At 70.7% G+C, this 55,588-nt stretch carries 55 protein-coding genes, 1 other RNA gene and 1 pseudogene (2 of these 57 cut by a window edge); 35 read left to right on the top strand and 22 right to left on the bottom strand.

Going from position 1 to position 55,588, the window contains the following annotated elements:
- Positions 1-483: the 3' portion of an MBL fold metallo-hydrolase gene (locus E9934_RS07250; RefSeq protein ID WP_136562212.1), read on the top strand. The gene continues 306 nt to the left of window position 1, outside the view; the window shows 483 of its 789 coding nt (coding positions 307-789); its start codon lies beyond the left edge, outside the window; the stop codon is at positions 481-483.
- A 263-nt stretch (positions 484-746) separates the two neighbouring features.
- Positions 747-959, top strand: a complete 213-nt coding sequence (locus E9934_RS07245; protein ID WP_136562211.1) for a hypothetical protein — start codon at positions 747-749, stop codon at positions 957-959.
- 53 nt (positions 960-1,012) lie between these two features.
- Here the strand turns inward: E9934_RS07245 and rnpB are convergent.
- Positions 1,013-1,394, bottom strand: an RNA gene (gene rnpB / locus E9934_RS07240) — RNase P RNA component class A.
- 62 nt (positions 1,395-1,456) lie between these two features.
- On the opposite strand from rnpB, the gene E9934_RS07235 reads away from it, so the two are divergent.
- The 3 genes from E9934_RS07235 (at position 1,457) to E9934_RS07225 (ending at position 3,815) form a co-directional block, all read left to right on the top strand.
- Positions 1,457-1,888, top strand: coding sequence for a tetratricopeptide repeat protein (locus E9934_RS07235; RefSeq protein ID WP_136562210.1), 432 nt, complete (start codon positions 1,457-1,459; stop codon positions 1,886-1,888).
- Between the two features lie 155 nt (positions 1,889-2,043).
- Complete coding sequence (locus E9934_RS07230) at positions 2,044-2,559, top strand: SigE family RNA polymerase sigma factor (protein WP_238694814.1); 516 nt, start codon at positions 2,044-2,046, stop codon at positions 2,557-2,559.
- On the top strand, positions 2,556-3,815 hold the full coding sequence (locus E9934_RS07225) for a hypothetical protein (RefSeq protein WP_136562208.1): 1,260 nt from the start codon (positions 2,556-2,558) through the stop codon (positions 3,813-3,815). The genes E9934_RS07230 and E9934_RS07225 overlap by 4 nt, the downstream gene beginning before the upstream one ends.
- A 9-nt stretch (positions 3,816-3,824) precedes the next feature.
- Here the strand turns inward: E9934_RS07225 and E9934_RS07220 are convergent, their stop codons facing one another.
- Genes E9934_RS07220 through E9934_RS07210 form a run of 3 tightly spaced genes read right to left on the bottom strand, consistent with a single transcriptional unit; the run spans position 3,825 to position 7,110 of the window.
- Positions 3,825-4,670 (bottom strand): transglutaminase family protein, encoded by an 846-nt coding sequence (locus E9934_RS07220; RefSeq protein ID WP_202977225.1) that lies wholly within the window; start codon positions 4,668-4,670, stop codon positions 3,825-3,827.
- Positions 4,670-5,623, bottom strand: coding sequence for an alpha-E domain-containing protein (locus tag E9934_RS07215; protein ID WP_136562207.1), 954 nt, complete (start codon positions 5,621-5,623; stop codon positions 4,670-4,672). Before E9934_RS07215 ends, E9934_RS07220 begins: the two co-directional genes overlap by 1 nt.
- Positions 5,623-7,110 (bottom strand): circularly permuted type 2 ATP-grasp protein, encoded by a 1,488-nt coding sequence (locus E9934_RS07210; RefSeq protein WP_136562206.1) that lies wholly within the window; start codon positions 7,108-7,110, stop codon positions 5,623-5,625. Before E9934_RS07210 ends, E9934_RS07215 begins: the two co-directional genes overlap by 1 nt.
- A gap of 102 nt (positions 7,111-7,212) precedes the next feature.
- Here E9934_RS07210 and E9934_RS07205 point away from each other — a divergent pair, with 102 nt between their 5' ends.
- From E9934_RS07205 to E9934_RS07180, 6 genes are all read left to right on the top strand, one after another.
- Positions 7,213-7,419 (top strand): hypothetical protein, encoded by a 207-nt coding sequence (locus E9934_RS07205; protein WP_136562205.1) that lies wholly within the window; start codon positions 7,213-7,215, stop codon positions 7,417-7,419.
- 13 nt (positions 7,420-7,432) lie between these two features.
- Positions 7,433-7,744, top strand: coding sequence for a hypothetical protein (locus E9934_RS07200; protein WP_136562204.1), 312 nt, complete (start codon positions 7,433-7,435; stop codon positions 7,742-7,744).
- A gap of 38 nt (positions 7,745-7,782) precedes the next feature.
- Positions 7,783-8,349 carry an HhH-GPD-type base excision DNA repair protein gene (locus tag E9934_RS07195; RefSeq protein ID WP_136562203.1) on the top strand — a complete coding sequence of 189 codons (567 nt, stop codon included), beginning with the start codon at positions 7,783-7,785 and terminating at the stop codon, positions 8,347-8,349.
- Positions 8,350-8,462: 113 nt separating this feature from the next.
- Complete coding sequence (locus E9934_RS07190) at positions 8,463-9,983, top strand: RNA polymerase sigma factor (RefSeq protein ID WP_136562283.1); 1,521 nt, start codon at positions 8,463-8,465, stop codon at positions 9,981-9,983.
- A 10-nt stretch (positions 9,984-9,993) separates the two neighbouring features.
- Positions 9,994-10,389, top strand: a complete 396-nt coding sequence (locus E9934_RS07185) for a hypothetical protein (RefSeq protein WP_136562202.1) — start codon at positions 9,994-9,996, stop codon at positions 10,387-10,389.
- A 14-nt stretch (positions 10,390-10,403) separates the two neighbouring features.
- Positions 10,404-11,336 carry a M28 family metallopeptidase gene (locus tag E9934_RS07180; protein WP_136562201.1) on the top strand — a complete coding sequence of 311 codons (933 nt, stop codon included), beginning with the start codon at positions 10,404-10,406 and terminating at the stop codon, positions 11,334-11,336.
- Between the two features lie 22 nt (positions 11,337-11,358).
- Here the strand turns inward: E9934_RS07180 and E9934_RS07175 are convergent, their stop codons facing one another.
- Both E9934_RS07175 and E9934_RS07170 read right to left on the bottom strand, forming a co-directional pair.
- Complete coding sequence (locus E9934_RS07175; protein WP_136562200.1) at positions 11,359-12,741, bottom strand: CapA family protein; 1,383 nt, start codon at positions 12,739-12,741, stop codon at positions 11,359-11,361.
- 90 nt (positions 12,742-12,831) lie between these two features.
- A complete protein-coding gene (locus tag E9934_RS07170; RefSeq protein WP_136562199.1) occupies positions 12,832-13,053 on the bottom strand; it encodes a DUF7455 domain-containing protein in 222 nt (73 codons plus the stop codon).
- A 454-nt stretch (positions 13,054-13,507) separates the two neighbouring features.
- Between E9934_RS07170 and E9934_RS07165 the strand changes: the two genes are divergently transcribed.
- From E9934_RS07165 to E9934_RS20430, 4 genes are all read left to right on the top strand, one after another.
- On the top strand, positions 13,508-15,505 hold the full coding sequence (locus E9934_RS07165; RefSeq protein WP_136562282.1) for a DNA gyrase/topoisomerase IV subunit B: 1,998 nt from the start codon (positions 13,508-13,510) through the stop codon (positions 15,503-15,505).
- A complete protein-coding gene (locus E9934_RS07160) occupies positions 15,505-15,882 on the top strand; it encodes an immunity 53 family protein (protein ID WP_136562198.1) in 378 nt (125 codons plus the stop codon). The genes E9934_RS07165 and E9934_RS07160 overlap by 1 nt, the downstream gene beginning before the upstream one ends.
- Entirely contained in the window at positions 15,879-16,235 is a 357-nt protein-coding gene (locus E9934_RS07155; protein WP_136562197.1) for a hypothetical protein, read from the top strand. The genes E9934_RS07160 and E9934_RS07155 overlap by 4 nt, the downstream gene beginning before the upstream one ends.
- A gap of 185 nt (positions 16,236-16,420) precedes the next feature.
- Positions 16,421-16,543, top strand: coding sequence for a hypothetical protein (locus E9934_RS20430; RefSeq protein WP_275106619.1), 123 nt, complete (start codon positions 16,421-16,423; stop codon positions 16,541-16,543).
- Positions 16,544-16,811: 268 nt separating this feature from the next.
- Here E9934_RS20430 and E9934_RS19555 read toward each other — a convergent pair whose 3' ends face one another.
- Together E9934_RS19555 and E9934_RS07150 are read right to left on the bottom strand one after the other, a co-directional pair.
- Positions 16,812-16,982, bottom strand: coding sequence for a hypothetical protein (locus E9934_RS19555; RefSeq protein ID WP_158294955.1), 171 nt, complete (start codon positions 16,980-16,982; stop codon positions 16,812-16,814).
- 39 nt (positions 16,983-17,021) lie between these two features.
- A complete protein-coding gene (locus E9934_RS07150) occupies positions 17,022-17,228 on the bottom strand; it encodes a hypothetical protein (protein ID WP_136562196.1) in 207 nt (68 codons plus the stop codon).
- Positions 17,229-17,323: 95 nt separating this feature from the next.
- Between E9934_RS07150 and E9934_RS07145 the strand changes: the two genes are divergently transcribed.
- From E9934_RS07145 to E9934_RS07130, 4 genes are all read left to right on the top strand, one after another.
- The gene (locus E9934_RS07145) at positions 17,324-17,563 is read left to right on the top strand and encodes a helix-turn-helix domain-containing protein (RefSeq protein WP_193556880.1); all 240 of its coding nucleotides are present in this window, start codon (positions 17,324-17,326) and stop codon (positions 17,561-17,563) included.
- Positions 17,564-17,624: 61 nt separating this feature from the next.
- Positions 17,625-18,422, top strand: a complete 798-nt coding sequence (locus E9934_RS07140) for a hypothetical protein (RefSeq protein ID WP_136562195.1) — start codon at positions 17,625-17,627, stop codon at positions 18,420-18,422.
- Positions 18,423-18,448: 26 nt separating this feature from the next.
- A complete protein-coding gene (locus tag E9934_RS07135) occupies positions 18,449-19,114 on the top strand; it encodes a recombinase family protein (RefSeq protein ID WP_136562194.1) in 666 nt (221 codons plus the stop codon).
- Positions 19,115-19,133: 19 nt separating this feature from the next.
- Positions 19,134-19,559, top strand: coding sequence for a hypothetical protein (locus tag E9934_RS07130; protein ID WP_136562193.1), 426 nt, complete (start codon positions 19,134-19,136; stop codon positions 19,557-19,559).
- 542 nt (positions 19,560-20,101) lie between these two features.
- Here the strand turns inward: E9934_RS07130 and E9934_RS07125 are convergent.
- The 3 genes and pseudogenes from E9934_RS07125 to helR form a co-directional block, all read right to left on the bottom strand.
- Positions 20,102-21,031: a recombinase family protein gene (locus E9934_RS07125; RefSeq protein WP_136562192.1), complete on the bottom strand. Its 930-nt coding sequence runs from the start codon at positions 21,029-21,031 to the stop codon at positions 20,102-20,104.
- Positions 21,032-21,060: 29 nt separating this feature from the next.
- Positions 21,061-21,468, bottom strand: a pseudogene (locus E9934_RS20565) (recombinase family protein); the annotation flags it as partial.
- A gap of 108 nt (positions 21,469-21,576) precedes the next feature.
- The gene (gene helR / locus E9934_RS07115; RefSeq protein WP_238694813.1) at positions 21,577-23,709 is read right to left on the bottom strand and encodes an RNA polymerase recycling motor ATPase HelR; all 2,133 of its coding nucleotides are present in this window, start codon (positions 23,707-23,709) and stop codon (positions 21,577-21,579) included.
- A gap of 178 nt (positions 23,710-23,887) precedes the next feature.
- Here helR and E9934_RS07110 point away from each other — a divergent pair, with 178 nt between their 5' ends.
- Positions 23,888-24,259, top strand: a complete 372-nt coding sequence (locus tag E9934_RS07110; RefSeq protein ID WP_136562189.1) for a hypothetical protein — start codon at positions 23,888-23,890, stop codon at positions 24,257-24,259.
- Between the two features lie 14 nt (positions 24,260-24,273).
- Here the strand turns inward: E9934_RS07110 and E9934_RS07105 are convergent, their stop codons facing one another.
- From E9934_RS07105 to E9934_RS07085, 5 genes are all read right to left on the bottom strand, one after another.
- The gene (locus E9934_RS07105) at positions 24,274-24,990 is read right to left on the bottom strand and encodes a DJ-1/PfpI family protein (protein ID WP_136562188.1); all 717 of its coding nucleotides are present in this window, start codon (positions 24,988-24,990) and stop codon (positions 24,274-24,276) included.
- Positions 24,991-25,081: 91 nt separating this feature from the next.
- On the bottom strand, positions 25,082-25,576 hold the full coding sequence (locus E9934_RS07100; RefSeq protein WP_136562187.1) for a beta-class carbonic anhydrase: 495 nt from the start codon (positions 25,574-25,576) through the stop codon (positions 25,082-25,084).
- A 9-nt stretch (positions 25,577-25,585) separates the two neighbouring features.
- Positions 25,586-27,352 (bottom strand): MFS transporter, encoded by a 1,767-nt coding sequence (locus E9934_RS07095; protein WP_136562186.1) that lies wholly within the window; start codon positions 27,350-27,352, stop codon positions 25,586-25,588.
- A 7-nt stretch (positions 27,353-27,359) separates the two neighbouring features.
- Positions 27,360-28,142 (bottom strand): LppX_LprAFG lipoprotein, encoded by a 783-nt coding sequence (locus E9934_RS07090; protein ID WP_158294953.1) that lies wholly within the window; start codon positions 28,140-28,142, stop codon positions 27,360-27,362.
- 4 nt (positions 28,143-28,146) lie between these two features.
- On the bottom strand, positions 28,147-30,666 hold the full coding sequence (locus tag E9934_RS07085; protein ID WP_136562184.1) for a DNA gyrase/topoisomerase IV subunit A: 2,520 nt from the start codon (positions 30,664-30,666) through the stop codon (positions 28,147-28,149).
- A gap of 79 nt (positions 30,667-30,745) precedes the next feature.
- Here E9934_RS07085 and E9934_RS07080 point away from each other — a divergent pair, with 79 nt between their 5' ends.
- The 5 genes from E9934_RS07080 (at position 30,746) to E9934_RS07060 (ending at position 36,967) form a co-directional block, all read left to right on the top strand.
- Positions 30,746-33,469: a bifunctional acetate--CoA ligase family protein/GNAT family N-acetyltransferase gene (locus E9934_RS07080; protein WP_238694812.1), complete on the top strand. Its 2,724-nt coding sequence runs from the start codon at positions 30,746-30,748 to the stop codon at positions 33,467-33,469.
- Between the two features lie 31 nt (positions 33,470-33,500).
- Complete coding sequence (locus tag E9934_RS07075) at positions 33,501-34,094, top strand: DUF5998 family protein (protein ID WP_136562183.1); 594 nt, start codon at positions 33,501-33,503, stop codon at positions 34,092-34,094.
- 7 nt (positions 34,095-34,101) lie between these two features.
- On the top strand, positions 34,102-35,250 hold the full coding sequence (locus tag E9934_RS07070; RefSeq protein WP_136562182.1) for an alkaline phosphatase family protein: 1,149 nt from the start codon (positions 34,102-34,104) through the stop codon (positions 35,248-35,250).
- A gap of 86 nt (positions 35,251-35,336) precedes the next feature.
- Complete coding sequence (locus E9934_RS07065) at positions 35,337-35,870, top strand: SigE family RNA polymerase sigma factor (protein ID WP_136562181.1); 534 nt, start codon at positions 35,337-35,339, stop codon at positions 35,868-35,870.
- Positions 35,867-36,967, top strand: a complete 1,101-nt coding sequence (locus tag E9934_RS07060; RefSeq protein WP_136562180.1) for a hypothetical protein — start codon at positions 35,867-35,869, stop codon at positions 36,965-36,967. Before E9934_RS07065 ends, E9934_RS07060 begins: the two co-directional genes overlap by 4 nt.
- Positions 36,968-36,988: 21 nt before the next feature.
- On the opposite strand, the gene E9934_RS07055 is transcribed toward E9934_RS07060, so the two are convergent.
- Positions 36,989-37,672 (bottom strand): thymidine kinase, encoded by a 684-nt coding sequence (locus E9934_RS07055; RefSeq protein WP_136562179.1) that lies wholly within the window; start codon positions 37,670-37,672, stop codon positions 36,989-36,991.
- 159 nt (positions 37,673-37,831) lie between these two features.
- Between E9934_RS07055 and E9934_RS07050 the strand changes: the two genes are divergently transcribed.
- The gene (locus tag E9934_RS07050) at positions 37,832-39,166 is read left to right on the top strand and encodes a lytic transglycosylase domain-containing protein (protein WP_136562178.1); all 1,335 of its coding nucleotides are present in this window, start codon (positions 37,832-37,834) and stop codon (positions 39,164-39,166) included.
- Positions 39,167-39,184: 18 nt separating this feature from the next.
- Complete coding sequence (locus tag E9934_RS07045) at positions 39,185-41,206, top strand: M3 family metallopeptidase (protein ID WP_136562177.1); 2,022 nt, start codon at positions 39,185-39,187, stop codon at positions 41,204-41,206.
- A gap of 12 nt (positions 41,207-41,218) precedes the next feature.
- Here the strand turns inward: E9934_RS07045 and E9934_RS07040 are convergent, their stop codons facing one another.
- The 3 genes from E9934_RS07040 to E9934_RS07030 all read right to left on the bottom strand — a co-directional run bounded on the left by E9934_RS07040 (position 41,219) and on the right by E9934_RS07030 (position 43,948).
- Positions 41,219-42,403, bottom strand: a complete 1,185-nt coding sequence (locus tag E9934_RS07040) for a PQQ-dependent sugar dehydrogenase (protein ID WP_136562176.1) — start codon at positions 42,401-42,403, stop codon at positions 41,219-41,221.
- Between the two features lie 43 nt (positions 42,404-42,446).
- A complete protein-coding gene (gene panB, locus E9934_RS07035) occupies positions 42,447-43,334 on the bottom strand; it encodes a 3-methyl-2-oxobutanoate hydroxymethyltransferase (RefSeq protein ID WP_136562175.1) in 888 nt (295 codons plus the stop codon).
- A gap of 110 nt (positions 43,335-43,444) precedes the next feature.
- The gene (locus E9934_RS07030) at positions 43,445-43,948 is read right to left on the bottom strand and encodes a VOC family protein (protein WP_136562174.1); all 504 of its coding nucleotides are present in this window, start codon (positions 43,946-43,948) and stop codon (positions 43,445-43,447) included.
- A 65-nt stretch (positions 43,949-44,013) separates the two neighbouring features.
- Between E9934_RS07030 and E9934_RS07025 the strand changes: the two genes are divergently transcribed.
- From E9934_RS07025 to E9934_RS06990, 8 genes are all read left to right on the top strand, one after another.
- Positions 44,014-46,062 carry an NAD(+) synthase gene (locus E9934_RS07025; RefSeq protein ID WP_136562173.1) on the top strand — a complete coding sequence of 683 codons (2,049 nt, stop codon included), beginning with the start codon at positions 44,014-44,016 and terminating at the stop codon, positions 46,060-46,062.
- A 10-nt stretch (positions 46,063-46,072) separates the two neighbouring features.
- Positions 46,073-47,413, top strand: a complete 1,341-nt coding sequence (gene glnA / locus E9934_RS07020; RefSeq protein ID WP_136562172.1) for a type I glutamate--ammonia ligase — start codon at positions 46,073-46,075, stop codon at positions 47,411-47,413.
- A gap of 16 nt (positions 47,414-47,429) precedes the next feature.
- Positions 47,430-50,372, top strand: coding sequence for a bifunctional [glutamine synthetase] adenylyltransferase/[glutamine synthetase]-adenylyl-L-tyrosine phosphorylase (locus E9934_RS07015; protein ID WP_136562171.1), 2,943 nt, complete (start codon positions 47,430-47,432; stop codon positions 50,370-50,372).
- 156 nt (positions 50,373-50,528) lie between these two features.
- Entirely contained in the window at positions 50,529-51,077 is a 549-nt protein-coding gene (locus E9934_RS07010) for a manganese efflux pump MntP (protein WP_193556879.1), read from the top strand.
- An 81-nt stretch (positions 51,078-51,158) separates the two neighbouring features.
- Positions 51,159-52,172 (top strand): FecCD family ABC transporter permease, encoded by a 1,014-nt coding sequence (locus E9934_RS07005; RefSeq protein ID WP_238694811.1) that lies wholly within the window; start codon positions 51,159-51,161, stop codon positions 52,170-52,172.
- The gene (locus E9934_RS07000; RefSeq protein WP_136562169.1) at positions 52,169-53,227 is read left to right on the top strand and encodes a FecCD family ABC transporter permease; all 1,059 of its coding nucleotides are present in this window, start codon (positions 52,169-52,171) and stop codon (positions 53,225-53,227) included. The genes E9934_RS07005 and E9934_RS07000 overlap by 4 nt, the downstream gene beginning before the upstream one ends.
- Positions 53,224-54,042: an ABC transporter ATP-binding protein gene (locus tag E9934_RS06995; RefSeq protein WP_136562168.1), complete on the top strand. Its 819-nt coding sequence runs from the start codon at positions 53,224-53,226 to the stop codon at positions 54,040-54,042. Before E9934_RS07000 ends, E9934_RS06995 begins: the two co-directional genes overlap by 4 nt.
- Positions 54,043-54,094: 52 nt before the next feature.
- Positions 54,095-55,138, top strand: a complete 1,044-nt coding sequence (locus E9934_RS06990) for an iron-siderophore ABC transporter substrate-binding protein (protein ID WP_136562167.1) — start codon at positions 54,095-54,097, stop codon at positions 55,136-55,138.
- A gap of 61 nt (positions 55,139-55,199) precedes the next feature.
- On the opposite strand, the gene E9934_RS06985 is transcribed toward E9934_RS06990, so the two are convergent.
- Both E9934_RS06985 and E9934_RS06980 read right to left on the bottom strand, forming a co-directional pair.
- Positions 55,200-55,430: a hypothetical protein gene (locus E9934_RS06985; protein ID WP_202977224.1), complete on the bottom strand. Its 231-nt coding sequence runs from the start codon at positions 55,428-55,430 to the stop codon at positions 55,200-55,202.
- Positions 55,427-55,588 carry the end of a glycosyltransferase family 2 protein gene (locus tag E9934_RS06980; protein ID WP_136562166.1) on the bottom strand. 1,260 nt of this gene lie beyond the right edge of the window, so the window shows 162 of its 1,422 coding nt (coding positions 1,261-1,422); its start codon lies off the right edge, out of view; it ends in the stop codon at positions 55,427-55,429. Before E9934_RS06980 ends, E9934_RS06985 begins: the two co-directional genes overlap by 4 nt.

Here is a 55,588-nt window from a genome sequence, read left to right as displayed (position 1 = left end):
GTCGGGCTCCGGGCCTGGGAGACCACGACGCTCGAGACACCGGGCAAGCCGACCGTCACCATCACCGCCACCCCGTGCCGACACGGGCCGGTCGGTAGCGAGCCGATCACCGGGCCCGTCATCGGCTTCTCCCTGGCGTGGGAGGGCCAGCGGCACGGCGAGCTGTGGGTCACCGGCGACACCGTCCTCCACCCGGCGCTGCGCGAGGTGCCCTCGCGCCTGCGGGTCGGCACGCTCGTGCTGCACCTCGGCTCGGTCCGCTTCCGCTACCTCTCGGGCTGGCTGCGCTACACGATGGACGCGCGCGAGGGCGCCGAGCTCATCGAGCTCGTCGACCCGGCCCACGTCGTTCCCGTGCACTACGAGGGCTGGTCCCACTTCCAGCAAGGTCGCGCGCCCGCCGAGGCGATCCTCGCCCGCTCACCCCTCGCCGATCGCGTCACCTGGGTCGACCCCGGGCAGGACGTCACGCTGACCGTCTAGTGACGCGCCACTAGGGCGGCGTTCCGGATCCGGTGCGACGCCAACCCTGTCGGTTCCGAGGGGTGTCGGTCGGCGGTGTCGGGTACTGGTCAGGCATCGGACGTCGTACCGACCAAGGGGGAAGCAATGACCGTCCAGCCGCATCACCGCGCTCGGCCTGAGACCGAGGAGATGTCCGGTCTCATCTTCGTCATCGGCGTGCTCGCGCTCGCCGCCGTGCTCGTGCTGACGCTGACCTGAACCCGCGAACAGAGAGGAACATCATGTACATCGGACTCGGAATCGTCCTGCTCGTCCTCGGCCTGATTCTCGCCCTCGACGTGATCACGGTCGACCTGGACTTCGTCAACGACGGCGCTCTCGGCACGATCCTCATCGTGGCCGGCATCATCGCCATCGTCGCCTCACTGCTGATCAGCGGACCGTGGCGCACGCGCCGCGAGGTCGTCCACCGCGACGACCGCGGCGTCTACTGACTCGTCCCACCCCGCCGGCTCGCCCCACCGTGCCCCCTCCTGGGGGCCGGTGAGGGACGGGCTGGCCTGTAAGCCGGGTTCTGTGACTCCGAGGAGCCGGCGACCATCCATCTACGGCTGCCGTTGCCGACAGCCTCCAGCGACCTACCCGCACACTCGGGCGAGCCACCCTCTCGGCCGAGGCCGGCGTGTGCTGTCTGGTCTTGCTCCGGGTGGGGTTTGCCGAGCTGCGCCGGTCGCCCGGCGCACTGGTGGGCTCTTACCCCACCTTTTCACCCTTACCGCGCCCGGAGGCGCGGCGGTCTGTTCTCTGTGGCACTTTCCCGCGGGTCACCCCGGGTGGGCGTTACCCACCACCCTGCTCTGCGGAGCCCGGACTTTCCTCGGGACCCGGCGCCTCGCGGCGAGGGGTCACGCGGTCGCCCGGCCAGCCCGTCCACGGCCAGCGTAGTGGTCGGAGAGGGAACAACGACGATCCTGCCGGGGTTCAGGTCGACATGAACGAGATGATCCAGCCCGAGGTCCGCATCCAGGCGCCGGCGATCGTCTTCCCCGGCGCTGGCGACCGTCACGAGACGGCCTACCGGACCGCCCACGACCTGCTGTCGCGCCGCGCGCCGCGTGAGGCCCTCGAGATCCTCGAGCCCGCGCTGGCGGCCGAGCCCGACAACCGCGGCCTCCGCTCGCTGCGGGCCTGGGCCTACTTCATGCGCGCCCAGCTCCAGAAGGCCGTCGACGAGCTGACCTGGCTGGTGGGGGAGGACCCCGCCGACGTGTGGTCGCGGCACACCCTGGGCCGCGCGCTCGAGCGCCAGTCGTCGTTTGAGGCCGCGCTGCCACACCTGCGTCTGGCGGCCGTGATGTCGGGCGACCCCGAGCACGAGTACGACGTGCTGCGGGTCGAGCGTCTGTCCGGTCGCGCCGGATAGGCCCCGGCGGGCCGGTCGAGCGCGGCCGTCGAGAAAAGTTCCGAGCACACCGGGCAACGCGGCCGGGGTGCCGAGTGGTCCGACAGGACATGATCACCTCGACGACACCGGACCCGGTGTCCACTCGGAACGAGGCACCTGGGGGGAGGACGCGCGTGCGGCCGTCCCGGGACGACTTCGACACGTTCGTCGTCGCGCGCTCGGCGCCGCTGCTGCGCACCGCCTATCTCCTCACCCACGACCACGCCCTGGCCGAGGACCTGCTGCAGACGGCCCTGGCCAAGGCGTGGTTCGCCTGGCGCAGGATCGACGGCGACCCCGAGCCCTACGTCCGCAAGATCCTCGTGAACACCTACGCCACCTGGTGGCGGCGCAAGTGGCACGGGGAGCGGCCCTCCGACGAGCTGCCCGAGACCGCCGGGACCGCTCGCTCGGAGGCAGAGTCGGTCGCGTCTGCCACGGACCTGTGGCGGGCGATGGAAACCCTGCCGCCGCGCCAGAGGGCGGTGATCGTGCTCCGCTTCTTCGAGGACCTCTCCGAGGCCCAGACCGCGGAGCTGCTCGGCTGCTCGGTCGGCACCGTCAAGAGCCAGCAGAGCAAGGCGCTCGCCAAGCTCCGCATCGACCCCACCCTCTCCCTGCACGACGGCACCCCGGAGGACCTGCGATGAACGACCTCAACGAGCTCCGCCGCGTCCTCGACGACCGCGCTGCCTCCGTCGACGACCACCTCGCTCCTGCCCAGCCCGCCGCCGTCCATCGCCGGATCGCCGCGATCCGCCGCCGTCGTCGTACGGCGGCCGCCGGTGCGCTGGCCGCCGCCGTCGTGGTCGCGGGGTCGGCCGTCGTGCTGCCCCGTCTCGGCGGCGACGAGGGCCCCGAGCCCACCTCACTGGTCGGGGTCGACGTGCCCGACACCATGGACAGCCTCGGCTTCACCTACGAGCTGGTCGACACCGTGTCCGGCAAGGGCAGCCGGGCCGTGCTCGACCTTCCTGCCTCCGACCAGAGCCGCCTCGTCAGCTGGGCCACGTCCGGCGACGACGACCGGGTGACCCTCTCCGGCGACCTCGTGGTCGATCCGTGGTCCACGGATGCCGCCGACTTCAGTGACTTCACCCTGGTGCCCGCCGGGGACGGGGGACAGGTCGTGATCGAGGCAGCGAGCGGCACCCCGGGCATCGCCGTCTATCGGGCCACCGGTGAACGGCCGGCGGGCTACACCCGCGACGGCATCACCTTCCGTGAGGAGTTCGCCGGCGGTCACCTGCTCGCTGCGGTGGTGGGGGAGCCGGGCCAGGGCGAGATCGACCTCCCGGCCACGGCCGACGGCCCCGGCGTTGCCGTCAAGCTCTTCTGCATCGGCGGACCGGAGGCAGCCGACACGGTCCTCGACCTGGGCGGCCGTCCGGCGATCACCGCCGGCGGCGGCTGCGCCGACCGTACGCCGCTGGACCCGGCAGCCCACGGTGGCAGCGACTTCCCGACCCGCGTCGGCGAGGACGTCTCGGTGCGGGTGGAGATCAGGTCCGGTGGGTCGGCGGTGGTCGACGACGACATGGTCGTGGCGGTCGGGATCTACTCCCTCGACGCCTATGCGCCGGCTCCGCGGGGCCCTGCGCCGACGACGCTCGAGCACGACGGTCGGGTGTGGCGACTCGTCCACGTCGCCGACAGCAGCCGCGCCGAGCAGGTCGCGGAGCTCGCACCCGAGGGTCGTGGCGAGATCCTGGCGGTGATGACGGCCGGGACGGGCGAGAGGCTCATCGACGTGACCTTCGGCGATCGGCCGGGCGTGAGGATCTCCGCCGGCGAGAGCGCGTCGCTGCAGCAGGTCGTCTCGGCCGGCGAGGCCGTGCGGATCCGACAGGTCGGGGGCAAGCCCCTGGGTGACGTCCGGGTCTCCTTCTACGAGCGGGTGCGCTGACCCGTCCTCTCACTCGAGCCGGGTGATCTCCACCGTCACGTCGAGCTCGGAGGTCGTGGCGCCGGAGTAGATGCCGCGCAGCGGGGGGACGTCGCCGTAGTCGCGGCCGTGGCCGATGACGACGTAGCGGTCGTTGGGTGCGGTGTCGGTGCTGGGGTCGAAGCCCTGCCAGCCGTCGTCCCACCACTCCAGCCAGGCGCGCGAGTCGCCGGCGACCTTGTCGCCGACGACGGGCTCCTCGACGGGGTGGACGTAGCCGGAGACGTAGCGGGCAGGGATGCCGAGCATGCGGAGCCCGCCGATCGCGAGGTGCACCATGTCCTGGCAGACCCCGGCCCGCTGCTCCCACGCGGCGGCGGCCGGCGACTCGACGTCGGTGGCCCCCGGAAGGAACTCGATCTCCTCGTGCACCAGCCGTACGACGGCCCGGGCCGCGTCGCCGGGCAGGGCTGAGGCCGCCCGGATCTCTTCGAGCCTGGCGGCAAGGTCGGCCGGGGGCGCGACGGCCTCGGACACCACGAGGTACTCGGTCCAGCGGTCCGCGATCTCGGCCGTGTCGTAGGCGGCCCACCCGGTCGTCGGCTCCGGTGTCCCTGCGCGGTTGACCTGGACGGTCGACGTGGCCGTCACCGTCATCGTGTCGTGCGGGTCGACGACCTCGAACGACGTGACCTGCGTGCCGAAGTAGTCGGTGTAGCTGGCCGTCCATGGCTTCGGGCTCACATCGATGCGGTGGTGGACCACGATCTGCTCGGGCGTCGTCACCGGCGTCATCCGCGCCTGGTTGTGGGACGCCACCGCTCGCCCGTCGTATTCGTACTGGGACGTGTGGACGATCCTCAGCTGCATCGCCATCAGAGTCCGACCCCCTTCCAGGACACGGCCTCGGCGCCGGCGAAGTAGCGCCGGCTGATCGCATCCGTGGCAGCCGCGCAGGTGCGCTGCAGACGCTCCATCTCGTGGGGCAGGTCGTCCACCAGGTCGCTGAGCGAGCGGTATTCCAGCTCGGCCTTGATCCGGCCGATCAGCCGGCTCGCCTCGTCCTGGAAGCCGGCCCGCGGCGGCTGGGGGTCGATGCCCTCGAGCGAGAACTGGGCCCGGCTGAGCGCGAAGACGACCGAGCGGGGCGACAGGCGGTCGAGCAGGAGGAACTCGGCGGCGGCCCGCTCGGTCTCCACGCCGCGATAGGTGCGCAGGAACGCGTCGTACGCCCCGCAGGCGCGCAGCGCCGACGTCCACTGCCCGGTGCCCGCGGAGAGCGCCGTGGTCGCGACGAGCCGCGAGGTCATGTCGGCGCGCTCGATACTCCGCCCGAGCTGGATGAACTGCCAGCCCTCGTCGCGCGCCATGGTCGCGTCCGCGGTGCCCGAGATGAGGGCGGCCCGCTCGCGCACCCACTGGAAGACGTACGGCGGCCGCAGGGTCTCGAAGTGTCCGGTCGGGATCGGGCGCCACGTGGTGTTGATCGCCTCCCACAGCGGGACGGTCAGCGTCTCCCGCGCCCCGCGGGCCGACTCGCGCGCGGCCATGATGGTGCCGGCGATCGACGACGGCGAGCCCGGGTCGTAGGCGAGCAGACGCAGCACCTGCTCGATCGTCACCGCACCGGTGAGATCGACCCCGAAGGTCGCGGCGTCCTCGGGCTCGACCCCCATGCAGGACAGCAGGTCGCGGCAGGTCTGGGGCTCGTCCACGGTGCTGTCCTCGAGGATCAGCTGGGTCTGCACGTCGAGGATCCGGGCAGTGTCGTCGGCCCGCTCGATGTAGCGGCCGATCCAGAAGAGGGACTCGGCGATCCGGCTCAGCATCAGCCCACCCCCTGCGACTGCTGTTGCTGCTGGAGCTCGGGTCCGGTCGGCCCCGCCAGCACCCAGGTGTCCTTCGTGCCGCCGCCGCGTGAGGAGTTGACGATCAGCTCGCCCTTGCCGAGCGCGACCCTGGTCAGGCCACCCGGCAGCACCCACACCTTGCTGCCGTCGTTGACGGCAAACGGCCGGAGGTCGACGTGGCGGGGGCCGAGCTCACCGTCGACGAAGGTGGGCACGGTCGAGAGCTGCACGACCGGCTGCGCGATCCAGTCCCGGGGCGTGGCGAGCACCTTGGCCCGCAGGTCGTCGAGCTCCTCGCGCGAGGCTCGCGGGCCGATCACGATCCCCTTGCCGCCCGAGCCGTCGACCGGCTTGAGGACGAGCTCGTCGAGCCGGTCCATCACCTCCTCGAGGTGCGTGGGCTCACCACACCGCCAGGTGTCGACGTTGCGGATCACCGGCTCCTCGGAGAGGTAGTAGCGGATGATGTCGGGCAGGTAGGTGTAGACGAGCTTGTCGTCCGCGACGCCGTTGCCCACCGCGTTGGCGAGGGTCACGTTGCCGGCGCGGGCGGCGTCGATCAGCCCGGGACACCCGAGCATCGAGTCGGCCCGGAAGTGCACCGGATCGAGGAACTCGTCGTCGAGGCGCCGATAGATCACGTGCACCGGCGCGAGGCCCTTGGTCGTGCGCATCATGACCTCGCCGCGCCGGCACACCAGGTCGCGGCCCTCGACCAGCTCGACACCCATGGTGCGGGCCAGCAGCGTGTGCTCGAAGTAGGCGCCGTTGTAGACGCCGGGGGTCAGTACGACGACCGTGGGGTCGGCGACACCGGCGGGCGCGGCGGCCCGCAGCGCCGCGAGCAGCTTCTGCGGATAGCCGGCCACCGGCCGGATCCGGTGCTGCGCGATCGTCTCGGGTAGCGCGGCCGAGATGGCCCGCCGGCTCGTCATCACGTAGGACACGCCGGACGGCACCCGGACGTTGTCCTCCAGCACCCGGAACTCACCGTTGTCGTCGCGGATCAGGTCGATGCCGGAGACGTGCACCCGGACGCCGTTGGCGGGCCGAACGGTCGCGGCCTGCCGGTGGTAGTGCGAGCTTGTGGTGATCACCCGGCGCGGGATGACGCCGTCGTCGAAGACGTGCCCGGCGTCGTACACGTCGGCGAGGAGGGCCTCGAGCGCCCGGACCCGCTGCTGCACCCCGCGCTCGACGACCGACCAGGCGTCCATCTCGATGACCCGGGGGAGGATGTCGAGCGGCATCGCCCGCTCCTCGCCGCCGATGTCGAAGGTGATGCCCTGGTCGAGATAGCTGGCCTGGAGCGCCTCCACCCGGCTGCTGAGCTCGGGCGTCGTCATCTTGTCGAGCGAGTCCCGCAGCCGCAGGTACGGCGAGCGCAGCTGGTCACCGTCGAACATCTCGTCATAGGCGGGGCCGCCCCCCGTCGCCGCCCCGTAGCCGTCGAACATCGTGCTCATGTCCGGACCCTACTCACGTCAGGTAACACGGATGTTGCCTCCGCAGGCGCGCTGGGCGCTGGGCCCGCGGCGGGGGCGGCGGCGGGGGAGTAGGTTCGGGTCATGACCGGTGACAGCGAGTTCTGGTTCTGCCTGACCCATCACGTGGTCGAGGGTGTCGAGGGCTGCCCCAACAAGGACCGTCTCGGCCCCTACCCGACCGAGGCCGAGGCGGCCCGGGCGCTGGAGAAGGCCGCCGAGCGGACCGAGGCGTGGGACAACGACCCGGTGTGGAACGACGACGCCGCTCCCGCCGCGGACGCCGACTGACCCGCGCGCCGCGATGGTGTTCTCCCGCCGCCGCCGGATCAAGTCCGTCGCGGTCGATCCCGCGACGGGTGAGGTCATCTCCCCGCTGCCGTTCATCGGCGTGGGTCTCGTCCTCGCCTCGCTCTTCCTCTACGTCTGGGCCTTCTGGAGCATCCCGACACCGGCAGCGATCGCGCTGACCTTCACCTGGCTGGTCCTGCTGCTGCTCTGCTTCCGCTGGTGGAGCGAGCGGCCGCGGCTGGTGCTCGCCTTCGGGGTCGTCGCGTTCGTGTGGTGGTTCGTCGCTGTCGTGACTGGCGGGATCCTCCTCGACTGGGGCTCGTAGTCGAGTGACCCGGATCCGGGTCTGAGAGGATCGGCCGCATGGCCATCCACATCACCGACGACGCCGCGGCCGACGAGCTGCTCACCACCAACTCGTTCGCGTTGCTGATCGGGATGATGCTCGACCAGCAGTACCCGATGGAGCACGCCTTCCTCGGTCCGCACAAGGTCGTGGGCCGCTTCGGCTCGTTCGATCCCGCGACCATCGCCGCGGCCGACCCGGAGGAGTTCGCGGCGCTGTGCGCCGAGACGCCGGCGATCCATCGGTTCCCCGGGTCCATGGCGGCGCGCCTGCAGGAGCTCGCCCGCATCGTCGTCGAGGACTACGACGGCGACGCCTCCCGCATCTGGACCGAGGCAGCCAGCGGCAAGGACCTGATGAAGCGACTCCAGGCCCTCCCGGGCTTCGGCGCCCAGAAGGCGAAGATCTTCACCGCGCTCGTGGCCAAGCAGCTCGACGTCCGACCCGACGGGTGGGAGAAGGCCGCAGGCGACTACGCCCTCGACGGCTTCCGCTCGGTGGCCGACGTCGTCGATCCCGTTTCCCTGCAGAAGGTGCGGGATCACAAGAAGCAGATGAAGGCGGCGGCGAAGGCAAAGGCCTGACCCGATTGCCGTAGTCCTTTCGGTGCCGTGGCAGAATGACCGAGCGGCCTTGACGCCTCCGGGCCTCGCCGCGCCCATGACGAGAAATGCATCACTAGAACATGCATCGAGAGGTGTTCGTGTCCTCGAACCGTTCCGTCCCACCCGCTCTGCTCCGCCACCCCTCCATCGCCTCGCTCATCGAGCAGGGCGAGCGCGCCGGCAGTGTCACTGCCGAGGATGTGCGCACGGCCTTCGCGGCCGCTGAGGTGGCACCCGCCCAGCTGAAGGGCCTCATGGGCCACCTCGCTGGCCAGGGCATCTCCGTGGAGCTCGGTGCTCCGGTCGAGCAGCGCGCCGTCGCGGCCGCTGCCCGCAAGACCGCGACCGCGACCGCCTCGACCGCGAAGAAGGCGGCGCCGGCCAAGAAGGCGGCTGCTGCAGCTCCGGCCAAGAAGGCCGCAGCGGCGCCCGCCAAGAAGGCTGCTCCGGCCAAGAAGGCCGCGGCGAAGAAGACCGGCGAGACGGCCGAGGTCGTGCTCGACGAGGTCAAGGTCGCGGCACCCGCGGTCGGGCCCGACGGCAAGAAGGTGCTCGCCGACGTCCCGGACGAGGAGTTCGAGAAGGACCAGGCGAACGACCCGACCCTGAAGGAGGCGGAGGAGGAGGCGAGCGCCACCTCGTCGTTCGTCGTCTCCGCGGCCGACGAGACCGACGAGCCGGCCCAGCAGGTCATGGTCGCCGGCGCGACCGCCGACCCGGTCAAGGACTACCTCAAGCAGATCGGCAAGGTCCCGCTGCTCAACGCGGAGATGGAGGTCGAGCTCGCCAAGCGGATCGAGGCCGGCCTGTTCTCGGAGGAGAAGCTCGGCAAGGGCGGCAAGATCAGCCCGAAGATGCTCGACGAGCTCGAGTGGATCGCCGAGGACGGCAAGCGGGCCAAGAACCACCTCCTCGAGGCCAACCTGCGTCTCGTCGTCTCTCTCGCCAAGCGCTACACCGGGCGCGGCATGCTCTTCCTGGACCTGATCCAGGAGGGCAACCTCGGTCTGATCCGCGCGGTCGAGAAGTTCGACTACACCAAGGGTTACAAGTTCTCGACCTACGCCACGTGGTGGATCCGTCAGGCCATCACCCGCGCGATGGCCGACCAGGCCCGCACCATCCGCATCCCGGTGCACATGGTCGAGGTCATCAACAAGCTCGCCCGCGTCCAGCGGCAGATGCTGCAGGACCTGGGCCGCGAGCCCACCCCGGAGGAGCTCGCCAAGGAGCTCGACATGACGCCGGAGAAGGTCGTCGAGGTCCAGAAGTACGGCCGCGAGCCGATCTCGCTGCACACCCCGCTCGGCGAGGACGGCGACTCCGAGTTCGGTGACCTGATCGAGGACTCCGAGGCGATCGTGCCGGCCGACGCGGTGAGCTTCACGCTGCTGCAGGAGCAGCTGCACGCTGTCCTCGACACGCTCTCCGAGCGCGAGGCGGGCGTGGTCAGCATGCGCTTCGGTCTGACCGACGGCCAGCCGAAGACCCTCGACGAGATCGGCAAGGTCTATGGCGTGACCCGCGAGCGGATCCGCCAGATCGAGTCCAAGACCATGTCCAAGCTCCGGCACCCCTCGCGCTCCCAGGTCCTGCGCGACTACCTCGACTGAGCGACGACCCATGGCCGTCCTGCGCACCGTGCTCGGCGCGCTGTTGGGCGGGCGTGCCGACGCCGCGCGCAGTGACCTCGCCGAGGCGATCGGGGGCGAGCAGGTGCTGCTCGGCCCCGCCTCGGCCAGCTATCGGGGCTCGACCGGCGAGCACCCGCGGGTCAAGGGCAACGGCACGCTGGCGCTGACCCCCACCCGGCTGTTGTGCCGGATGGTCATCGGTCGCCCGGTCGACGTGGACCTGGCGAGCGTCACGGGCGTCAGCACCGCGCGCACCTTCGCCGGCTCTTTCGTCGGCGGGCAGACCCACCTGGTCGTGCACACCACGACCGGCGACCTCGCGTGGTTCGTCCCTGACCTCGACCAGTGGCACGCCGCGGTCCAGGCCGCGGTCGCCTCGCGCTGAGCACGGGCCTTCCGGTGCGGGCGAGGACGGCTGCGGTCCTCCTGGCAGCGCTGGCCGCCACCGGCTGCACCGACACGCCCCACCGACCGGCGCCGACGCCGTCGGCGTCATCGTCGGCCGCCGATCCCTCGGCGACACCGACGAGCGCGCCGGCCAGGCCGTCGACCTTCGATGCCCGGACGGCGTACGACGTCGTGGAGCACCTCGCCGGGCGGATCGGCCCGCGGTTGGCGACCGGGCCCGCGTTCCGCCGGGCTGCGGACTGGTCGGCGCAGCGGCTGGACGCTGCTGGCTGGGTCGTACGACGCCAGCACTTCGACGTGCCGGCCGGCGACTCGTGGGGCGTGGCGGTCGCGGCCGGGCGCAGTCAGAACGTGGTCGCCGAGCCGCCGGGCTTCGACCCGACGCGTCCCCACCTGGTCGTCGGCGCCCACCTCGACACGGTGGCCGTCGCGCCGGGGGCGGAGGACAACGCCTCGGGCGTCGGGGTGGTCCTCGCGCTCGCCGAGATCGAACTGCGGTCGCGGCTGCCCACCGTGCTCGTGCTCTTCGGCGCCGAGGAGCCGCGTGGGCCGGGCAACGACGACCACCACTACGGCTCCCGGCACTACGTCGCCCTGCTCGAGCCCGCCCAGCGGTCGGCGCTGGGCGGGATGCTGTCGCTCGACCGGGTAGGGGTGGGGACGGTCGTGCCTCTGGGCAGCGCCACCGAGCAGCCACCGACGGCACTGGTCCGCGCGGCAGAACGCGCGAGGGTGCCTCACGTCGCGGAGACCGGGCAGCGGTCCAGTGACCACTGGTCGTTCGTGCGAGCGGGACTGCCGGGGCTGCGGATCGGGAGCTCGCCCTATGCCGGCTATCACTCCGCGGACGACCTGCCGGCCGTGGTCAGTGTCGCGCAGCTGCGGCGGGCCGGGCGTGTGGTGCTGGCCTGGCTGCGGGGCTGACCAGCTCAGCGTGGATCCAGGCTCACGGCCTGAGGAGAGGCCCGGTGCTGTGGCGCCACACGTCGTCGAGGATGTCGTCAGCGACCGGGCCGTCCACCCGCCGTGGTGCGAACGATCCGTCCATCACATAGGGGACGAGCCGGAACCCCTTGACCTCGCTGCCCCAGAGCACGACCTCGAGCACGACGCCCTGCTGGGTCTCGGTCATGAAGTCCATGTCGAAGACGAAGTTGCCGAGCGAGTGGGCGACCAGCGCTCCGTCGTACCACTCGGTGCCCTGCACCCAGTGCGGGTGGCCGCCCACCACCAGCTCCGCACCGGCGTCGACGAGCCGCCGGGCCACCCGGCCCTGGATCGGCTCGGCGACGTGGGTGTATTGCGTGCCCCAGTGCGGCAGCACCACGACCACGTCGACCTCCTGGTCGAGGCGGCGGACGAGTCCCTCGACGTGGGTGAGGTCGCGCTCGACCAGCGGGCCGGTCCGTGGAGGCATCCGGATCGACAGCGCCCCGGGTTGCCCGGGCGTGGCCCGTGGGGTCTCGCCGATGGCGTTGAAACCGATCACCCCGAAGCGAACGCCGTTGCGCTCCGCGGTGAACGCACGACCCGCGCTGGCGAGGTCGCGGCCGGCGCCGAAGGACTCGATCGGGCTGTCCGCCAGGAGGTCGAGGGTCTGCAGCAGGGCTCGCTCACCGAAGTCGCCGGCGTGGTTGTTCGCGAGCGAGAGCGCGTCGAAGCCCGCCGCCTCCAGGCCGGTCAGCACGGCCGGGGGAGCGGTGAAGGAGTCGCCGCCCTGTTGCGGCGGCCCGTCGCCGGAGAGCGTGCTCTCCAGCGTGCCGATCGTCAGGTCCGCCGACCGGAGCCGACCGGACAGTGGCCGCAGCGGCAGGCTGGGGTCGCCGGCTTCAGCCGCTCGGGTGCCCACCCGCCGGCCGAGCATCACGTCGCCGACGATCGTCAGCGTGGTCACCGCAGGGGGTGCGGGCCCGTCGACGAGGAGCGGGTACGCCGACGGGCGGCGCAGCGGGTCGACGCCCGCCACCCGGGCCACCTGCACCGTCGCGTCGACCTCGGAGGCGGGCAGCACGGCGACGGCGTCGCGGTCGGACCGGACGTCGCGCAGCGTCGTCACGGCGCGCAGCGGGCGACTGCTGCCGTCGAGCGTCCGCCACGTGTCGACCTCGCCGGCGGCGAGCGCCTCGGCCTGGGCAAGGGTCAGCGCCGGCGCCGGGTGGGTCGCATGCACGGCCACCACGAGCGGCTCGCGAGGACCCGCCCCGGTGGCGTCCGGACCGGCCGGTCGACCGTCGGTGGGCTCCGCGGGGGGATCCGACGGCGTCGTGCAGCCCCATGCCAGGCTCGCCGTCAGCGCGAGCACGCCGAGCCGTCCGGTCAGTCCGCCCATGGGTGCCTCCGGGGCCCACGATAGGGCCGTCCCCCGAAAAAGCGCCGTGGCCCCGGGGGGAACCCCGGGGCCACGATCAGCAGGTCGACGTCAGTCGGCGGCGGGCACCGGCTTGTCGGTCAGCTTGTGGGTCTCGTCGTGGACGGTGGCCGCGACGGCCTTCAGCTTCTCGCCGTGCTCGCGGGCGTGGTGGGCGCAGAAGAGGAGCTCGCCGCCGGACACGAGCTCGACGCGAAGGTAGGCCTGGGCGCCACAACGGTCGCAGCGGTCCTCCGCGGTGAGCGGGGCGCTAGGAGCAATAGCAGTCGTCATCTCGGCCTCTCTCTGGGTCGTCAGTGACTTCATCGGTCTGATCGGTCACTGCCTGGATCAACGTAGCGACTGGAACAAAGATTCCCGTCTCCATGTGGTCCATTCCACTTTCACGTCACCTTCATCCAATCATTCGGATCAGGTCCGTGGATCGATTTTCCAACGCTTGAAACACCCCTGTGATCATCCGATCGTGCAGTGTTGCGTGGCTCGACCGGCCACACTGCCGATGTCGGTCATCGTGCACCGGTCCGGCTCCGTGTGCCTGCACCGGTCACCGGCGTGTCGCGGGTAGATTTCCCCTCGTACGACGCTCGCCGCGTCGACCGACGAGGTGCGCCGCCGAGCGCACCGACATGCACGGGAGAAGGAGCCGGTCATCGCCGACAACACCTACAACGCCGCCCACCTGCTGGTCCTGGAGGGACTGGAAGCCGTGCGGAAGCGTCCGGGGATGTACATCGGCTCCACCGACACCCGCGGGCTGATGCACTGCCTGTGGGAGATCATCGACAACGGCGTCGACGAGGCCCTCGGCGGCTTCGCGCGCAACGTCGAGATCGTGCTGCACCCGGACGGCTCGGTCGAGGTGCACGACGACGGCCGCGGGATCCCGACCGACAAGGAGCCCAAGACCGGGCTCACCGGAGTCGAAGTCGTCGCGACCAAGCTCCATGCCGGCGGCAAGTTCGGTGGCGGCTCCTATGTCGCGACCGGCGGCCTGCACGGCGTGGGCCTCTCGGTCGTCAACGCGCTCTCGAGCCGGATGGACATCGACGTCGAACGCTCCCCGGCCGAGCAGGGCATCTCGTTCCAGCGTGGCGTGCCCGGGGTCTTCGACACCGACGGCCCGGACGCGGCGTTCACCCCGCAGAACGGTCTGAGCCGCAAGGGCAAGCGGGTCGCCAAGGGCAGGAGCGGGACCCGCGTCCGGTTCTGGCCCGACCGCCAGATCTTCACCAAGGACGCCCGGGTCGACCTCGACGGGCTGATCGGCCGGGCCCGGCAGACGTCCTACATCGTGCCGGGCCTGGGCCTGCGGATCCGCGACCAGCGCAATGTCGACGGGGCCGAGGGCATCGACGACACCTACCGCCACGAGGGCGGCATCACCGAGTTCGTCGAGTTCCTCTCCGCCGGCGAGCCCGTGACGGACATCCTGCGGCTCCAGGGCGCGGGCACCTTCACCGAGACCGTGCCGCTCCTGGACGACAAGGGCCACATGACGCCGCAGGAGGTCGAGCGCGAGCTGCACGTCGACATCGCGGTGCGCTGGGACACCGGCTATGAGACCACCGTGAAGTCGTTCGTCAACGTGATCGCGACCCCCAAGGGCGGCACGCACGTCTCCGGCTTCGAAGGTGCCCTGACCAAGACCTTCAACGAGGCGATGCGAGCCTCCAAGGCGCTCAAGGTCAATGACGACGACGTCACCAAGGACGACATCCTCGAAGGCATGACGGCCGTCGTCACGGTGCGCCTGGCCGAGCCGCAGTTCGAGGGCCAGACCAAGGAGATCCTCGGCACCCCGGCCGCACGCACCGTGGTCCGCAAGGTCGTGGCGGCCGAGCTCAAGGAGTTCCTGACCTCGACCAAGCGGGCCGAGAAGGCCCAGGCCAAGCTGCTGATGGAGAAGGTCGTCGCCGCGTCCAAGACCCGTCTCGCGGCTCGACAGCACAAGGAGACCCAGCGTCGCAAGAACGCGCTGGAGCCCTCGACGTTGCCCGCCAAGCTGGCTGACTGCCGCTCCACCGACAACGACCGCTCCGAGCTGTTCATCGTCGAGGGCGACTCGGCGCTCGGCACGGCCAAGCTGGCCCGCAACGCCGAGTTCCAGGCGCTGCTGCCGATCCGAGGCAAGATCCTCAACGTCCAGAAGGCGTCGGTCGGCGACATGCTCAAGAACGCCGAGTGTGCCTCGATCATCCAGGTGGTCGGCGCCGGCTCGGGGCGCACCTTCGACCTCGATGCCCGCCGCTACGGCCGGATCATCTTCATGGCCGACGCCGACTCCGACGGCGCCCACATCCGCACGCTGCTCGCGACCCTGTTCTTCAAGTACATGCCCGACCTGGTCAAGGCCGGTCGCGTCTACTCCGCCGTGCCCCCGCTGCACCGCATCGAGATCTCGAACCCGAAGAAGGGCCAGGACAAGTACGTCTACACCTACTCGGACGACGAGTTGCAGCGCAAGCTCGCTGAGCTGAAGAAGAAGAACGTGCGGTGGAAGGACCCGGTCCAGCGCTACAAGGGCCTCGGTGAGATGGATGCCGACCAGCTGGCCGAGACGACGATGGACCCCCGTCGTCGTACGTTGCGCCGCCTGACCGTCGACGAGCTCGAGATGGCCTCCGAGATCTTCGAGCTGCTGATGGGTGCCGAGGTCGCGCCGCGCAAGGAGTTCATCGTAGCCAATGGAGGACATCTAACCTACGAGGACATCGACGCCTGATGTTCGGCAAGGGAAAGCAGGAACCGCAGGCGCCCCGTGACTGGTTCGATGACGGCGGGTCACAGTTGGCATGGCTGCAGGCTTGGTACATGTCCAACTGTGACGGCGACTGGGAGCACAGCTACGGCGTCTCCATCGACACGCTCGATAATCCAGGCTGGAGCGTCCGAATCTCCCTCGTAGGTTCGTGGTTGTCGGACCGCCCCTTCGAGCGGGTGACCGTCGAGCGCGCTGAACATGACTGGGTGCACGCATGGGTTGAAGGGGACGACTTCCGCATCATGTGCGGACCGCTGAACCTGAGTGAGGGCCTGTGGATGTTCCGCGAGTGGGTCCGCCCGGACTGGATGAACCAGGGGAACAACGGAACGACATGAACGCCCCGGACGCGACCGGCTCGCGTGCTCAGCGGGCGCTTGCCCTCGTGCTGGCAGGTGCTGAGAACACCATGGGTTCGGGCCTGAGAGTGCTGGACTCGTGGGTCGAGTCGGATGACACCTTCTGCCTCGTGTTCACCTCGGACTTCACGGGCGAGGACCGTGGCGTGAGGGGGCCGGTCAGGCTGCGGCGTGTCGTTGACTCGGGATGGACCGTTGAGCAGGTTGCTGAGTACGTGCTGGTGTCCGAACTGGGAGAGCCGCTTGGTTCGCTCGCGGATGAGTTGGAGTTCCTCGACGGCGTCTGGTGGTTCACGGGTGACCACGATGAGTGGAAGGAGCCGCTGTCGTAGGCGGCTGCTTCGGCAGCGTGTGCCGGAGGACTGTGACGGTGCTGTTGGGGCCCACGACCGGTGGCCACCTGAACCCGGACGGAGTGTCGCAACTGGAAACTACACGGTTGTGATTCATGTGTGATAATGGGCCTGCGCCCTGTGCTGGGCGTCCGGTCCGGGCGGCTCCCGGCTAAGGAGTACTGATGGCAAAGCACCAGCCCCCGCAGGTCCCGAAGAAGGGTGGCGGCACGCAGGAGCGTGACCGCAACAAGGACGGCCGTTGGCGCGAGAAGCGCGACGACGCCGGGAAGAAGCGCGGCAAGTAGTAGAGCGGGGAAGTTCTACTGAGAGGGGCCGGGACACTGACGATGTCCCGGCCCCTTGTCGCACTCTAGCGAGGCTAGGTCTCGCACCGCAGCGAGCTTCGCGGGCATGGACGCTCGAAACACGGGCGTGGCGCTGCCCTGCGCTCGGGCCGTCTTAACGTGGCATCGCCCGGTTCTTCTCGAGGCGAATGTTAAGAATCGTCGGACACGCATGATGCGCGCTCCGCGCGTGGAACGTGGCGTCTGGATAGTGCGCCCATCAACGCCGCTACCGGCCGCGCTTCCACTCGGCCATGCGAGCTGCGTGCTTGAAGTTGTCCTTCATGGTGAAGCGGCGGCCACATTGCGGGCAGTGCGGAGTGCGTGCCATGCCCGCCAGTACCGCCAGGACTGGCTGGTTGCAGTCGATGCAGAACATCTGGCTCTCGCCAAGTGCCATGGAGCTGTCTCCTTCGTGTGAAGCTGTGCCCCGATGGGCTCAGCAGTTCTCGCTGATGCGGTCGAGGGCCTTGGCGCGTCGCTCGCTCGACTCGTCGTCATCTGCCGCGATGACTCGCAAGGTGCCGCAGAGCTGACTCCAGTCGGTCGAGTCGTCATCGAGGCTGTCGCTGCTTCCTCCGCCACAGGCGGAGAGCAGGGGCAGTAGAACTACCGCGCCGAGGGCGGTCGCGACTTTCGTGAGCATGTGCCCAACCCTATCGAGACGTATACGTCACATGTCTAAAATGCTGAAACATCTGGTCTCTGGTCGTTTGCGACTCAGCCGGATGGGGTTGGTGTGTGCCGAAGACATCTGCGCCAGAGGCCGCCAGCATCCTTGGAGAACGCGTACGCGAGCGTCGGCATGAACTCGGGCTCTCGCAGGAGCGCCTTGCCGAGGGCACGGCACTCCACTGGTCGTTCATCGGTCGTATCGAGCGCGGCCAGGCGAACCTCACTCTGCGGAACATCCTGCGCCTCGCGGCGGCCTTGGATGTCGACCCGGGCGTGCTGGTAACTGGGTTGCGTTCCGACGACTGAGGCGGCGACGCTGTGCGCGCGAAGCGGCGCGCGGGCGGCGCGGTTGAAGTTGGGGTCTGAGATGTCGATTGCTGAGCTGTCGTTCTTGCTGCCGTTGTTCGAGATGGCCGGCTCTCTCGCGGACAGCGACGACGTCGAGAACATGGCGTTGGGGCTGGGAGAACTAGCGCCCGACAGCGAGTTGAGGCGTGATGACCAGGGCCTTGACGGTCGGTGGGTCTCCATCATCGTCAACAACGGGATTGTGTCGTGTCTGGACCACGTCATCACCCTTCGCGACCTTGTCGTGCGAGAGCGCGGCACCATCACGGTCAACGCTCCCTGGACGTTGCTCAGGGGAGCCGTCGAGTCGGTCGCGACGTCGGTCTGGGTGATGGCGCCGGAAGCGCGGAAGGCGCGGCGTGCGCGTGCCCTGAAGGTCTGGCACCACGACTATCAGGAGCGTCAGAGGTGGGAGCGCGATACCGCCTTCGTTCCGACTGGCAACGGCAAGTCGGGTGCCGAGCGTGCTCGGGAGACCGTCGAGCTGGCAGTTCGGCTGGGCATCGCGCCTACCCAGGTATCGTCCTCGTTCGCCTACTCGGAGACGGTTGCGAACGCGGCTATCGAACTGGACAACTGGACTCGCGAGGCTGCTCGCGCCCGATGGCGCGAGGCGTCTGCCTTCGCACACGGTCGCAGTTGGCCCATGATTCGACTGACGACGCCGACTGACGCCCAACTGATACCCGGTGGAGTGGGCCTGTTTCTCACGTTGGATGAGCGTCGACTTGAACCGCTGGCTTCCCTCGTCTTCGACCTGTTGCAGCACGCGCTCATCCGGTACTCGGACCTTGCCGCCCCTGTGCAGATACATTAAATGTCCGTTTAGTGTAATCTCAGCGTATGAAGAAGCGCTCCGCCACCGTGCTGGCCTACCTCCGCGTCTCCACTGAGGAGCAGAGCGTGTCGGGCCTGGGGCTGGCTGACCAGCGTGAGGTCATCGCAGCCGAGGCCGCTCGTCGTGGGTGGTCTGATGTCGAGTACGTCTCGGACGAGGGCTTCTCGGCGAAGAACCTGTCCCGTCCGGGCATCGCGGGTGCACTCGGCATGCTGAGCAGGGGAGAGGCGTCGGTGCTGGTGGTGTCGAAGCTCGACCGACTCAGCCGCTCGTTGCTCGACTTCGCGATGCTGATGGAGCGCGCTCGCGTCGAGGGCTGGCAGTTGGTCGTTCTGGACCTCGCTCTCGACACGACGACGGCATCAGGTGAGCTGATGGCCAGCGTCATGGCCTGTTTCGCGCAGTATGAGCGTCGGCTCATCGGTGCTCGCACCAGTGCGGCCTTGCAGCAACTGAAGCGCCAGGGGAAGCGCCTTGGTCGTCCTCGGACGCTACCGGCCGCCGTGACCGACCGCATCGTCTCTGCTCGCGCCGAGGGGGAGACGCTCGCCGCTATCGCGGACTCGCTCAACCGCGACTGCGTCGCGACCGCGCGCGGCGGCGCGCGGTGGTATCCCAGCACCGTGAAGGCGGTACTCACCTCCGCGAACTTGGATGCGGCGGCTGCCTGAGGTCGTGCATGATGGCGTCATGGAGCGCCTGTTCACCGTTCGGGAAGATGGTCAGGTCGATGCCCAGCTTCCGTCGGCTGGGCCTCTGTTCAACGAAGCTCTCGACGACAGCATCTCGTCCCTCCCGCCACGAGGAGCGCGCGGGAGCGGGCCGTCAACCTACTGGGTCGACGTCGCTCTGAAGGGCTTGCGTCAGGCAGAACTCAACAACGACGAGCGGCCGTTCACGTACGGCAACATCACGTTGCTGAGACTCGTTGGCGACAAGGTTGAGGCTCGCTACGACTTCGCTGATGACGACGAGGAGGGGGACTTCGTGGACGTCGGGGACTTCGTCGCGTTGCTCGAAGAGTGGGGCGCTCGTATCCGCGAGCAGGCCGCGGAGGCGCTTCAGCCGCTGCCTGAAACCTACCGTCGCAACCCGGCAATGTCCTTCCCTGTGTAGGTCCCGATTGGTCTGTGGTTGTTGAAGATGGGCATACGTCGCCCTACCTACTGAGACGGGTCGCGTCTGTTCAGTGAGCGGCGTATCTGCCCATCTGGAAGTTGTCTCCGATGGCTGGGTCTCGCACCCAGTTGGTCCTCGTCGGTGGTTGGTATCGCGTGTGCCGCAGGCGGTCACTGTCAGAATCGCGCATCGCGTGAGGGCCAGTTGCCGAGCCGACGTTCTCCGTCGGACCTAGCGCGGGCTGGCATCTGCACCTACCCAGCGTGCTGGCTGGTCGGCTCCCGAAGGGCTCTGCACGGGCGGCGCTCCGAAGACCCGTGCGTGATGCAGACTCGCGGCCGTCTTGCTCCCGTTTCGGTCGGGCCGCTTGGGTGGTCATGGACTACCCAACTACTTCAGTATACCACATCTATTTTACCATATTCGGGCTGCTGGTCCGACGCCGAAGAAAGGCTCTCTGAAAATCGCAGCCTCGTCAGTGGCCCTCGTGTCCACTGGATTAATGCGCGGCCTGTGTAGGGCATTCTGAGAGCTCTCAGCTACCACTCCGGGTCATCGACCGGACGTTCCAGCCGCTCCTTGGTGCCGTCTGGGTACTCGCAGAGGAACCGAGAGGGGTCGAACGGCTGGTTGCCCTTGCTGACGGCGGGACCGACAACGACGCCCGTGATGTGGGAGCTGATGAAGGCGCGCTGCTGGGCAAGGTTCATGCGGTGGTAGTCGAGGTACTTCTGCGTCGCGAAGTTGGTACGTGGCGCGGCTCTTGCCTTCGACTGTGCTGCCTCTCGCGCCTTGGTCCGCTCCGCGTCGAGCAGGGGCTTGGCCTCGGCCAGCGTGTAGATGCCCGCTCGGTAGTCCGCCTGAATCTTGAGTACCGCGGCGTCGGCGGCGGCAATCTCAGCGTCGTAGTCGCGGGTCGGCGACTGTCGCTTGGGCGTCAGGTTGGCGCGCTGCATGGCTGCCCACGTCACCCAGTGGTCGGCAAGGGTGATGCGCACCGAAAGGCGTCCACAGCCGCCGTAGGTGGTGGAGCAGCGGTACATCTGGTTGGAGGGGTTGCCCTTCATGGGAGAGAGGCAGTGCTCGCAGCGCAGGATGCCACTCAACAGATATCGGCGCGTGTTGGTACCGGCCGAATCGTTGGCGAGGTTCGACTGTGCTGCGTTGAACGTGTCGAGGTCCACCAGCGCCGGGTAGATGCTGTCCGCGACGACTTCGCCCTTGAAGGTGACCTTCCCCGCATAGACATGCTTCGTCAGGGTTTCGCCCAACACTCCGCTGGTCCAGTCGCGGCCGCTGACCGTCTTGACGCCGCGCGTGGTCAGGTCTCGCGCAATGGAGGTTGTCGACTCGCCTCGTGCTCTCCTCTGGAACATCTCGCGGACGATGGCGGCCTCATCGGGCTTCGTCTGCCAGTCCGAGTCGTAGCCGTACAGCCGATGCCTGCCCTTGTGGGGGATGCCCTGCATGGCGCGTTGCAGCTTCTGTCTCGCACTCGCTTGCCGATGCTCTGGGCTTCCAGGCGTGCAACCAGACCCATCATCCGAGCTTGGGCTTGGCCCATCGGCGTCGCAAGGTCAATCTCACCGGCGACGTTCGCCAGGGACACGTTCAGGCGTTCGGTCAGGTCGATGAAGGTCTCCAGCTCCATCGGTCGTCGAGTCAGGCGGTCGATGGCGTAGACGACTACGGCGCTGATGGTGCCCGCTTCAAGGTCGCTGAGCATGCGCGTGTACTCGGGCCGCTCCTTGGTGCTGCTGGCGCTCACGTCGTTGTCCACGTACAGCTCGACAACCTCCCAGCCCTTGCGGTCGGCAAGCGCTCGACACAGCTCCTCTTGCCGGGCCACGCCCATGCCGTCCCCTGCCGCGTCTAGGCTGATGCGTGCGTAGATTCCGGCTTTCATGGGTGGTGACCTCCTGCGATGAACGTTACATGTGCTCTGTTCCTGACGAGGTTCATCATCCAGGGCGCCTACGAGGTGGACATGGAGGCGCTCGACGCCTGAGGGTGCTCAGGTGAGGATCACCAGCTCGCCGGTGGACCTGGTCATCGCCACGTAGGTGTCGACGGCGCCGGCGAGGCCGCTCCCGAGTGATGCCGGGTCGAGCAACACCACCAGGTCGAACTCGAGCCCCTTCGCGAGCGCCGGTGTGAGCGACCGGACGCGTGGCCGCGTCGTTGCCGGCTGAGGGGACCCGAGCACGCAAGCGGTGCCCTCCGGGTGGGTGGTGAGCCACTCGTCGAGCACGGCGTCGAGCGCGTCGGCCCGACCATGACGCACGGGTACGCCGCTCGAGCGGACCGACGTCGGGACGTTGGCGTCGGGGAGGAAGGCACGGATCACCGGCTCCGCCTCCGCCATGATCTCGGTCGGCGTCCGGTAGTTGATCGTCAGCCGTACCTGGTCGAGCCGGTCGAGGCCCACCCGCCCGAGTCGCTCCGACCAGGTCTCGGTGAAGCCGTCCCGCGCCTGGGCGCGGTCGCCGACCACGGTGAAGCTGCGCGAGGGGCAGCGGGCGATCAGCATCTGCCACTCGGCGTCACTCAGCTCCTGGGCTTCATCGACGATGACGTGCGCGAACGGACCGACCAGACCGTCGGGCGGTGGGAGCGCTGTTGCGTCCGGGTCGACGAGGGCCTCGCGCAGGTCCTGCCCGCGCAGCATCGACATCACCTGCATCGTCGAGTCGTCGGAGCGGATGAGGTCGTCGACCACCGCGGCGCGGTCGTCCCGCTCGGCCTCGGCTGCGAGCTCACGACGCCGGCGCAGCCGGGAGACGTCAGGGTCACCGAGGCGTCGGCGGGCCGCATCCAGCAGCGGCAGGTCTGCCACGGTCCATGCACTGCCCTCCGGCCGGCGCAACAGGCGGGCCTCGTCGGGCGACAGCCACCCGGCGCACAGGCGCAGGTAGGCCGGAACCGCCCACAGGTCGGCCACCACGTCGGTGTGCTCGAGCATCGGCCACGCGCCGTGGACTGCTTCGATCAGCTCGGGGCTGCGCCTCAGCGCTCGGCGCAGGGTCTCCTCGGCGACGTCCTCGACCTCTTCGAGCTTGTCGACGAGGACGTCGAGCAGGGCGTCCCAGACCTCCTCGCGGGCCGCGTTGTGCGGGGTGGTGGGATCAGGCGCGTCGAACGCCTCGACCCAGTCAGCCGGACCGACCCAGACGTCGGCCCACGGTGTACTCACCTCGAGACCGGCGACGGGAGGCTCCTCGTAGATCGCCACGGCCCGGTCGATCGCGCCGACCAACGCGGCGCTCGCCTTCAGCCGAGCGACCTCGGGATCGGGTTCCGGGTCCCGGGCCCCTCCGCCAGGGACGAGGTCGGCCAGGGTGCAGGCCAGCACCCCCTCTTCGCCGAGGCCGGGAAGCACGTCGGCCACCCAGCGCAGGTAGGGCCGGTGCGGACCGACGACCAGGACTCCGCCACGGCCCTCACGCAGCCGCGGGTCGGCGTGCAGAAGGTAGGCGGCCCGATGCAGTGCGACCACGGTCTTGCCCGTGCCCGGCCCGCCATCGACCACGAGGGTGCCGGTGGAGCTGGCGCGGATGATGGCGTGCTGGTCGGACTGCAGGGTGCTCAGGACGTCCTGCATCCGGTCGGTGCGGGCCGCGCCGAGGCTGGCGATGAAGGCGCTGTCGGGGTCGAGGGCCGGGGTGACGGCAGCGTCACTGAAGGCCTCGTCCCAGTAGTCGGTGATCAGCCCCGCCGCCCACCGGTAGCGACGTCGGCTGACCAGTCCCATCGGATCGGCGTGGGTGGCGGCGAAGAACGGCTCGGCCGCGGGGGAGCGCCAGTCGATCAGCAGCCGTCGGCCGGAGCGGTCGGCGAGGCCGAGGCGTCCGACGTAGATCCTCGTGCCGTCCCGCGTCACCATCCGGCCCAGGCACAGGTCGCGCTCGTAGCGCTGCAAGGTACGCAGCCGCGACGAGAGTCGGCGGACCTCCTGGTCCCGGTCCAACGCCTCCTGCCCCTCGACCCCGGTCGCGTGCCTGGCCTGCCGGAGGCGTTCGGTGAGCTCCTGACGGGTCTCCTCGAGGGTCGGGGCGATCGTGTCGAAGTGGTGGTCATCGGCGCCGGTCAGGGCGGGGTCGGACTTCGCGATATGGTCGGCGGGAAGGGCGAAGGTGCTGCTGGGCAACGGGGCTCGCTCCGGTGTGTCGAGGATGGAGGACCCGCAGATGGTGCCCCTCGAAGGGGGCCTTGCCGCAAGCCCCCCACTGCGCTATACCTTGGAGAGGGAAAGGACGTACGCCGTCCTTTCCCTTTTGTGTGTCGGCTGCGCGTCGGCCGGTCCATCGTCGAGGAGGTGCGCTGTGGTGGCGCGGACCAGGGCCTCGGTCGTGAAGACGCTGAAGGCGCGCGGCGCCAAGGCGCGCAAGGGGCATCTGCGTCTCGCGGTCGGTGACCTCTTCTGGTACGTCGACCCGCGGGTCGAGGGTGTCGGCGCCTCCGGGCGGCTGGTGCTCGAGGTCGGTTGCTGGACCCCCGAGCTTCCGCCGGAGCCCGAGGGCGGCGCCGTCGACTGCCCGCTGCTGGTCGACGTCGACCTCGGCGACGATCCGGTGGCTGCGACGAGCGCGCTCGTTGATCGGATCGGTCAGATCGGTGACCTGACCACTCTCGTCGCGCGGCTCGACGAGCTGTCGGGCGCGCTGGTCGATCGCCGCCTGCGAGAGCTCCTGGGCTGAGGGAAACCCTCAGGTCACCGGCGACGGCCGGAGCGGGCCCGTCGTACGGCCTGGTCCCAGAGGAGCCGGCCCGGGGTGGTCAGCTGGCCGGTGGCGGCCATGTCCTTGGCGAGGATCGCCGTCGCCGCGGCCCTGGTCCGCGGGGGTGCCTTCGACAGGTGCCCGGCGTCGTAGGGCGGTTGCGGGTCGTACTCGATGACCAGCTGGATCGCCTTGGCTCGCTCCTCGCCCGCGATCTCCCCGGCCAGCCAGAGCGCCATGTCGAGCCCGGCCGAGACGCCGGCGGCGGTGACGACCTTGCCCTCGTGCACGATCCGCTCGTCACCGACCGGCTTCGCGCCGAAGGTGCGCAGCAGCGGCACGCACGACCAGTGCGACGTCGCGCGCAGGCCGGTGAGGAGGCCGGCAGCGCCGAGGAGGACCGACCCGGAGCAGACCGAGGTCGTCCAGGTCGAGGTCTCGTGCGCCTGACGCAGCCACGCCAGCACCTTCTCGTCGCGGGCGTGCTCGGCCGACGTCATCCCGCCCGGCACGAGCACGACCTCGGGGGAGGGCGTCTCGTCGAACGTGTGTGTCGCGGCCACGGCCAGGACGCCGGAGTCGGCGTGCACCGGACCCGTCTCGTGCCAGAGGAAGCGCACCTCGGCATCCGGGAGCATCCGGAGCACCTCGTAGGGACCGATGAAGTCCAGGGACGTGAAGCCGGGGTAGAGCACGATGGCGATCTGCACGAGGGTTCCTCAGTTCGAAGGGTCAGGCGCCACAGATCAGGGCATGGCCTGATCCGTTGCCCCCGGGCCCGGCGAAGGCCTCAGCGGAGGCTCAGACCTGCTGCGAGAGCAGGCCCGTGTCGACGTCGTAGATGAACCCGCCGACCTTGATGTCGGAGGAGATCAGCGGGTGCGAGGTGACCCGGACGACGTCGGAGGCCAGCGAGGTCTCCTGGCCCGAGGTGATCGGAAGTCGCAACCAGGACGTGTCCTGGCCGGTCGAGGCGTCCAGCTTCTCGCGCAGGACCGCCTCGGGGTTGCTGGCGACGGCGCAGCGCGTGTGCGGCGCGATGATGATCCGGTTGACGTTGAGCAGGTGCACCGCGATGACGAGGGCGTCGAGCGTGAGGTCGTCGACGCGGCCGCCCGGGTTGCGCAGGATCTTCGCGTCACCGAGGTCCAGGCCGAGCATCTCCAGCGGCTGGATCCGGGAGTCCATGCAGGTCACGACAGCGACACCGGCCCGGGCGATGCCGTCGAAGCCGCCCTGGTCGAAGGTGGCTGCGTAGTCGTGGTTCGCCTTCAGCAGATCGTCGAATTCGCCCATGGGCACAGGTTATCCGGCTGCGCGGAGCGCTTCGGCAGTGTCCACCTCGCGGGTCCCGGCGCGGGCGAACAGCACCAGGGCCGCGACTCCCGCGAGGGCGGCCGCGCCTGCTGCGCCGACGAAGACGGCGTGCTCCTGGACGATCGCGAGGTCGACGGGATCCATGTCGGGGTTGTCCGCGCTCGCTGCATACAGCCGGCGCAGGCCGATGGTGGTCAGGGCCGAGATGCCGACCAGCATCCCGACCATCCGGGCCACGACGACCAGCGCGCTCGCCAGGCCGTGGGTGTCGTCGTCGGTGGTCGCGAGGATCGCGGCGTTGACGGGGGCGAGGGCGACTCCGAAGCCGAATCCGCCGAGCACCAGCGGGATGTTGGACGCGACGCCGTCGAGGCTGGTCGCGTCCCATTGCGCCATCAGCAGGAAGGACACCGTTGCGGCTGCCATCCCCGCTGCCGTGAGTACGCCGGCCGGCAGCCTCCGCAGCAGCCACCCTCCGACGATCGCCCCGATCGGCAGGGCGGCGAGGAAGCGCAGCAGCACCAGCGCCGCGTCGAGCTGGGATCGCTCGAGGTCCGTCGTGCGAGCGAAGAGGGGAATGTCGACGAGCGCGGCGATCAGGGCCCAGCCGACGAGGAAGCTGACGACCAGGGATCCCCAGGCGGGCGTGGCTCGCAGTGCCCCGCGCGGCACGATCGGCGACGTGGCGCGGCGCAGGTGGATGACGAGCAGGACCACTGCGATCGCTGATCCGGCCAGGAACCACGGCCCCTGCGGGGAGAACACCGCGACCTCCGGGTCGGCTGTCGCGAACGCCAGCACGATGCCGCCGAGTGCGATCGCCAGGAAGGTCGCGCCGACGAGGTCGGCCGCGACCAGGTGTCCCAGCCAGGTGCGCAGGTCGACCAGGGCCCGGGGGAGGAACCAGCACCAGAGCAGCAGCACGGCGAAGGCGGCGATCGCGATGATGCCGATCGGCGTGACCCAGCGGCTGCCTCCGTCGACGTAGGGGATGAACAGCTGTCCCCAGGTCAGGTCGCGTCGGAGCTCCACGGGTTGCAGGAACGTGATGGTGCCCGCCACGAGGGTGACGGTGAGGAGGAGCGCCGCGAGGAGTCGGGTGGCGAGGATGCGCCCGGGGGTCTCGAGACGGCCGTGGCCGGCCTCCTCGACCACCGGGAGGTCGTCGGGGCGGGAGCGGCCGAGGGCCTGCACGGCGACCAGGAGCAGGAGGCCGCCGGCGAGGTTGATCGCGAAGATGCCGCGCCAGCTGGTGAAGGAGATGACGACGGCGCCGAAGAGGGGGCCGAGGACGCTGCCGAACTCCTGGACCGCTGAGACCAGGCCGAGGGGGAGGCCGCGTCGCTCGACGGGATAGATCGCGGCGACCAGGGACATGGTGGCCGGCACGAGTCCGCCGCCGCCGACGCCCTGGAGGAAGCGGCCCGTGACGAGGCTGGGCAGGTCGTAGGAGATGGCCGTCACCATCGAGCCGATCGAGAACAGCAGGAGCGACATCGCCAGGACGGGGACTTGGCCGCGCAGGTCGGCGATGCGGCCGATGAGAGGCAACATCGCGACGTAGCCGAGCAGGAAGCCGGAGACGATCGGGGCGGCGCGCTGCAGCTCCTCGATCGGGATCCCGATGCTCGCCATCATGTCGGGCAGCGCGAGCACCACCACGTAGGTGTCGATCGCGGCGAATGCCACCGCGACGGCGCAGAACGTCAGCAGCAGCCGGTCGCGGGAGCCCGGCCGCGCGGCGGTGGCGTTCACTGGCGGCTCATCGGGGTGCGGAGATGTCCTTCGTGACGTCGTAGTCGGTGACCTCGATGTTGTAGGTGACCTCGTCGGCGTCGGGGAAGAACGAGCCGGTCATCTGCACGGAGAACAGCCGTCCGTCGCCGTCGACCCGGTAGGTGACGTCGTAGGAGTCGTCCTCGGCGCAGGGGAGGATCTCGCGGATCGCGTCGCCGGGAGCCGTGCCGGTGAACGGGGTGAGCACGAGCTTGTTGTCGGTGCCGCCGCGCTCGCCGTCGCCCTCCTCGAGGTCCTCGCTGCTGGTCAGCACGTTGCCGACACCCGTCTCGGGGTCGATCAACAGCGCCGGGTCGGGGGCGCAGAGGTCCTCGGGCTGGTATTCGTCGGTCCACCCGACGATCGGGACGTCGACCCACAGGGTGCCGTCGACCGAGACCACGGAGATGCCGCTCGCCTCGAAGCCGGAGACGCGGCCGCTGACGCTGCCCTCGAAGGCGGACGGGTCGGCGACGATGGTCCCCGAGGCCGCCGAGAGGTAGTCGACGCCGGGGTCGTCCCCGGTCTCGAGCGTCACGGCGACCCCGGAGGTCTCGTCGAGGATCGCCTTCGCCGCGGTCATCACCTCCGCAGGCGTGATGTCGCCGTCGTCGTCGGCGTCGATCTTGTCGTTCTTGGTGGGGCTCTCGTCGTCGCCGGAGCACGCACTCAGGGCCGAGAGGGCCAGGAAGCCGGTGAGGACGCCGGCCGCCAGGCGGCGCGCACGGCGGGTGGGACGGTGGGACATTCCGGTCCTTCCGGTGGTCATGACGTCACCCTGACACATCGCCGGGTGGGGGGCTCGCGATGTCGGCCGAATCGGCGGCGAGGGTCGCGACGAGAGGGCCGGCCGCGGCGGCGAGGGCCTGTGGTCCGGGAACGCCTGAGCCGTCCCGGCGACCGGTCGCCTCGGGCAGGTCGACCGGCGCGCCGCTGGCCGCCGTGCCGCGGGCCGGCGCCGGTCCGGCCCAGGCGAAGACGAGCGTGTCCTCGCCCTTGAGGAAGCGGTGGCAGCGCACGCCGCCGGTGGCCCGGCCCTTGGCGGGGTACTCCCAGAAGTCGGTCACCTTGACCGAGCCCGCCTCCGTGCCGGGCAGTGCCGTCGACGACCCGGAGGCCGTGACCAGGACGACGCCGCCGGGCGCGTTGAGGTCGAACGCCCCGAACCAGACCACGCGCTCCCGGTCGGTCACCCGGACACCGGCCATGCCACCTCCGGCGCGACCCTGCGGACGCACCGCGTCGGCGCCGAAGTGCAGAAGCTGGGCGTCGGAGGTGATGAAGCACAGCTCCTCGGTGCCGGTGCGCAGCTCGACCGCACCAACGACCTCGTCGTCGTCCTTGAGGCCGATGACCTCCCACTCGTCCTTGTTGAGGACCTCGGGGTTGACCCGCTTGACCACGCCCTGCCGGGTCCCGAGCGCGAGGCCGGGACCGTCGGTCGCCAGCGTGGTCAGGGCCAGCGCCCGCTCGCCGGCCTGGAGCTCCAGCACCTCGCTGAGCGGCAGCCCGCCCTGCAGGTTGGGCTCGTTGGCCGACGGCGGGATCGCCGGCAGGTCGAGTACGGCGATCCGCAGCACCCGGCCACGGGAGGTCAGCACGCCGACGTCGGCTCGGGCGGTCGTCCGGACAGCCGAGACCACCACGTCGTGGTTGGCGCGCCCGCCCCCGGTGCCGATCTCCTCGACGGTGCTGGTCCGGGCGAGCAGGCCCGTGGAGGAGAGCAGCACGAAGCACGGGTCGTCGGCCACCTCCAGCGGGGCGGCCGCGGCGGCGACGGCCGTCGTACCGGCGGACTGCAGGAGGACCGTGCGGCGCGGCGTCCCGAAGGTCTTCGCGACCTCGCCGAGCTCGGTGGAGACCAGCTTCTTGAGCAGGGACTCGTCGGCGAGGATCGCGTCGAGCTCCTCGATCTGCTGGCGCAGCTCCGCCTGCTCCTTCTCCAGCTCCAGACGGGAGAAGCGGGTGAGCCGGCGCAGCTGCATCTCGAGGATGTATTCGGCCTGCGCGTCGGACAGGTCGAAGACGCTCATCAGCCGCTCCTTGGCGGCCGCCGAGTTGTCGCTCGTGCGGATGACCTGGATGACCTCGTCGATGTCGAGCAGCGCGACGAGCAGTCCGTCGACCAGGTGCAGCCGGCTCGCGGCCTTGTTGCGGCGGAATTGCGAGCGGCGACGGACGACGTCGTAGCGGTGCTGGAGGAAGACCTCCAGCAGCTCCTTGAGACCCAGCGTTCGGGGCTGGCCGTCGACCAGTGCGACATTGTTGATGCCGAACGACTCCTCCATCGGTGTCAGCTTGTAGAGCTGCTCCAGAAGGGCCTCGGGCACGAAGCCGTTCTTGATCTCGATGACGAGCCGCATGCCGTTCTCGCGGTCGGTGAGGTCCTTCATGTCCGCGATGCCCTGGACCTTCTTGGACTGGACCAGGGTCTTGATCCGCTCCATGACCTTCTCGGTGCCGATGCCGTAGGGGAGCTCGGTCACGACGATGCCCTTGCGGCGGCCGACGGTCTCGATCCGGGCGGTGGCGCGCATCTTGAACACGCCGCGACCGGTCTCGTAGGCGTCGCGGATCCCGTCGAGACCGACGATCTTGCCGCCGGTGGGCAGGTCGGGGCCCGGGATGAAGCGCATCAGCCCGTCGACGTCGGTCTTCGGGTGCTGGATCAGGTGGCGCAGCGCCTGCACGACCTCGACCAGGTTGTGCGGCGCCATGTTGGTCGCCATGCCGACCGCGATGCCCGTCGTGCCGTTGACGACCAGGTTGGGGATCGCCGCCGGAAGCACCGTCGGCTCGTATTCGCGGCTGTCGTAGTTGGGCTTGAAGTCGACGGTGTCCTCGTCGATCGACTGCGTCATCGCCACGGCCGGCGGCGCCATCCGGGCCTCGGTGTAACGCATCGCTGCCGGCGGGTCCTCGCCACCGGGGGAGCCGAAGTTGCCGTGACCGTCGACCATCGGCAGCCGCAGCGACCACGGCTGGGCGGTGCGGACCAGGGCGTCGTAGATCGCGCCGTCGCCGTGCGGGTGCAGACGACCCATGACCTCACCGACGATGCGGGCGCACTTGGAGTGGCCGCGGTCGGGGCGCAGACCCATGTCGTTCATCGTGTAGAGGATCCGGCGCTGGACCGGCTTGAGACCGTCGCGGGCGTCGGGCAGCGCACGCGAGTAGATGACCGAGTACGCGTACTCCAGGAACGACGACTGCATCTCGTCGCGGATGTCGGTGTCGAGGATGTGCTCCTCGAAGTCGTCCGGGAGGGGATCGGACTTGGTACGCCGTGCCATGGGCTCCATTCTTCCGGGTGGGGCCGACCGGCCTCACGCAGGGCGCGCCGGATGCGAGGCCCTCCGATAGATTTCTCCCGTGACTTCCGGCGATGCGACCCCCACCGAGGAGATCGAGGCACCTCCGGCCCACTGGGAGGGCGATGTCCTGCTGCGGGACGGCCGGACCGCGCACATCCGCCCGATCCGGGCCGAGGACGACGAGCTCCTCGTGACGTTCTACGCCCGCGTCTCCGACGAGTCGAAGTACTACCGCTTCTTCTCCCCGATGCCGGTGCTCTCCGAGCGCGACGTCCGCCGCTTCACCCACGTCGACCACCGGGACCGGGTGGCGTTCGTGCTGGTGCTGCAGGAGCAGATGATCGCCGTCGGTCGCTACGACGTGGTCGCCGAGGGCGAGGCGGAGGTGGCGTTCCTCGTCGAGGACGGCCACCAGGGGCGGGGCATCGCCCAGCTGCTGCTCGAGCACCTCGCCCAGGCCGGGCGGGAGCGGGGCGTCGAGCGCTTCATCGCCGAGGTGCTGCCCGACAACTCCCGGATGATCCAGACCTTCCGCGACGCCGGCTACCGCGTCGTCAGCGGCTACCACGACGGCGTCATCACCCTCGAGTTCCCGATCGACCCGACCGACACCGCCATCGGGGTCATGCACGATCGCGAGCACGTCGCCGAGGCCGCCTCGATCCACCGCTTCTTCCACCCGCGCTCCGTCGCGATCATCGGTGCCTCCCGCCGCCAGGACACCATCGGTCAGGTCCTCGTGCGCAACCTGGTGACCGCCGACTTCGGTGGACGGGTCTATGTCGTCAACCCGAGCGCCCCGGCGGTGTCGGGCATGCCGGCCTACAAGAACGTCAACGAGATCCCCGACGACGTCGACGTCGCGATCGTCGCCGTCCCCGCCGAGGCCGTCACCGAGGTGGTCCTCGACTGCGCCAACAAGGGCGTCCACGGCCTCATCGTCATCTCCTCCGGCTTCGCCGAGACCGGGGAGGAGGGCCGCAAGCGGCAGCGCCACCTCGCCGGGCTGTGCCGCTCCTACGGCCTGCGCCTGATCGGTCCCAACTGCCTGGGCGTCCTCAACACCGACCCCGCCGTCCAGGTCAACGCCTCCCTGTCGTCGGTCATGCCGGCTCGCGGACGCGCGGGCTTCTTCTGCCAGTCCGGTGCCCTCGGCTCCGCGATCCTCGAGAAGGTCAAGAACCGCGGCCTCGGCATCTCGACCTTCGTCAGCGCCGGCAACCGCGCCGACGTCTCCGGCAACGACCTCCTGCAGTACTGGGAGGAGGACGACGCCACCGAGGTCGTGATGATGTACCTCGAGTCGATCGGTAACCCGCGCAAGTTCTCCCGGATCGCCCGCCGGGTCTCGCAGCGCAAGCCGATCGTCGCGGTCCGCTCCGGTCGCACCACCCAGGGTGTGCCGATGGGACACGCGGTCCGACGCATCAGTGCCCCGCCCGCCGCCGTCGACGCCATGTTCCGTCAGGCCGGGGTCATCCAGGTCGACACCCTCGACGACATGTTCGACGTCGCCCAGCTGCTGGCCCACCAGCCGCTGCCACGCGGGCGTCGGGTCGCCATCGTCGGCAACTCCGACGCCCTCGGCCTGCTCGCCGCCGACGCGGCCTCCGCCGTCGGGCTGGTCGTCAACCGCTCCGTCGCCCTCGGAGCCGACGCCACCGCGGAGGACTTCGAGGACGCGCTCGACGATGCCATCGACGATCCCGACATCGACTCCGTCATCGCCGTCTACATCCCGCCGCTCGACATCTCCGGCGAGGAGGTCGCCAACGTGCTCGCGGCGGTCGGTGAGCAGTCCGACAAGCCGCTCGTGTCCTCGTTCCTCGGCGCCGAGGGCGTGCCCGAGCTGCTGCGCGTGCCCGACGTCGCCGGGTCGTCCGCGGGACGTGGCTCCGTGCCGTCGTACCCCGCGGTCGAGGCGGCGGTGCGGGCCCTGGCGCGCGTCGTGGAGTACGCCGTGTGGCTGAAGGCGCCCGACGGTGCACCGGCCGAGCCGGCCGGGATCGACACCCGCCATGCCCGCAGGATGGTCGAGCGGGTCCTCGCCGACCCGGAGGTCGCCGCGAGCGGACGCGAGGTCGAGCTCGACCAGCGTCAGGTGAGCGCGCTGCTGTCGGCCTACGGCATCGAGCTGTGGCCGACGGTGCCCGTGCGTGACCTGGACTCCGCCAGGGCCGCGGGTCAGGAGCTGGGCTGGGACGTCGTCCTCAAGTCGACCCTCGCCTCGCTGCGCGAGCGGCCGGACCAGATCCACGTGTGGCGCAACATCGAGGACGACCACGACATGGCCGAGGCATGGGAGGCGCTGGAGCGGGTCGTCGACCCGGGGACGGGCCAGTTCGTCGTCCAGCGCAACGCCCCCACGGGCGTCCCCATCGCGATCCGCACCTTCGAGGACCCGCTGTTCGGGCCCGTCGTCTCGTTCGGCATCTCCGGGCCGGTGATCGAGCTCCTCGGCGACTGGTCCTACCGCATCCCCCCGTTGGACGACCACGAGGTGGCGGCCATGGTGCGGGAGGTGAAGAGCTCGCCGCTGCTGTTCGGCTACCGCGGCGCCGAACCCGTCGACGTCGCGGCGATCGAGGAGCTGATCGCACGGGTCGCGGAGCTGCAGAACGACCTGCCGCAGGTCAGTTCGCTCGAGCTGTCGCTGGTCCTCGCCGGTGTCTCCGGCGCCCGCGTGCTCACCGCGGCGGCCCGGGTGGCGGCGGTCAAGGACCCGCGGCCGGACTCCCTGGTCCGCCGGATGCCCGACCTCGTCACGACGATCCCCGATTAGCGGCGCGCGTGCCGCGTGCGAGGATGCGGGCATGTCTCCAGCACGCGCCCGCGCCGGTGAGGAGCGCGACCGGCTCGCCGATCTCCACGACGCGATCCAGCGCACCGGCTACTACCCGGAGGTCGTCGCCGACGCCGTCGTCGACGCACTCGGCGGTGAGCCGGTGGTGTCCTACTACGTGCACCACGAGCCCACCTTCGAGCGCGACGAGGTACGTCGTCATCAGACCGTCATCCTCGTCACGCCGAGCCGGCTGATCCTGGCCCACACCGACGAGCACGCAGGAGACGATCTCCTCCCGGAGCCCTACACCTCGACGTCGACGGAGGCCGTGAGTCTCAGCGCGGTCGCGTCGGTGGTCGTGACGCGGATGACGTCGAACCCGACGGCCGGCCCGCGCCCGCCCGCGGAGGCCGTCCTCACCATCGGCTGGGGCGCGGTCAGTCGCGTGGACCTCGAGCCCGCCGCGTGCGGCGACCCGCAGTGCGACGCCGACCACGGCTACACGGGCTCGGTGACCGCCGACGACTTCTCGCTGCGGGTCTCGGCGGCCGCCGACGGCCCCGACGCCGTCGGGGGGCTGCTGTCCTTCGCGGCCTCGCTCTCAGCACTGACGCGCGGCTGACGCGCCGATGTCATCAGAGCAGCTCGACGCCGCCGACTTCTGCGAGCCGGCCTACGGCGCCCGGTCGCTGGGAGACGTCGTGCCGGCCGCGGCACGGGCGCTCGGCACCCCCGTCGGCGTGACGCCGTCGGCGCTCGAGCTGCCGAGCGCGCCGGCCTACGTCGTCTTCCTCATCGACGGTCTGGGTGCACGCCTGCTCGAGCGCCACGCCCACGTGGCGCCGTACCTGTCCTCGCTGCTGGCGACCTCGACCCCCGCGACCGCCGGTGTCCCGTCGACGACCTCCACGTCGCTGACGTCGCTGGGGACCGGCCTGCCGCCGGGCTCCCACGGGCTCGTCGGCTTCACAACGCGCATCCCCGGCACCTCCGAGCTGCACAACGCGCTGCTGTGGGACGGCAACGTCGATCCGACCGAGTGGCAGCCACACACCACGACCTTCTCGACCCTGCAGGCGTCCGGGGTGCGGGTGACGGTCGTCAACAAGCGCGAGTTCAACGGCAGCGGCCTCACCGTCGCCGCCCACCGCGGTGCGGACTACGTCGGTGTCGATCGGGTCGGCGAGCGGATCGCCGCGGTCGTCGCGGCCTCCACGCCGCGCGCCGGCCAGGCGACGCTGACCTACGTCTATGACGGCGACCTCGACTGGACCGGTCACCGCTGGGGCGTCGCCTCCAGTCCGTGGCTGCAGCAGCTCGCCATGATCGACCACGAGGCGGAGCAGCTGCGCGAGGCCCTGCCCAGCGACCGGCGCCTGCTCGTCATCGCCGACCACGGCATGGTCGACGTCGGGAAGGACGACCGCGTCGACATCGCGACCCACGACGACCTGCGCGCCGGGATCGCCCTCGTCGGCGGCGAGGCCAGGTTCCGTCACCTCTACTGCACCGGTGGCGCCGTGCCCGACGTCGTCTCCACCTGGCGCGAGGTGCTGGGGGAGCGGGCCGAGGTGCTCACCCGTGCGGAGGCCATCGGCCGTGGCTGGTTCGGGCCGGTCGACCCGACGGTGCTGCCCCGGATCGGGGACGTGGTCGTGGCCAGCCGCGGCGAGTTCGCGGTGCTGTCGTCGGAGGGCTTCCCCTATGAGGCCCAGCTGATCGGCATGCACGGGTCGCTCACACCCGACGAGATGCTCATCCCGATCCTGGTGGACTGACGGGCCGAACGAACCTTTCGTGTGTCTCGCGTCGTCTGAAGGGATGATCGAGGGGCAGCGGGCCGTCGACCGTCCTGAGGAGCGACATGTCAGCTCGCGACCGCGCCGGCTTCACGGAGTTCGTGGCGGCGCGCTCCGGGGCGCTCCACCGCGCCGCCTACCTGATGGTCGGCGATGTGGGCCTCGCCCAGGACCTCGTCCAGGAGGCACTGACCAAGACCTACGTCGCCTGGCCGCGCCTGCGCCGTCTCGAGTCAGCGGAGGCCTACACCCGCAAGGCGATCACGACGACCGCTCTGACCTGGTTCAGGAAGCGCAACTGGAACACCGAGCGTGCCACCGGGACGGTTCCGGAGCGGATCGCCGGCGGACATGAGGAGGCCGTGAGCACTCGCCACGCCCTGCTCGCCGCGCTCGACCAGCTGCCGCCGCGACAGCGCGCGGTCGTCGTACTGCGCTACTACGAGGACCTCACCGAGCGGCAGACCGCCGAGCTCCTCGGCTGCGCGGTCGGGACGGTCAAGAGCCAGTCGTCGGCCGCCCTCGCCCGACTGCGGGACATGGTGGGCGAGGGCCTCGACATCGATGACCTGCTCGACACGGAAGGGGCACGCGCATGACCGAGAAGCTGAAGGACCTGATGGACAGTGCGGCAGACGTCGACTTCCTGCCGGTCGACCTCGGTGCCGTCGTCGAGGCGGGTGACCGTGCCGTGCGTCGCCGACGGCTCGCGGTCGTCGCAGGCGCCGCTGCGGCGGTGCTCCTGGCGGGCACCGTCGCGCTGGCCTGGCCCGGTCCGGACCGCGCAGAGGACCCACCGGTGCTCGGCTCACCCACGCTCGAACCTGCCTGGGTCGTGGGGGAGACCCTGCACACGCCGACCTCCGCCTTCGACCTGGGTTTCGACCCCGTGTCCTTCGTGCGGACCGCAGTGGGATGGGGCTTCCTCGACCGGGACGGCAACGCCTTCAGCCTGGTCGACGGTCAGCTGCGTCAGATCGGTCGCGGCGCCTCAGGCGACGCGGCGCTGGTCGCCGACGAGACCGGCGCGTGGGTCGGCTGGTTCGACTCGACCGGGGCTCGGCCGGCGATGGTGTCGGTCGACATCAGCACCGGCGAGACGGTGCGCTTCGATGACCACGTCGACGGTCCCGGGAGGGAGGAGTTCCTGTTCGGGTCGCCGCTCTACTTCGACATCGACGACGGCATCGGCTACTGGATCGATGACCGCGGTGTCGTCGCGGCGGATCTGCGGGACGGCTCCGACCGCGTCGTGACCCCCAATCGGGACGCCCGATGGATCGTCGACGTCACCCAGGGTCTGATGGTCCGCCTCGTCGAGGGTGCCGAAGGTGACGAAGGCGCCGACGTCGGCACCGAGGTGGTCGACGGCGACCTCGGTGTGGTGCTGCCCGTCGAGCCGGGACGCTACGTCGGCTACCTGTCCCCGGACGCACGCTGGGTCAGCGCCGGAGAGACCTCCCCGACCGTCGTCGAGATCGCGACCGGCGAGGAGCGCCCGCTCGGTGGGGGTGCGCGAGACGCCGTCCCGTTCGAATGGCTCGATGCCGACACGGTGGTGCTGTTCAGGGAGGGCCAGGGGACCGACACCCTCGACCTGCTGACCTGCACCGTGCCGTCCGGGACCTGCGACGTGGTGGTCTCCGACCTGCCCGCCCAGGACGTCAACCTTCCCGGCGGCGGCTACCTGGGCTGATCGGGTGCGGACCGGGAGAGGTCAGGCGAACGGCAGCGGCTCGTGCGAGAGGCTCACCGCACGGGCCCGGGCCGCGGTCAGGCGGCGTCGGTGGTGCTGACGGCACAGCACCTCGTAGGCGATCTCCACGTCGTCCTCCGGGCCGTCGTCGAGGGCGGGCGCGATCCCGTCGTCGCCGTCGATGTCGCCGACGACCACGACCTCGCCCTCGGTGACCATCACTCCGTCCTCGGTGCGGGCGTTGTGCGTCGCGCGCTTGCCGCACCAGCACAGCGCCTCGACCTGGAGGACCTCCGTGCGGTCGGCCAGCTCGACCAGGCGGGCGGATCCCGGGAACAGGCGGGTGCGGAAGTCGGTGAGGATGCCGAAGCAGAAGACGTCGATCTGCAGCTCGTCGACGATCTTGGCGAGCTGGTCGATCTGCTCGGGGGTGTAGAACTGCGCCTCGTCGCAGATCAGGTAGTCGATCCGCGCGCCCTGGGTGAGCGCATCGACCGTGGTGCGCCAGAAGTCGAGCTCGGGGTGCACCTCCTGCGCATCCGCGGTCAGGCCGAGCCGGGACGACACGGTGGCGATCCCGGCTCGGTCGTGCGAGGTGAAGAGCCGGCCGATCCGCCCGCGTGCCGCGTGGTTGTGGTTGGTCTGCAGCGCCAGGGTCGACTTGCCCGCATCCATCGTCCCGGTGCGGAAGGTCAGCTCGGCCATCCGCGCATCCTCTCATCACGGGTTCGCGGTCGCGGGGTGGGCATCCCTCGGATCAGAGGTGTGTCCACGTGGCGCCGATGTCGCGATTCCCCTGCGCTGTCGCGGCTTCCGGCGTTCACTTGAGGCCACTGGGGTTGCGACGACGAGGAGGTGGCGGACATGGGGATGTCCACCCGCACGACCCGGTCCGCGTGGGCCCGCTGGTGTCGTCGTACGTCGCTGGCGGTCGTGGTCGCGACGGCGCTCGCCATCGCCCTCGCCGTGACCGGTCTGGTGAGCCCGCCAGGCTTCATCGACGGCTCGGCGCCCGTCAGCGCCGACGGCGTCAACCCGAGGTCGACCGCCCCCGAGGCGCCCGAGGAGCCCGCCCCGGCGGTCGCGACCGAGGAGGACGTGGCGAGGCCCGTGCCGGTGGCCTCCGTCGGCCGCTACGGCGGCGGACTGCTGGCGGTGCCCGCCCCGGCCGTGGCGGCCTACCAACGAGCCGCGACGATCATCAACCTGACCGCGGAGTGTCACCTCGACTGGATCGTCCTCGCCGCGATCGCCCGGGTCGAGTCCGACCACGGCCGTGGTGCCGACGGCCGGCACCGGATCGACCGCTCGGGCCGAGTGCGGCCGGCGCTCGTCGGCGCGCCGCTCAACGGCCGCGGGGGGCGGGCAGCCGTGTCCGACACCGACGGCGGCAAGCTCGACCGGCGCAAGCGCTGGGACGCGTCGGTCGGGCCGTTCGCCCTGCTGCCGACGACCTGGTCCAGCGTCGCCGTCGACGGCGACGGTGACGGCGTGCGCAACCCGCAGGACTTCGACGACGCGGCGCTCGCGACCGCGGTGCTGCTGTGCGCCAGTGGCCGCGACCTGTCCCGCCCGCGGGTCCTCGCGAAGGTGTTGCGCGACCTCCACCCGGCCCGCGGCTATGCCCGAACCGTCCTTGCCCTGGCCGCGCGCTATGCGGAGGAGATGGCGAGCGCACCGACACTGCTCGGCGGCCCGGCGACGGTCACCCAGCTGTCGGGGATCGGCAGCGTCGCCGCCACCACCGCCGTCGACGAGATGTGCCGCTGCGCCGACGCCGTCCGTGCGCTCCTCGGTCACGACACGGGCCCGGCGCCCACCGACGGTCCGGCGCCGAGCGGTGCTGCCGGTGTCCGGCCCGGGGACGGCGCCGGACCCGGTGGCGGGGGTGGTGGCGCGGGTGATGGCACCGCGGGGGATCCCAGCCGCGACGTCGACCCGGTCGCAGCCCCCGAGCCCCAGCCGGAGCCCGAGCCCGAGCGGGAGCCCGAGTCGCCGCCGGTCGACGTGCCGGCCGACCCGGAGCCGGTCGAGCCCGAGCCGTGCACCGAGCCCGAGCCGACGGCGGAGGCGGGCCCGGCGGACGGGACCTGCGGCGGATCCTCCGGGGGCGGTGGGGACGTGCCGCCCGACGACGGTGCGACACCCGCGTCGGCGGCGGTCGAGGAGGCGCTGCCCGCCGCTGATCCCTCGGCCTGATCGTCTACTGTCCGACGGATGAAGGACGCACTTCTCGGGACCAGCGACCTGCCCCACGGCCTGCCACGCTTCGCGGACATCGCCGACGACGACTACGGACCGGCCCTCGAGGCCGCCATGGCCGACCAGCTCGCGGCGGTGGCCGCGATCACCGCCGACCCGTCGCCACCGACGTTCGCCAACACCCTCGAGCCGCTGGAGCGCAGTGGCGTCCAGCTGACGCGAGTGCTGCGGATCCTGGGCAACCGGGCCGGCGCCGACGCGACGCCCGCGATCGATGCGCTGCGCGCCGAGTTCGCGCCGCGCCTCGCCGCACACGGCGACGCCATCCGGCTCGACCCCACACTGTGGTCGCGGATCCGCACGGTCGCGGAGTCGCGCGAGCAGCTCGAGCCCGAGGCGGCGTACCTCGTCGAGCGCTACGTGACCGAGCTGCGGCTCGCCGGCGCAGCACTCGACGAGACCGACAAGGACCGGCTGCGACACCTCAACGAGCAGATCTCCAGCAAGGAGACGGCGTTCGAGCTCGCGCTGCAGGCCGACACCAACGAGCTCGCGGTGCACGTCACCGACGCCTCGGAGCTCGACGGTCTGACCGCCGGGGAGCTCTCGGCTGCCGCCGCCGCGGCGCGCGCCCGCGGTCTCGACGGCCATCTCGTCACCCTCGTCCTGCCGACCGCCCACCCTCACCTGGCCTCCCTCCGGGACCGGGACCTACGACGCCGCCTGTCCGAGGCGCAGCGAGCGCGCGGCGCGCGGGGCGGTGACCACGACACCCGGCGCACGGCGCTGGAGATCCTGCGACTGCGGGCCGAGCGGGCCCGGTTGCTGGGGTTCGACAACCACGCGGCGATCGTGACGGCCGACAACACGGCGGGCACGCCCAAGGCGGTCCGCTCACTGCTGGAGCGGCTCGCTGCGCCGGCGGCCCGCAACGCACGGGCCGAGCAGGAGGCGCTGTCGGCGCAGGCGGGCCACGCGATCGAGCCGTGGGACTGGCCGTTCCGCGCCGAGCAGGTCCGCGCCGAGCTTCACGACGTCGACCTGGCCGCCCTGCGGCCGTGGTTCGGGGCCGAGCGGGTGCTGCGCGACGGTGTCTTCTTCGCTGCGGGCCGGCTCCATGGGCTCGTCTTCGAGGAGCGCGCCGACCTCGAGGGCTATCACCCGGACGTGCGGGTGTTCGAGGTGAGCCGCGACGGCGAGCCGATCGGCCTCTACCTACTGGATCTCTACACCCGTGACTCCAAGCGGGGCGGCGCGTGGATGAGCAGCTTCGTCACCCCGTCGACGCTGCTCGGCGTGGACTCCGCGGTCGTCGTCAACAACCTCAATGTGCCGAAGCCGGCCGCGGGGGAGGCGACTCTGCTGACGTGGGACGAGACCCGCACGCTCTTCCACGAGTTCGGCCATGCCCTGCACGGGTTGCTCGCCCGGGCGACCTATCCGAAGTTCGGCGGCACGGCCGTCTTCCGCGACTTCGTCGAGTACCCCTCGCAGGTCAACGAGATGTGGATGCTCTGGCCGGAGGTCCTCGCCAACTACGCGGTGCACCACGAGACGGGTGAGCCGATCCCGGCGGAGGTCGTCGGTCGACTGGAGGCGGCGGAGCGCTTCAACGAGGGCTTCTCGACCAGTGAGTACCTGGCGGCCGCGCTGCTCGACCTGGCCTGGCACGAGCTGGGCCCGGAGGAGGTGCCGACCGACCCCGAGGAGGTCGCGGCGTTCGAGCAGCGGGCGCTGGCCGCGGTCGGTCTCGACAACCCCGCCGTGCCGCCGCGTTACGCCACGTCGTACTTCGCGCACAGCTTCAGCTCGGGCTACGCCTCGGCCTACTACTCCTACATCTGGAGCGAGGTGCTCGACGCCGACACGGTGGCGTGGTTCGAGGACAACGGCGGGCTCACCCGGGCCAACGGCGATCTCTACCTCGAGCACGTCATCGGGATCGGCGGGACCTGCGACCCGCTCGAGTCCTATGAGCGGTGGCGGGGCCGGCCGGCGCCGATCGAGCCGCTGCTCGAGCGCCGCGGCCTGATCTGAGGCGGATGAGGGTCAGCGGGGCCGCACCCGCAGGATGAGGTCCTCGCCGCCGCCGTTGTCGGTGGTGACGAAGAGGGACTGCCGCGACGTGGTGACGTCGCGCAGTCGCCCGTAGGACTGCAGGGCGGCGGGGAACCGCACCCAGCGGCGGGCGCCGGAGCGGTCGAACTGCACGAACATCAGCCGCTGGTCCTTCAGCACGGCGACGGCGAGGCTGTTGCGGTAGGCACCCCAGGCCGCGCCGATCACGAAGTCCGCTCCCGACGGGGCGATCGTCGGGTCGCCCGAGTGCCAGCGGGCGTTGTACTGCTGGCCGGGCAGCCCCTGGTCGGTCATCGGCACGCTCTCGTCGTAGCCGGGCACCGGGTGCCAGCCGTAGTCGTGGCCGCCGCCCAGCCGGTTGATCTCGTCGTCGCGGTAGGAACCGTGCTCGACCGACCACACCGACCCGTCGGGGCGCTGGGCGAGGCCCTGCACGTTGCGGTGGCCGTAGGTGAAGACGTAGCGACGCTTGCCGCTGCGGTTGATGTAGGGGTTGCCCTGCGCCGGCGCGCCGGTGACGCGGTTGATCCGCAGCACCTTTCCGCCCAGCGAGTCGAGGTTGCGGGGGTTGGTGCCGATCGCGGCGTCGCCGGTGCCGACCAGCATCGAGCCGTTGCGCAGGACGAGCAGCCGGCACCCACCGTGGCGACCACTGCTGGTCGGGATGCCGGTGACCAGGTGACGGACCAGGGTCGCCTCGGTGAGCCCGGCGTCCAACGTCCAGGCACTGACCCGCACGTCGTGCGAGCCGCCAGCGGTGTGCCAGCCCTGACAGGTGTAGATGCGCCGGTTGCGCGTGAAGTTCGGGTCGACCTCGAGGCCGAGCAGACCGGTCTCGCCGGAGGCCCAGACGCTGGCGCTCGGGAACTCGAGGTTGCGCTTGCCGCCCGACAGGTTGACCAGGGTCAGGGCGCGACGATCCCGCTGGGTCACCAGCAGGTGCCCGCTCGGCAGCTGCTGCACCTCCCACGGGTGGTCCAGGCCCCGCGCGATCACCTCGACCCGCAGGCCGGGGAGCGCGGCCCGGTCGGCCGGGGCGACCCGCTCGGACGCAACGGCTCGCTCGCCGCGAGGCGAGGGCCCGCCGCTGTCGGCGCACGCCACGGTCGGGATCAGCAGGACGGTGGCCGCGATCGCGGCGATTCGGGTCCGCATGGTCCGACGGTACCCCCCGGATCGGGGTCCGATCAGCGCGCCGTCAGAACGTGTGCTCCGGCGCCGGGAAGCTGCCGTCCTTGACCTCGGAGTCGTAGGCACGGGCGGCGTCGAGGAGCACGGAGCGGAGGTCGGCGTACTGCTTGACGAAGCGGGGGAGCTTGCCGGTCCGCAGGCCGAACGCGTCCTGCCAGACGAGGACCTGGCCGTCGCACTGGTTGCCCGCGCCGATCCCGATCGTGGGGATCTCGAGCGCGGCCGTCACCTCGGCGGCGACGTCGCCCGGCACCATCTCCATCACGACGGCGAACGCACCGGCCGCCTGGACGGCGAGGGCGTCGCGCAGCACGCGGTCCGCTGCCTCACCACGGCCCTGGACCCGGTAGCCGCCGAGCGCGTGCTCGGACTGCGGGGTGAAGCCGATGTGCGCCATCACGGGGATGCCGCCGCGCGCCATCAGCTCGATCTGCGGCGCCATCTCGACGCCACCCTCGAGCTTCACGCAATGGGCGCCGCCCTCCTTCATGAACCGGACGGCGGTCAGGTAGCCCTGCTCCGGCGACGCCTGATAGCTGCCGAAGGGGAGGTCGCCGACGACGAGCGCACGCGACACCGAGCGGCTCACCGCGCGGGCCAGGGGGAGGAGCTCGTCGACCGTGATCGGGATCGACGTGCTGTTGCCGAGCACGTTGTTGGACGCGCTGTCGCCGACGAGGAGCACCTCGATGCCGGCCTCGTCGAAGATCTGCGCGGTCAGCTGGTCATAGCTCGTGAGCATGGAGAAGCGCTCGCCGCGCTGCTTCATCTCCCGCAGGTGGTGGGTGCGGATCCGCTTGACCGGTGTCGTGGTCGTCGTGGTCGTCGTCGACGCAGGTGCGGACGCGGGGGCGCCGCCGTAGGGTGCGGTCTCTTCGGGGGTGCTGCTGCTCATCGTCGAGCTCCGATCATCCGTGACTCGCGGCCCGCAGCTGCGGGTCCACGTTCGTGAAGGGCAACAACGAGGCTAGTCCCGGTGGTGGCGCCAGCGCCCTGTGTGTTGGGTCACCCCGCCGGCGGACGTACGGCGGCATCGGCCGCCGCCTCGAGCTCGGCCACGACGATCCGTCGCATCCCGAGCATCGCGGCGGTCGCCGCCTCGGCGCGGGCGGGGTCGGGGTCGGTGACCAGCTCATAGAGGCGGGTCGGCACGATCTGCCACGACAGGCCGAAGCGGTCCTTCAACCATCCGCACACTGACTCCTCCCCGCCGTCGGACAGTGAGTCCCAGTAGTAGTCGACCTCCGACTGGTCGCGGCAGGTGACCGAGAACGACACGGCCTCGCTGAAGCGGAACTCGGGCCCACCGTTGATGCCGCGGAAGGTCATCCCGTCGAGCGTGAACTCGCCCGCCATCACGGTGCCCGGCTCGCCGTGGCCGACCTCGCCGTAGCGGCTCAGGTGGCCGATCGAGGAGTTCGGAAAGATGCCGGTGTAGAAGCGGGCCGCCTCCTCCAGTTGGTCGTCGAACCACAGGCAGGGCTGGATGTGCTGGCTCTCGATGCTCATGCAGGGCAGACTGTCCCGGGGCGTCGTACTCATCGGCGCACGCCGTGGCTCCCTAGACTCCTCCCGTGGACTTCTACTCGGCCTATGCCCACGGGTTCGCCCGGGTCGCCGCGGTCACCCTGCCGGTGGCGATCGCCGATCCCGCGACGAATGCGGCCCGCACCATCGAGCAGGCGCGTGCCTGCCACGACGAGGGCGTCGCCGTCGCGGTCTTCCCCGAGCTGGGCCTGACGGGGTATGCCATCGACGACCTCTTTCTGCAGGACGTGCTGCTCGACGCGGTCGCCGACGCCGTCGCGGCCCTCGTCGAAGCGAGCAGGGAACTGCGACCGGTGTTGGTCGTCGGCGCGCCGATCGTCGACCTCAACCGGATCTACAACTGCGCCGTCGTCATCCACCGCGGCGAGATCCTCGGCGTCGCGCCGAAGTCCTACCTGCCGACCTACCGCGAGTTCTACGAGGCGCGCTGGTTCGCCTCCGGCGCGGCCTACGACGGCAGCGGCACCATCGCCGCCAACGGGGCCGAGGTGCCCTTCGGCAACAACCTGGTCTTCACGGCCACCGACGTGCCGGGCCTCGCCCTGCACGTCGAGGTGTGCGAGGACATGTGGGTGCCGGTCCCGCCCAGCGCCACCGCCGCCCTGGCCGGGGCGACGGTGCTCGCCAACCTGTCCGGCAGCCCGATCACGATCGCCCGGGCCGAGGACCGGCACCTGTTGGCGCGCAGCGCGAGCGCCCGGTGCAACGCCGCCTACGTCTACGCCGCCGCCGGCCAGGGCGAGTCGACGACCGACCTGTCGTGGGACGGACAGACGATGGTCTACGAGATGGGCGACCTGCTGGGGGAGACCGAGCGCTTCCCTGACGGCCCGCGGCGCACCGTCGTCGACGTCGATCTCGACCGGTTGCGTCAGGAGCGCCAGCGTCAGGGCACCTTCGACGACAACAGGGTCGCCCTCGGCGCGTCGGTCGGCGTCATCGAGTTCACCCTCGACCCACCGGGCGGCGACATCGGCCTGCGCCGCAAGGTCGACCGCTACCCGTTCGTCCCCGATGACCCCGCCCGGCTCGCCCTGGACTGCTACGAGGCCTACAACATCCAGGTCTCCGGCCTCGAGCAACGGCTGAGTGCGATCGGGCAGCCGAAGGTCGTCATCGGCGTCAGCGGCGGGCTCGACTCCACCCATGCGCTGATCGTCGCGGCGAAGGCGATGGACCGGCTGGGCCGCCCCCGCAGCGACATCCACGCCTTCACGATGCCGGGTTTCGCGACCGGCGACACGACGAAGTCCTATGCGACCCGGCTCTCGCAGGCGCTCGGCTGCACCTTCGAGGAGCTCGACATCAAGCCGGCCGCGCGGACGATGCTCGAGGGCCTCGGTCACCCGTTCGCGGGGGGCGAGCCCGTCTATGACATCACCTTCGAGAACGTCCAGGCCGGCCTGCGCACCGACTACCTCTTCCGGCTCGCCAACCACCGCGGCGGCATCGTGCTCGGCACCGGCGACCTGTCCGAGCTGGCGCTCGGCTGGTGCACCTACGGCGTCGGCGACCAGATGTCGCACTACAACGTCAACGCCGGCGTCCCCAAGACGCTGATCCAGCACCTGATCCGGTGGGTCATCGACACCGACCAGCTGCACGACGGTCACTACGACGATGACGCCGACGAGGTGCTCCGGGAGATCCTCGAGCAGGAGATCACCCCCGAGCTGATCCCGACCGAGGAGGGCAGGAAGCCCCAGGCCACCGAGGACTCCGTCGGTCCCTATGCCCTGCAGGACTTCACGCTCTTCCACGTGCTGCGCCGCGGCTACCGGCCCAGCAAGATCGCCTTCCTCGCATGGCACGCCTGGCACGACGCGGGGGTCGGCGAGTGGCCGCCCGGCTTCCCGGAGGAGCGGCGGGCGTCGTACGACCTGGGGGAGGTGCGCCGCTGGCTGGAGCTCTTCGTCCGGCGTTTCTTCAGCAGCCAGTTCAAGCGCTCGGCGCTGCCCAACGGTCCGAAGGTGAGCCCCGGCGGGACCATGTCGCCGCGCGGCGACTGGCGGATGCCGTCGGACGCGAGCGCCGCGGCATGGCTCGCCGAGCTGGAGCGGGTCCCGACCCAATAGGGTTCTCCCCATGGGCAAGCAGGAAGACTTCGTACTCCGCGCTCTCGAGGAGCGTGACGTCCGTTTCGTGCGGCTGTGGTTCACCGACGTGCTCGGGTTCCTCAAGTCCGTCGCGGTGGCGCCGGCGGAGCTGGAGGGCGCCTTCTCCGAGGGCATCGGCTTCGACGGATCGGCGATCGAGGGCTTCGCCCGCGTCTACGAGGCCGACATGCTGGCCCTGCCCGACCCGACCACCTTCCAGATCCTGCCCTGGCGCAGCGGCGAGGGTCCGGCGACCGATCGCATGTTCTGCGACATCGTGATGCCGGACGGATCCGCGTCATATGCCGATCCGCGCAACGTGCTCAAGCGGACCCTGTCCAGGGCCGCCGAGCAGGGCTTCACCTTCTACACCCACCCCGAGATCGAATTCTACCTCTTCAAGGACGAGCCCCGGCAGGGCGAGGAGCCGGTGCCGGTCGACCGCAGCGGCTACTTCGACCACGCCGCGCACAGCCACGGCTCGGACTTCCGTCGCGAGGCGATCACGATGCTCGAGGCGATGGGCATCTCCGTGGAGTTCAGCCACCACGAGGGCGGCCCGGGCCAGCAGGAGATCGACCTGCGCTACGCCGACGCGCTGACCACGGCCGACAACATCATGACCTTCCGCACGGTCATCCGTGAGGTCGCGCTCAACCAGGGCATCTGGGCGACCTTCATGCCGAAACCGTTCACGACCCATCCCGGGTCGGGCATGCACACCCACGTCTCCCTCTTCGAGGGCGACCAGAACGCCTTCTACGAGGCGGGCGCCGAGTACCAGCTGTCGAAGACCGGACGCCAGTTCATCGCCGGCGTGCTCAAGCACGCGAGCGAGATCAGCGTCGTCACCAACCAGTGGGTCAACTCCTACAAGCGGCTCATGTTCGGGGGAGAGGCGCCGTCCTACATCTGCTGGGGCCACAACAACCGCTCCGCGATGATCCGGGTGCCGATGTACAAGCCGATGAAGGGTCAGTCGACCCGGATCGAGCTGCGCACCATCGACTCGGCCTGCAATCCCTACCTCGCCTACGCCGCGGTGCTGGCGGCCGGCCTCAAGGGCATCGAGAACGGCTACGAGCTGCCGCGCGAGGCCGAGGACGACGTGTGGGCGCTGACCGAGCGCGAGCGCCGCAGCCTCGGCATCGAGCCCCTGCCCAAGAGCCTGCACGACGCCATCGCGGTCGCCGAGCACTCCGAGCTGCTCGCCGAGACGCTGGGGGAGCAGGTCTTCGAGTTCTTCCTGCGCAACAAGCGCGCCGAGTGGGACGAGTACCGCGGCCAGGTCTCGGTCTTCGAGCGGGACCGCATGCTCCCGGTGCTGTGACCGGTCGGCGGTCCTAGTGGGCGGCCAGCGCACCGAGCTGATCCGGCTCGGGTTCGCCGATCTCGAGCGCGCGCTCAGTGCCCTCGAGGAGCTCGGACCGGGGTCGGACGAGCTGCTCGCCTACCTCGGCCGGACGGCCGATCCCGACGCTGCCCTCCACGGCCTGTGCCGGATCGCCGAGGCGCTCGAGGATCCGGGCGAGCTGATCACCGCCGTCCGCACCGACGAGGGCACCGCCATGCGGCTGCTGGGCGTGCTGGGCGCCAGCTCGGCGCTCGCGGACCACCTGGCCCACCATCCCGAGCAGTGGCGCGAGCTGACCGACCCGGCCCTGGGGTCGACCCGCCCGGCCGCCTGGGCCGTGCGGGCCGGGTTGCTCGCCGCGGTCGGAGCGGATCCGCTGGCCGACGTACCCGTGGCGACCCGGCCCGACCGCGAGGCCGTCGACTCCCTGCGGGTGGAGTATCGCCGCGTCCTCCTGCGCCTGGCCGCCCGCGACCTCACCCACCACCTCGGCGTCGACGACGCCGCCGCCGAGCTCTCGGACCTGGCCGCCGGGACCCTGGACGCCGCGCTCGCCGTGGCGCGGCAGCGGCTGGGCGAGGACGCCCTGACCGTGCGCCTCGGGGTGATCGCCATGGGCAAGTGCGGCGGCCACGAGCTCAACTACGTCTCCGACGTCGACGTCGTCTTCGTCCACGAGGGCGAGGAGCGGATCGCCGCGCGCCTGGCCGCCCAGCTGATGCAGGTCTGCTCCGACCACACCGCCGAGGGCACGATCTGGCCGGTCGACGCCAACCTCCGCCCCGAGGGCAAGGCCGGACCGCTCAGCCGCACCCTCGCCAGCCACCAGTCCTACTACGAGCGGTGGGCCGAGGCCTGGGAGTTCCAGGCGCTCCTCAAGGCCAGGCCCGTCGCCGGCGATCTCGCCCTGGGTGCGGAGTTCGTCGCCATGGTCGACCCGATGGTGTGGTCTGCCGCGGACCGCGACGGCTTCGTCGACGCCGCCCGGGCGATGCGCCAACGCGTGCTCGAGCACATCCCCGCCAAGGAGGCCGACCGCCAGCTCAAGCTGGGCGCCGGCGGCCTCCGCGACGTCGAGTTCGCCGTGCAGCTCCTGCAGCTCGTCCACGGACGAGGCGACGAGTCGATCCGTCCGTCGACCACCCTCAGCGCCCTCGCCCGCCTCACCGACGGTGGCTACATCGGACGCCACGACGGCGACGCACTGCACCGTGCCTATGCCTTCCTGCGCCAGCTCGAGCACCGCATCCAGCTGCACCGCCTCCAGCGCACCCACGTCGTCCCCTCCGACGAGGCATCCCTGCGTCGTCTGGGCCGCAGCCTCGGCTACCTCAAGGAGCCCGAGAAGAGGCTCGAGGAGACCTGGGAGGACCACCGCCGCGAGGTCAGCCGGCTCCACCAGAAGATCTTCTACCGCCCCCTGCTCAGCGCCGTCGCCCGGATGGGCGGCGACGAGGTCCGTCTCTCGTCCGAGGCCGCCGGCACCCGGCTTGCCGCCCTGGGGTACGACGATCCGGAGGCCGCGCTGCGCAACCTGGAGGCGCTGACGGCCGGCGTGAGCCGGACGGCCGCGATCCAGCGCACCCTGCTGCCCGCCATGCTCCAGTGGTTCGCCGAGTGCCCCGACCCCGACGGCGGCCTGTTCGGCTTCCGACGGCTCAGCGAGACGCTCGGGCGCAGCCCCTGGTATCTCGCCACCCTCCGCGACGAGGGAGAGGTCGCCGAGCGCCTCGCCCACCTGCTCGCCACCTCGCGCTACTGCACCGCGCTCCTCGAGAGCGAACCGGCCGGCGTACGCCTGCTGGGTGGCGACCTCCGTCCGGTCGGTCGCGCGGTCCTCGCCGAGGAGATGCTGGCGACCGGACGCCGTCAGGACGGCCTCGAGAAGGGGGTGCGGGCACTGCGCGGCGTACGTCGCCGCGAGCTGCTCCGGGTCGCCGCCGGAGACGTCCTCGGCCTCCTGGAGGTCGAGGAGGTCGGCCAGGCCCTGAGCCGGATCACCGACGCCACCCTGGAGGCGACGCTCGCCGGCGTCGTCGAGGCGACCTGCCGTCAGCGGTCGCTCGACGAGCCCCCGACCCGCATCGCACTCATCGCGATGGGCCGCTATGGCGGCTTCGAGCTCTCCTACGGCAGCGACGCCGACGTGCTCTTCGTCCACGACCCCGCCGACGACGTCGACGCCCACGAGGCCGCCACCTTCGCCCGACTGGTCGCCGAGGAGCTGCGCCGGGTGCTCTCCGTCCCCGGCCCCGACCCCGCACTGATGGTCGACGCCGACCTGCGGCCCGAGGGCCGGCAGGGTCCTCTCGTCCGCACCCTCGACTCCTACGCCGCCTACTACGCCAAGTGGTCGCACGTGTGGGAGGCACAAGCCCTCCTCCGCGCCGACGCGGTCGTCGGCGACGAGGACCTGCGCCGACGGTTCACGGAGCTCATCGACCCCCTGCGCTACCCGGCCCAGGGCCTCACGGCAGACGACGTCATCGAGGTACGCCGGATCAAGGGACGCGTCGACAAGGAGCGCCTCCCGCGCGGCGCCGACCCCACCCTCCACCTCAAGCTCGGACGAGGCGGCCTCGCCGACATCGAGTGGACGGTCCAGCTGCTGCAGCTGCGCTTCGGGCACGACGTGCCCGGACTCCGCACCCCGCAGACCCTGCCGGCGCTGGCCGCCGCAGCAGAGGCCGGGCTCGTCGGAGCCGACGATGCGCAGACCCTCGCAGCCGCGTGGCGGATGGCGTCCCGCGTCCGCAACGCCCTCGCCCTGGCCCGCGGTCGCGCCGGTGACGAGTTCCCCCGCGCCACCCTCGAGCGCCGCGCGGTCGCCAGGATCCTCGGCTACGAGCTCGGTGAGTCCGACAAGCTGCTGGACGACTACCTGCGCACCGCACGACACGCGCGCACCGTCGTCGACCGTGTCTTCTGGGAGTGACCGCGAGATCGACCTGGACACGGATCTGAACAGCAGTCACCTCCTGTCCCATTGAGAACCTTTGGTATGTCATGATGGTCCGGTCGGGCCGCGGCCGACCCCCCCAGAGGTCGCGGTCCGGCGTCGTTTTGCCCGAGCGCGTCGGAGGAGCCGCCGGTGACCACCGTCGAGCTGGTCGTGCTCGCGTTCGCCCTGGCGATGGACGCGGTGGCCGTGTCCCTGGCGGAGGGGTTGCAGCTGCGCCGGCCGCGGTGGCGCGACGCGCTGCTGATGGCCGGCATGTTCGGGCTCTTCCAGGCCCTGATGCCGGTGCTCGGGTGGGTGCTGGCGTTCTGGTTCGCCGACGAGGTCGAGACGGTCACTCCGTGGATCGCGTTCGGGCTGCTGACGCTGATCGGCGGCAAGATGATCTGGGAGGGGCTGCGCGGCGACGACGAGGACCACACGACGCCGACCGTGACCGTCCGCTCGGTGCTGCCACTGGCGATCGCCACGTCGATCGACGCGGCCGCCGTCGGTGTCACCTTCGGTGTGCTGGAGGTCGACGTCGTCCCCGCCGTCCTCCTGATCGGCGCCGTCACCTTCGTCCTGGCGCTGGCGGCCGTCTTCGTCGGCAGCCGGGTGGGGGAGAGGCTCGGCCGCTGGGCGGTCTTCCTCGGCGGCGGCATCCTCATCGCGATCGGCGTCCGCATCCTCCTCGGGTGAGGCGCCGTCGGCGGCACCCGACGCCGGTGGGCGCCACGGCCGTGGGATGCTTAGGTAATGCAAGCCTTAGACCAGGCAGCGGTGGCGAGCCCCGCGCGCGCCACCGCGACGACGGGCACCTCCCGGCGTCTGGCGATCGTGGTCGTCGCGGCCGTGCTCCTGGTGGGCGGGGTCGTCCTGAGCCTGGCCCTGGGCGTCCGCGAGGTCGCCTTCGGCGAGACCTGGCGGGCGCTGGTCGACCCGGTGGCCGGCAACGTCGACCACGCCGTGATCCGCGGTCAGCGGGTGCCGCGGACGATCATCGCCGTGCTCGCCGGCCTCGCCCTCGCTCTCGCCGGCGTCCTGGCCCAGGGGGTGACCCGCAACCCGCTCGCCGATCCCGGCCTGCTGGGGCTCAACGCGGGCGCCGCGCTGGGGATCGTCGTGGCCGCCACCGGGTTCGGCGTCGTCACGGCCGTCGGCGCGATCTGGTTCGCCTTTCTCGGTGCCGGGCTCGCAGCGGTGGTCGTCTTCGCCATCGGACACGGACGGCCGGTCCAGCTCGCACTCGCCGGCGCCACGCTGACCGCCCTGATGGCTCCGCTGTCGAACCTCCTGCTCTTCCGCGACGTCGACGCGCTCAACCAGCTGCGGTTCTGGGCGGTCGGGGCTCTCAACGGTCGTGACATCGACGCGGTCGCCGTGCTGTGGCCGTTCATCGTGGGGGGAGTGGTCATCGCCCTGCTCATGGCGCACCGGCTCAACGGGCTGGCGCTGGGCGACGACGTCGCCGCCGCGCTCGGCCAGAGCGTCGGGAGGACCCGGGCACTGGCCGGTGTCGCGATCATCGGTCTGGCCGGTGCTGCGACGGCGCTCGCGGGGCCGATCGCGCTCGTCGGCCTCGCCGTGCCGCACGCCGCTCGTCGCCTGGTCGGCTCGGACTATCGCTGGATCGTCCCGCTGAGCGCCCTGCTCGGGCCGGTCATGCTGCTCGCGGCCGACATCATCGGCCGCCTCGTCAAGGCCGACGAGCTCGAGGCCGGCGTCGTCGCCGCGCTGCTGGGCGCACCCGTCCTCATCGCCGTTGCCCGCGGCCGGAGGGTGGCCGGCCTGTGAGCGCCCCCTCGACCACGCTGACCACGCTGACCACGCTGCCCGTCGTCCGCATCCGCCGGCGCCATCGGCTGCGCACCGTGGCGGTGCTGGTCATCAGTGTCGCCCTGTGCCTGGGCCTCCTGCTGATCACGTTCGGCCTCGGCGCGGCCGGCGTGCCGCCCGAGCGCTCGTTCCCCGCACTCTTCGGCGTCGGTGACCGCTTCGACCTGCTCGTCGTCCGGGAGCTCAGGCTGCCCCGCGGACTCGCCGCCGTGATGGCGGGCGTCGCCTTCGGCCTCGCCGGCGCACTCTTCCAGTCGACGCTGCGCAACGCGCTCGCCAGTCCTGACATCCTCGGCATCTCCGGCGGTGCCTCCCTCGGCGCCGTCACCGCCGTCGTCGGGTACGGCGCCTCCGGCACCGCCGTCAACCTCGCGGCCTTCGTCGGCGCGATCGGCGCGGCGGTCGCGATCTGGCTGCTGGCCTGGCGCGGGGGACTGCACGGCATCCGGTTCGTGCTGGTCGGTGTCGGCGTCGCCTACGTGTCGTCCTCGCTGGTGGCCTGGCGCCTCTCCGAGGCGGAGCTGCGCGAGGCCGGGACCGTGCTGCTGTGGACCGTCGGCTCGGTGACGGACGTGCGCGACGGCACCCTCGGTGCGTTGAGCGTCGGCGTGGTCGCGCTGGCGCTGCTGACGATCCCGATCGCGCGGGAGCAGCGGGCCCTGGCCCTCGGCGACGAGCACGCGCTGGGTCTCGGCCTCGGACCGACGCGGGCCCGGGTGATGGCGCTGCTCGTCGGTGTCGGGCTCGTCGCGCTGGCGACGGCCGTCGCCGGACCGGTGGCCTTCGTCGCGCTCGTCGCACCGGCGATCGCCCGCCGCCTCGTCGATGACGGGGGACCGGCGCTCCTCGCCTCCGCCGCTGTCGGCGCCGCGTTGACGATGACGGCCGACGTCATCGGTCAGTACGCCCTGCCGGGCGGCATCACCGCACCCGTCGGCATCGTCACCGGGCTCGTCGGAGCCCCCTATCTCCTGTGGCTCCTGGCCCGAAGCGAAAGGAAGGCGACGCGATGAGCACCGCCATCACCGCCGAGGGCGTCTCCCTCGGCTACCGCGGTCGCACGGTGATCGAGGACCTCTCGCTCGAGCTGCCGCCGGGCAAGGTCACCGCCATCGTCGGGCCCAACGCCTGCGGCAAGTCGACGCTGCTGCGCGGCCTGGCCCGCCTGCACCCCCTCACCGCCGGACGCGTCACGGTGGACGGCGCCGACGTGGGGTCGCTGTCGCGCCGTGAGCTGGCCCGCCTGCTCGGTGTGCTGCCGCAGTCGTCCGTGGCGCCCGACGGGGTCCGGGTCGCCGAGCTGGTCGGACGGGGCCGCTTCCCGCACCAGGGCTGGTTCGGCCGGCACACCAGCCAGGACGACCAGATCGTGATGCGCTCGCTGGAGGCCACCGGCGTGGCGGACCTGGCCGACCGACGCCTCGAGGAGCTCTCGGGTGGACAGCGCCAACGGGTCTGGATCGCGATGGTGCTCGCCCAGGAGACCGACGCCGTGCTGCTCGACGAGCCCACGACGTACCTCGACGTCACCCACCAGCTCGAGCTCCTCGACCTGCTCCACGACCTCAACGCCGAGCGCGGCACGACGGTCGTCATGGTGCTGCACGAGCTCAACTACGCCGCGCGCTACGCCGACCACATGGTGGTGATGTCGAGCGGCCGGGTCGCCGCGCAGGGTGCGCCCGCCGACGTCCTGACCGTGGACTCGGTCCGCGAGGCGTTCGGCCTCGACGCGGAGGTGATCCCCGATCCGGTGACCGGCGGACCGCTCGTGGTGCCGAAGGGCCGTCGGCGGGCGACCACGGACTGGCCCACCCGCACGACTTAGGGTCACTTAAGTTAGGTTGTCCTTGCCATATCCCGAGAAGCAAGGAGCACCCGTGCGTACGACACGCGCCTTCCGCCGTGGCACTGCGCTCGTCGCAGGCCTGGCCGCAACCCTGGCGCTGGCCGCCTGTGGTCAGGACGACGGTGACGAGAAGAAGGCTGGGGCGACGACCCTCGAGGTCACCGACCAGTTCCCGATCACGATCGAGCACGCCTTCGGCGAGACCGTCATCGAGGAGGAGCCGCAGCGCGTCGCCACGTGGGGCTGGGGCGCCACCGAGGCCGCGATCGCCTCCGGCGTCTACCCGGTCGCGGTCGCCGAGCAGCTGTGGACCGTCGGCAAGGGCAACCTGCTGCCCTGGGTCGAGGAGGCGTACGACGCCGAGGGCGTCGACCACCCGACGCTGCTCCCCGACGACGGCACCGGCTCGACGGTCCCCTACGACGAGTTCATCGCCGCCAAGCCGGACCTGATCCTCGCGCCCTACTCGGGCATCACCGAGGAGCAGTTCGACCAGCTCAACGACATCGCGCCGACCGTCGCCTATCCCGAGGCGCCGTGGACGACGACGTGGCAGGACACGATCAAGATCGCGGCCAGTGCGCTGGGCCGCAGCTCCCACGGGCAGACGATCCTCGACGACATCGACGCCTACCTCGCCGACGAGGCCGAGAAGCACCCCGAGTTCGCCGGCAAGACGATCGCGGCGCTCTACCCCGGACCGAACACGATCTCGCCCTACACCGAGCTCGACCCGCGCCTGGCCGTGATGACGAAGCTCGGCTTCGAGATCGCCCCGAGTGTGGCGGCGCTCGACACCTCCGACGGTGGCTTCTACTACGAGCTGAGCTGGGAGGAGGCCGACAAGATCGACGCGGACGTGGTGATCACCTACTTCGACGACCAGACCCTGGCCGACGCCTTCTCGAAGGACCAGAAGGCGCTCGCCGTCCCGGCGGTCAAGGGCGGCCACAACGCCCAGGTCGTGGGTCGCGAGAAGATCTCCGCGGTCTCGCCGCCGACCGCGCTCAGCTTCCAGTGGTCCGGTGGCATGCCGGAGCTGATCGAGCTGCTCGCCGCCGCGGTGCCGCAGTGACCCGCTGATCGACCGTTCGACGACGACTGCCCGGGAGCGATGCTCCCGGGCAGTCGTGCGTTCAGCGCGGCGCGTCGGGATGGATGCTCCGCGTCTCCGCGCGGTGGTAGGTGCGCGGCAGGTGGTCGCGGACATAGACCTTCGGCAGCGCCTTGGCCACGGACAGCGCCACGTAGACGACGGTGTTGATGGCCACGAAGGCCGCGAGCACGGCGAAGCCGTGGGAGCGCACCAGGGACTCGGGGAGGAGGATGCCGAGCGGGGCGACCAGCGGTGCGAGCAAGGACGTCATCGGGCGCTCTCCTTCACGCGGGTCGGGGTCTGCGGGACGTGCTTCCACGTGGCCTGACGGCCGAGCGACAGGTCGACGATGCCCTTGAGGTAGACGATGTCGAGGAAGAGCGCATAGAAGAGCTCGGGAAAGAGCGTCGCCGCGAGGATCCGGGCTCG

Origin of the sequence: Nocardioides caeni, assembly GCF_004912195.1 — a bacterium.
GTDB lineage: Bacteria > Actinomycetota > Actinomycetes > Propionibacteriales > Nocardioidaceae > Nocardioides > Nocardioides caeni.
The sequence above is the reverse complement of the archived record's forward strand: the minus strand, read 5'-3'. Positions and strand labels throughout refer to the sequence as shown.

Excerpts from the sequence above, each read along its gene's own strand:
- E9934_RS07050 (WP_136562178.1), top strand. The coding sequence starts at position 37,832 with ATGGGGATGTCCACCCGCACGACCCGGTCCGCGTGGGCCCGCTGGTGT.
- E9934_RS07175 (WP_136562200.1), bottom strand. The coding sequence starts at position 12,741 with ATGGGCGGACTGACCGGACGGCTCGGCGTGCTCGCGCTGACGGCGAGC.
- E9934_RS07170 (WP_136562199.1), bottom strand. The coding sequence starts at position 13,053 with ATGACGACTGCTATTGCTCCTAGCGCCCCGCTCACCGCGGAGGACCGC.
- E9934_RS07155 (WP_136562197.1), top strand. The coding sequence starts at position 15,879 with ATGAACGCCCCGGACGCGACCGGCTCGCGTGCTCAGCGGGCGCTTGCC.
- E9934_RS07125 (WP_136562192.1), bottom strand. The coding sequence starts at position 21,031 with ATGCAGGGCATCCCCCACAAGGGCAGGCATCGGCTGTACGGCTACGAC.
- panB (WP_136562175.1), bottom strand. The coding sequence starts at position 43,334 with ATGAGCAGCAGCACCCCCGAAGAGACCGCACCCTACGGCGGCGCCCCC.
- E9934_RS07070 (WP_136562182.1), top strand. The coding sequence starts at position 34,102 with ATGTCATCAGAGCAGCTCGACGCCGCCGACTTCTGCGAGCCGGCCTAC.
- E9934_RS07225 (WP_136562208.1), top strand. The coding sequence starts at position 2,556 with ATGAACGACCTCAACGAGCTCCGCCGCGTCCTCGACGACCGCGCTGCC.
- E9934_RS19555 (WP_158294955.1), bottom strand. The coding sequence starts at position 16,982 with ATGGCACTTGGCGAGAGCCAGATGTTCTGCATCGACTGCAACCAGCCA.
- E9934_RS07245 (WP_136562211.1), top strand. The coding sequence starts at position 747 with ATGTACATCGGACTCGGAATCGTCCTGCTCGTCCTCGGCCTGATTCTC.
- E9934_RS07075 (WP_136562183.1), top strand. The coding sequence starts at position 33,501 with ATGTCTCCAGCACGCGCCCGCGCCGGTGAGGAGCGCGACCGGCTCGCC.
- E9934_RS07150 (WP_136562196.1), bottom strand. The coding sequence starts at position 17,228 with ATGCTCACGAAAGTCGCGACCGCCCTCGGCGCGGTAGTTCTACTGCCC.
- E9934_RS06985 (WP_202977224.1), bottom strand. The coding sequence starts at position 55,430 with ATGACGTCCTTGCTCGCACCGCTGGTCGCCCCGCTCGGCATCCTCCTC.
- E9934_RS07195 (WP_136562203.1), top strand. The coding sequence starts at position 7,783 with ATGGCCATCCACATCACCGACGACGCCGCGGCCGACGAGCTGCTCACC.
- E9934_RS07160 (WP_136562198.1), top strand. The coding sequence starts at position 15,505 with ATGTTCGGCAAGGGAAAGCAGGAACCGCAGGCGCCCCGTGACTGGTTC.
- E9934_RS07220 (WP_202977225.1), bottom strand. The coding sequence starts at position 4,670 with ATGGCGATGCAGCTGAGGATCGTCCACACGTCCCAGTACGAATACGAC.
- E9934_RS07200 (WP_136562204.1), top strand. The coding sequence starts at position 7,433 with ATGGTGTTCTCCCGCCGCCGCCGGATCAAGTCCGTCGCGGTCGATCCC.
- E9934_RS07065 (WP_136562181.1), top strand. The coding sequence starts at position 35,337 with ATGTCAGCTCGCGACCGCGCCGGCTTCACGGAGTTCGTGGCGGCGCGC.
- E9934_RS07140 (WP_136562195.1), top strand. The coding sequence starts at position 17,625 with ATGTCGATTGCTGAGCTGTCGTTCTTGCTGCCGTTGTTCGAGATGGCC.
- glnA (WP_136562172.1), top strand. The coding sequence starts at position 46,073 with ATGGGCAAGCAGGAAGACTTCGTACTCCGCGCTCTCGAGGAGCGTGAC.
- E9934_RS07060 (WP_136562180.1), top strand. The coding sequence starts at position 35,867 with ATGACCGAGAAGCTGAAGGACCTGATGGACAGTGCGGCAGACGTCGAC.
- E9934_RS07040 (WP_136562176.1), bottom strand. The coding sequence starts at position 42,403 with ATGCGGACCCGAATCGCCGCGATCGCGGCCACCGTCCTGCTGATCCCG.
- E9934_RS20430 (WP_275106619.1), top strand. The coding sequence starts at position 16,421 with ATGGCAAAGCACCAGCCCCCGCAGGTCCCGAAGAAGGGTGGCGGCACG.
- E9934_RS07215 (WP_136562207.1), bottom strand. The coding sequence starts at position 5,623 with ATGCTGAGCCGGATCGCCGAGTCCCTCTTCTGGATCGGCCGCTACATC.
- E9934_RS07135 (WP_136562194.1), top strand. The coding sequence starts at position 18,449 with ATGAAGAAGCGCTCCGCCACCGTGCTGGCCTACCTCCGCGTCTCCACT.
- E9934_RS07090 (WP_158294953.1), bottom strand. The coding sequence starts at position 28,142 with ATGACCACCGGAAGGACCGGAATGTCCCACCGTCCCACCCGCCGTGCG.
- E9934_RS07235 (WP_136562210.1), top strand. The coding sequence starts at position 1,457 with ATGAACGAGATGATCCAGCCCGAGGTCCGCATCCAGGCGCCGGCGATC.
- E9934_RS07055 (WP_136562179.1), bottom strand. The coding sequence starts at position 37,672 with ATGGCCGAGCTGACCTTCCGCACCGGGACGATGGATGCGGGCAAGTCG.
- E9934_RS07100 (WP_136562187.1), bottom strand. The coding sequence starts at position 25,576 with ATGGGCGAATTCGACGATCTGCTGAAGGCGAACCACGACTACGCAGCC.
- E9934_RS07185 (WP_136562202.1), top strand. The coding sequence starts at position 9,994 with ATGGCCGTCCTGCGCACCGTGCTCGGCGCGCTGTTGGGCGGGCGTGCC.
- E9934_RS07030 (WP_136562174.1), bottom strand. The coding sequence starts at position 43,948 with ATGAGCATCGAGAGCCAGCACATCCAGCCCTGCCTGTGGTTCGACGAC.
- E9934_RS07205 (WP_136562205.1), top strand. The coding sequence starts at position 7,213 with ATGACCGGTGACAGCGAGTTCTGGTTCTGCCTGACCCATCACGTGGTC.
- E9934_RS07045 (WP_136562177.1), top strand. The coding sequence starts at position 39,185 with ATGAAGGACGCACTTCTCGGGACCAGCGACCTGCCCCACGGCCTGCCA.
- E9934_RS07085 (WP_136562184.1), bottom strand. The coding sequence starts at position 30,666 with ATGGCACGGCGTACCAAGTCCGATCCCCTCCCGGACGACTTCGAGGAG.
- E9934_RS07210 (WP_136562206.1), bottom strand. The coding sequence starts at position 7,110 with ATGAGCACGATGTTCGACGGCTACGGGGCGGCGACGGGGGGCGGCCCC.
- E9934_RS07130 (WP_136562193.1), top strand. The coding sequence starts at position 19,134 with ATGGAGCGCCTGTTCACCGTTCGGGAAGATGGTCAGGTCGATGCCCAG.
- E9934_RS06995 (WP_136562168.1), top strand. The coding sequence starts at position 53,224 with ATGAGCACCGCCATCACCGCCGAGGGCGTCTCCCTCGGCTACCGCGGT.
- E9934_RS07165 (WP_136562282.1), top strand. The coding sequence starts at position 13,508 with ATGTACATCGGCTCCACCGACACCCGCGGGCTGATGCACTGCCTGTGG.